Origin of the sequence: Trinickia sp., from assembly GCF_051953405.1 — a bacterium.
Classification (GTDB): domain Bacteria; phylum Pseudomonadota; class Gammaproteobacteria; order Burkholderiales; family Burkholderiaceae; genus Trinickia.
In genome coordinates, this window is sequence record NZ_JBQCIV010000054.1 from 1 (window position 1) to 57,528 (window position 57,528).

Consider the following 57,528-nt stretch of genomic DNA (forward strand, 5'->3'; position numbering starts at 1 on the left):
CACGACGACGCCGCTCGCCATGATCGACGAGATGCCGTTGACGGCCGAGTTCGTCATGGCGTCGCCGAGCAGCGGGCCGGCCGAGTTGCTCGTCGAATTGTACGAGGTCAGCGATTTCACCGTCGAGACCCACGAGTTGTAGGCCGTGGCGAAGTTGCCGATGGCGGTGACGATCGACGACGTATTCGTCGCAACGGAAAGCGTCTGCGTCGTGCCGACGGAGGCCGACGTGAGGCTCAGCGTGACGCCCGAGAGCGCGGACGTGACGTTGTTGCTGGCGCTGACGACCGAGGTGCCGCTGATCGTCAGCTTGGCGTCTTGGCCGGCCGTCACTTGCGTGAAGTTCGCCGTGGCCATGCCGGCGTCGACGGTCGGATCGGCGGAAACCGTCACGGTATTGGCGGCGCCCGTTTGCGTCGACGTCAGCACGAGGTGCTGACCATCCGTGCCGGTGACGACGGAAGCCGTCACGCCGGGGTTGTTCGATGCGCTGTTGATGGCGGAAGCGATGCCCGACAGCGTGTTGTTCGACGAGGTCAGTGCGATCGTCATCGAGCTCGAGCCGACGCTGATGTTCAGGTTGCCCGTGCCGAGCGTGGCATTCGTCGCGTAAGCCTTCGAGGAAATCTGGTTGGCGGTGGCGATTTGCTGCACGCTCACCGAGTACGAACCCGCGGCGGCGCCGGTCGACGTCGTGGCCGTGATGCCCGTGCCGCTCATGGTGGCGGACTGTTGCGTGAAGATGCTGCCGTCGGACAGGCCGGCCAGCGAACTCTGCAAGTTCGTCATCGCCGATTGCAGCGAGCCGAGCGCGGACAACTGCGTGTTGTCGCTCGTTTGCGCCGTGGCGATCGTCGTCGATTGCGCCGCGGTCGCGCCCGTCACGAGCGCGGAGACGAGCGTGTTCACGTCGAGCTGCGAGTTCGTGACGCCGCTCAGAATCGACTGCGCTGCTTGCTGAAGAACTGAACTGGTGCTCATGCCAGGCTCCGTCTGATGCCGCCCAATAAGGAATCCATATGAGGCCGCTCATCGAAAGACCGGCCGACTGCAATGTCACTGCTGCTGCTACTACTACTGCTACGACCTACCGCTATCAATGCTTAACGGGAGGCATGCCTACCGCTGCGTTCGAATCGTTTTGCCGGGCCCTGCCGAGGCGATGGCTTCGTTGGGGCCCGGCCGCACGGCGAGATCGGATTGCATCTCGCCACGCGCGGCTCGCTCCTATTACTGGAGGAGCTTGAGCACTTGTTGCGGCAGCGAGTTCGCTTGCGCGAGCACCGAGATACCGGCTTGCTGGAGCACTTGCGCCTTCGACAGGTTGGCCGTTTCTTGCGCGAAGTTGGCGTCCATGATCTGCGATTGAGCGGACGACAGGTTCGTCGATTCCGTTTGCGTGTTCGTGATCGCGGCTTGGAACGTGTTCTGCACAGCGCCGAGCGTTGCTTGGAAGTTGTTCACTTGCGACAGTGCTGCGTCGATGGCCGTGATCGCGGCTTGTGCGCCCGACGTCGACGAGATGTCGACACCCGACACGCCCAGACCGCCCGTCGTCCACGCCGTCGTGCCGAAGTTGGCCGTCAGCGTTTGGTTGGCGTTCGCGCCGACTTGGAAGTTCACGCTGCCGAGGCCACCCAGCACAGCTTGGCCGTTGAACGTCGTTTGCGATTCGACGCGGTTGATTTCCGTCAGACGCGTCGTCACTTCCGTTTGCAGGTTCGCTTGAGCGGCCGAGCCGAGCGAGCCGTCGCCCGATTCAACGGCGAGCTGGCGGATACGTTGCAAGTTGGCAACCGTCGACGAGATCGCGCCGGCAGCGGTTTGCACCATCGAGATACCGTCGTTGGCGTTCGCGACGCCGTGGTTCAGCGCGTTGATCGATGCCGTTTGCGTCGTGGCGATGGCCAGACCAGCAGCGTCGTCGGCCGCCGTGTTGATGCGCTTGCCCGACGAGAGGCGGTTGATGGCTTGCGACAGCGCGCTTTGCGAACCTTCGAGGTTCGTTTGCGTTTGCAGCGACAGAATGTTGGTGTTGATGTTCAGCATTTTGCTTCCTCGTTTGGAAAACTGGTCCAGGGACTAGGCTGGTTCGGGGTTCGGCGTCGCGCTTTCGCGAATGGCGCTGCCCGCCTGTCCTGGTTGTCGGCGAGGTCAAGAAAAAACTTTAGGGAGCGAACGACGAATTCGTGTGTTTTGAAGGCCAAATCGGCTGGAAATCCCCGCCGGATAAGGCTTCGACAAAAAACTAAACGTTTGCTAATCGGTGCGTTTTTTGTGCCGATGGAGGTCGTTCGAGCCCTTGAAACAGGGCTGGATGCACCTTCGCGAATCGCCTTCATCGACGACGGCCGCCGTGATTCGCACCACCGCGACATGATTCGCACAACTAGCCTGTCGCGCGTTTTTCTGATACCATCGCGGGTCGAATTGAGATCGCTGCCGTTTTCATTTGAGATCTGCCGCCCTTTCGTCGCATCGGCATGGCCCTGCTGGCCGGCCCCCGCGGCGGGCTCGCGGTGCTTCGCGAGTGGTATAGGGCATTGGCAGGTTCAGCTCCGGCAGTCAAACGCGGCGTCGGCCATATGGGCCGGCCGGCGTGCGCGGTGAACTCTCCGCTCTCTCTTTTCTGGCCTGTCCGGCCGAGCCAGTGTCCGCACCTAGGAGGTGATACGGCGGCATGGCGACATGGCGACTACGCCCGCCGGATCGGCGCGTACGCGAAAGCGCGTACGCCTTTGAACGTAACTTTGGGATATCCATGACGACCATTCTTCTGAAGGAAAACGAGCCGTTCGAAGTGGCGATCCGCCGCTTTCGTCGTGCTATCGAAAAGAACGGCTTGATCGCTGAACTGCGTGAGCGCCAATCGTATGAAAAGCCGACGGCTGTGCGTAAGCGCAAGAAGGCCGCTGCGGTAAAGCGCCTGCACAAGCGTCTGCGCAGCCAAATGCTGCCGAAGAAGCTGCACTAAGTGAAGCACGCTGCTCGCAAGGGCGGCGAAGCTGAAAAAACGAACGGCGGTGAGCCTCGAAAGAAGCTCACCGCCGTTTGCTATTGGGGCTACAAGCGGGCAGCAACCGGGCAGCAACCGGGCAGCAACCGGGCTGCGACCGGGCTGCGACCGGGGCGTTACCCCGGTATCCGATCGGCGCAAGCTAGCGCGCGCCGTGCATGCGGGCGGAAGCGGTTCATCCATGTATAGGGGGGGGGCGTCGGACGCGGGCCTTCGAGTACCTGAGCCCTAAAAGTCACCTCTAAGCCCTCGCGCCGACCCTTAAGCCGCGTGCTTTTCAAGCCGCGCGCAAGACAAGCCGAATTGCCGGGCGATCGACGTAAGCCGTTCGCGCCATTCCCAGACCCCGAACGCGTCGTGCACATTTTGTAAGCAGCTGAGCAGATTGACGGTCGTGGGATCGTAGATGTTCACGCGCGCTTTGAGGAGCGCCTTTTTGAGCGCGGCGACGCCTGTGTCCATGTAGGCGGGCACGGCGGTAGGCGGTTTATCGATGTAGCGGACGGGTACGCCTTCCATCGCGCTCATGTAGTCGCGCGGGTGAATGAGATTGCCGATGGGGCAGCCGCCGCGAAAGCCGTGATAGGCACCGCCGCCGCGGGGCAGCAGGGCCGCTTGCCGTTGTTCGAAAAGATGATCGACGGCGTGATCGAACAGTTCCTGATGCGTCAGGAAGTGCAAGGTTTTCATGATTATGTTCGGCTGCCGGTCAAAGCAGCACGGGTATCGTTGCTCGTGATTGCTATAACGGCCGCGGCGGGCGAAGTTACAGGTTTTCTGCGATATTCGCTATCGAACTTCGCTGAATCAAGCATTTTTTGCCGACTGTTGCGTGCGCGTGACGCCGGCCCGGGGCGGTCCGCAATCTGCGGCCGGGGCGAAGGCGGCGGTGGAGGTGAAGTAGCGAGCGTCGGTTCGCGACGAGAGAGCCCGAAGCCCGAAGCCGAGAGAGCCCGGAGTCCCAAGCCGAGAGAGCCCGAAGCCCGAAGCCCGAAGCCCGAAGCCGCTATGCCCCAAGCCGCTATGCCCCAAGCCGCTATGCCGTGGCGCGCCTGGTCGGCGGCTTGGCTAGCGCGGCGCAGCGCGCGCGCGAGGCGCAATTCGTTTGATGGTCGTTGACCATGCCGACTGCCTGCATGAAGGCGTAGCAGATCGTCGAACCGACGAATTTGCAGCCGTACGCTTTGAGCGCTTTGCTCAATGCATCCGAGGCGGGCGTGGAGGCGGGCGCATGCTCCTTATACAGCGCCCAATCGTTTTGGACGGGCTCGCCGCCGACGAACGACCACACGAAGTTGGCCAGCGAGCCATGTTCTTCGCGAATGCGCAGGACGGCGCGCGCGTTGAGCACCGCTGCTTCCACTTTGGCCCGGTTGCGGACGATGCCCGGGTCCTGCAAGAGCGCATCGATCTTTTCCGGCGTGAAGCGGGCAACCGCTTCGACATCGAACTGCTCGAATGCCCGGCGATAATTTTCTCGCTTGTTGAGGATGGTCGACCACGACAAGCCTGCTTGCGCGCCTTCCAGCACCAGCATTTCGAATAGATGCCGGTCGTCCCGAGACGGCACGCCCCATTCGGTGTCGTGGTAGTGCTCGTCCGCAGCGGTTCGTACCCAGTTGCAACGTTCGGTCATAAGGATCTCTCGTGGCAGGGCGCGCGAGGCACGCGCCGTCGACAGTCGGTTCGCCGCCGCCCAATGCCCGCCGCTATGCGATTCGCGGGGAGGGGGCAGCAATTGTTCGCCAGCATAGCGGATCGGCGCAGTTGGGGAGACTAGGCCGTCCGGGAGATTGGCGGCGTCGAGCGAAGCCGATAATCTCTCGGTCGGATTCAATTCGGTTCAATTCGCTTCAATCCATTAACGAGGCGGCTCGATGCCGCGGGTGGCAAGCATGGAAGCAACGCAATATTTGATCGGTGTCGATGGCGGCGGAACCGGCACCCGGGTCGTGTTGGCCGACGTCCGCGGCACTATCCTCGCGCAGGCCACGGGCGGCGCCTCGGGGCTCGGGCTCGGCGTCGCGCGCGCCTGGCAGGCAATCGAGGCCGCCTGCACGCAGGCGTTCGACTCGGCGCGGCTGCGGCTCGACTGGTCGACATGCGCGATGGGGTGCGGATTGGCCGGCGTCAACAATCGCGATTGGCTGGCCGAGTTCATTGCGCAGGCGCCGCCGCTCGCGGCGCTGGACGTGCAAAGCGACGCCTACACCACGCTGCTGGGCGCCCATGGCGGCCAAGCAGGCGTCATCGTGGCAGTGGGCACCGGCAGCATCGCAGCTGTCCTCGAGCGCGACGGCACGTGGGCCATCGCGGGCGGTTACGGTTTCCCTTCCGGCGACGAAGCCAGTGGCGCCTGGCTCGGCCTGCGCGCCGTCGTCCATGTGCAGCAAGCGCTGGACGGCCGCGTTCGGCCCGATGCCTTCTCCGCTGCGCTGCTTGGGCAAATGAACGTGGCCGATCGCGATGCGCTGGTGGTCTGGCTCTGCGAAGCGAATCAGACGGCCTATGCGGCACTCGCGCCCGTCGTGCTCGCCCACCGCGATCACCCCGTGGCCGCCGCATTGCTCGCGCAAGCGGGGGCCGATATCGCGAAGCTCGTCGACGCGCTCGATCCTGAGGCCGCATTGCCGGTCGCCTTGTGCGGCGGCTTGGCCGCGCCGCTTGCCGCGTATGTGCCGGCCTCGTATCGGGCCCGCCTGCGCCCGCCGCGGGCCGATTCGGCGCACGGCGCGCTCGAACTCGCTCGGCGTGCGAGCGTGGGCGTCGGTGCGGGTGCCGGTGCCGGCACCGTGCGGGGCCCCGGCGCGGCGGCTTAAAATAGCGGGCGAATCGTCTTTCCTCTCTTCCGGTCACCCATTGCTTTGCTTCCCGCCATGTACAAGCTCGTCGCTACCGATCTCGATGGAACGCTGCTAAACGGCAATCATCAACTGGACCCGTTCACGGTAGCGACGGTGCGCCGGCTCGAGCAGGCCGGCGTTCAATTCGTGATCGCGACAGGCCGTCACTACTGCGACGTCGCCGGTATTCGCGACCTGCTCGGCATTCGGCCCTATCTCGTGACGTCGAACGGCGCGCGCGTGCATGCGCCCGACGACACGTTGATCCACTCGCGCAATCTATCGTCCGGAGCGGTGCGCCGGCTCGTGCAGTCGGACATCGTCGGCGCGCACGGGCGGGTCATCGTGAACTTGTTCGCCGACACCGCTTGGTTTATCGATCGCGATGCGCCGCAATTGCTCGCATTCCACCAAGATTCGGGTTTTCGCTACAACATCATCGACATGTCGGCGCACGACGGCGGCGATATCGCGAAAGTGCTGTATATCGGCGAACCCGCCGATCTGGCCGAGATCGCGCAGCGCTTGGCGCGCGAATTCGGCGATGCCTTATACGTGACCTATTCGCTGCCCGATTGTCTCGAGGTGATGACGTCCAACGTATCGAAGGGCCGCGCGTTGCAGTACGTGCTCGATCGCCTTCGGTTGGAGGCCTCGCATTGCGTCGCGTTCGGCGACAACATGAACGATATCGATCTGCTCGAAACGGCGGGGCATCCGTTCATGATGAATAACGCCAACCCGGATCTGATCGCGCGTCTGCCGACCGTGCCGCGCATCGGCAACAACTTCGAGGCGGGCGTGGCGCATCAGTTGCGCAAACTGTTTTCGATCGCCGACGAACTCACGCCTTCGTAGGCTTCGCAGGAGAAGCGCCAGGCACCATCCCGCCTGCGCGTTATCGCCCGGAAGCGGAAGCGGAAGCGGCCGGCGCGTCGGGCAATGCCGCGCATGGGCAATCCGGCGACCGCAGGTTCAGTCCTTCTTGTTCGATAGCGAACGAGGCATGCGGCGCCCGGCCCGACCCATTCCATTCGAGCTTCACGACATACATGCTGTCGAAATCGTCGTTCGGCCATGGCTTGACGGTTTGCCCCGCATCGCCGTACCGATGGACGATGTCTTGCACGAGGTCTTGGATTTCATGATGTTCCCAAGCCGCCACGATCAGCTTGCCGCTATGCTCCGGCTGGACGAGCGCTTGCTCGAGCGCATCGATTTGCGAAAATCCGTAGGTCGTATCCACCGGTAAAGCGAATTGAATCGCGGTAGGCTCGATCGTCGCCAATGGGCGGACATAGTCGTATAGCACGCCGTCGTCCTTTTTTCGAATCGACGGATTGGGCGCATAGAGGGCATCCGGCTTGCCGAATTTCGCGGCGATGACGGCCGGCAACGCCAAGGCGCGATTCAATCCTTGGCAATCGAGCTGTCCATAGCCTTGCGCCGGTTTTTCGCCGTGCCGAATGAAAACTAGCGTTTCGGTGTCCGCGGAGGCGGCTTGCGCGACACCCGCGGCAGGCAACGCCGCGGCCGATGCGAGCGATAGCGCGAGCCCCCAGTGGGACAAGCGGCGGCGACCGCCACGAAGCGGCCGGCGGCCTGGCCTATCGCTGCGATCGCTATTCTGGCCGGCATTGCGTGATGCGTTCGGCGTGGTCATGACGCGTCCTTTTTCATAAGCGGCGGTGAAGCGGCGGTGACGCGGCAATAGGCCGCATATCGCCGGCCGATTCTAGCAGCCGTGCGCGCGCTTGTTCGTGCTCGCTTCTTGCTCAGAGGGGAGGCGTCTCATTATTTCGGTATGCTAATGACCGATGTCGGTCCGTGGCCGTCCTATGCCGCTTGGTGAATGGCCAATGCCGGTCGACGCGGGCAAGGTGTCCCGCACGCCGCATACCTTTCGAATGCCGTGCGAACGAGTGCGTCATCGGTGTGGATACGCTCCATTGCTTGCCGATCGAAGCTCGGCAATTCGACCAATAATGAGGCATTACGCACTGTGTGCACGCTTTTAAGAATTATCATACGATTCCATGGCATATCGGGTAACTTCGGCATTGCCAGTGACGTTCATTCCGACTAATCTCGGAGCAACCAGTTTTTTCAATCAAGGGAGACCACGATGTCCCAATACGCGGAACTGAAGGCGCAGATCGCAAAATTGCAGGCTCAAGCGGACGAAGCACGCCGCAGCGAAGTGGCAAACGTAATCGCGGAAATCAAGCAAAAGATCGCCGAGTACGGGCTCACGGCGCACGACCTCGGCTATGCCGAGGGTGCGCGGCGCGGGCGTCCGCCGAAGAAAGCGCCGTTGCCCGCGAAATACCAAGACCCGAAAACCGGCAACACGTGGAGCGGCCGCGGCAAGCCGCCGAAGTGGATCGTCGGCAAGAATCGCGATCGCTTTCTGATTGCGCAGTAATGTAGGGCTTTGAGGCGGCGCGGCGGCCCGCACGGGGCGCGGCGCCGTGTCGCCGCATCCGGCGGATCGATCTCGCTCCATACCTTTTCATCGGCCGCCGTCCATCCTCGCGCGAAATTCGAGATACGAGATCTCGAACGGGCCGAATGGCGTTTTTTTACGAATTATTTCGAACGCCTAATCGCCAGATTGCCGTTGCATTGCCGGATTTATCGGCGATCGCACAACGGCGTCATTCCGCCGGCATTCGGGTTATCCCGCGGCCACGCTGCGCAAGCGCGTACGTCCCTTCCCCTGCTCGAGCAGCCCTTCGTAGCACTTTATATAGTTGCGAGCCATCGTCTGCGCGGTGAAGCGGCGCTCGAACTGGGCGCGGATCTCGTCGCGGGAAAGCTCGTCCAAGCGCTGCAAGGCGGCGACGGCACCTTGTACGTCCTCGACGATGTATCCGGTCACGGCATGGTCGATCACCTCCGGTACCGAGCCGCGATTGAAGGCGATGACCGGCGTACCGCAGGCCATCGCCTCGATCATGACGAGACCGAACGGCTCGCACCAGTCGATCGGGAAGAGCAGGGCTTTGGCGCGGGAGAGAAATTCGGGCTTGCGGGCCTCGTCGATCTCGCCGACGAATTCGACGTGAGCCTGCGAAAGCAGCGGTTCGATTTCCTGCTTGAAGTAATCGCGATCCACTTTGTCGACTTTCGCGGCGATTTTCAAAGGCAGGCCGCTCATCGCGGCGATCTTGATGGCCGTGTCCACGCGCTTTTCCGGGCAAATCCGTCCGAGGAAGGCCAAGTACTCGGGTTCGCAATGCGGCTGCGGCACCAATAGCCGCTCGGGTAAGCCGTGATAGACGGTGTCGCACCAGCCGGCTTGGGGCAAGGGCGCGCGCTGCGACTGGGAAATCGACACGACGTTCGCCGCGCCGAAGGTATCGAACACCGGCTGCAACTCGGGCAGATCGAGTCGGCCATGCAGCGTCGTCAAAGAAGGCGTGGCCGCGTCCGCGAAAAGCGAGAACGGCAAATAGTCCAGATGGAAATGCAGCACGTCGAAATCGGCCGCGACGCGCCGCACCTTTTCCAGCAGCAGCATATGCGGCGCGAGCGGATCGCGGATCGTCGGATCGAGTCGCAGTGCCCGAGGCCAGGCCGCCTCGAGCGTGGCCGAGGTGATCGAATCGCCGCTGGCGAACAAGGTCACATCATGGCCGAGTTCGACGAGCGCCTCGGTCAAGTACGACACGACGCGCTCGGTGCCTCCGTAGAATTTCGGCGGTACGGCTTCGTAAAGCGGCGCAATTTGTGCGATTCGCATGCGTCAATCTCCTTTCTAGCGGCATCGTTACGTGGAGCGGCACTTGCGGCGCAGCCGGCCGCTTTTTGTCGCTGCCCTGCCATTATCGGGAACGGGCCCGCCCCGGATGAGCGGGTTTTCAATCCCTTAATCCTTGTTACAGCCCGAAACAGCAGGCATGCGGGACTTTTGTCGCTTCCCGGTAAAAAGGCGCCCATCGGCGTGGGTAGCCGGCATTTGTTGCGCTGCGATGACGCGGCCTTCTATCATTTCGACGGCATGCGCGGATGCAACGCCGTCTCCATGAGCGATTTACGTGCCCGACCCTCGCGAATTCGCCTGCGCGCCCGCAAACCCGCACCGGCCCTCAATGTCAGAAAATTTCCTACACGCTTTCTAGACATTTCCGGCATCGACTGGCGGCGCTCTTCCTATTTCCCCATTTTTTACAATTCGACACAATTTGTCCAAGGCCAAGTACGGGCTCGCCGTGCGTTCGGCACGGCTTGCGACAGAGCAAACGTTTCCGAAGAACCGAGCTCGCAGGGACCGGGGCGAACGTGCCGAAGCACGCGCTCCGCTCGACACCATCGATTGACCGGGGGAATCATGAGCGCCACAAGCGAAATGCTCAGCGAGATCAAAGAAGTCAATCTTTCCTATTTGCTGCTCGCGCAACGCCTGTTGCGCGAAGACAAGGCCGTCGGCATGTTCCGTATGGGCATCAACGACCAACTGGCCGACGTGCTCGCCAACCTTTCGTTCGCGCAAACGGTCAAACTTGCCGCGTCCAACCAGCTCTTGTGCCGTTTCCGTTTCGACGATCACGCCGTGCTGTCGTCGCTGGCCGACAAGGGCAAGGCGGCCTCGCTCACGGGCGCCCACAGCGCCATCCTCATGGCCAGCCAACCGGTCGAATCGGTCAATTGATCGGGGCGGACGGCAGCCACTCGAACCGGCACTAGAACCGGGAGCACTAGCACCCGCTGGCACCCACTAGCACGCATTGCGCAAGGCAGCCGGCTCGATTTCGAGTCAGGCTGCGGTTTCGGTAGTCATTTTTGTATCAAGTAAGTGGGGCACACGGCCGATATGGCAACCAAGAGCGTCGTACTCGAAGTCAAGGAAATCACCTTGGCGATCGAGTTGATCGAATTGGGCGCGCGCCTGCAGTTGCTCGAAGCGGAAACGAGCTTGTCGCGGGACCGGCTCATCAAGCTGTACAAGGAATTGAAAGGGGTGTCGCCGCCCAAGGGCATGCTGCCGTTCTCGACGGACTGGTTCATGACCTGGCAGCCGAACATCCACTCGTCGCTTTTTTACAATACCTATCGGTTCATGGCCGAGCACGGCGGCTGCGAAAGCATTCAGTCGATCGTAAAAAGCTACCGTCTGTATCTCGAGCACGCCGCGCTGAACGGCGACGAGCCGATGCTGAGCCTGACCCGCGCTTGGACATTAGTGCGGTTCTTCGAATCGGGGATGCTGCAGCTGACGCCGTGCACGCGATGCGGCGGACAGTTCGTCGCCCACGCGCACGATCCGCAGCACAGTTTCGTTTGCGGGCTCTGCCAGCCGCCGTCGCGTGCCGGCAAGACCAAGAAATCGGCTGCGGCCAAAGCGGAGCAGGGCTGCGCGGGCGACGAGCCGGGCGTGTCCGAGCTAGCGGCCTAGGCGTCCCGGCCGTTGCGCGGCGTCGCCGCACGCGCCGGACGACCCCGGCGCCGCCAGGGCTGCTCCGCACCGTCCTGGTTTACACGGCGTCGCCGTCCCCATTTTCCCCCCAAAGTTTTCGGATTGCCTGCCGTAAACCAGTTTAACGACGGTCTGACCGTCGCTCTTGTGAGGACCCGGCAGTGCTGATTTTCGTTGGAACACTCGTAACCGTATTGTCCGTCTTCGGCGGCTATGCGCTCGCGGGCGGCCATCTAGGCGCGCTAGTGCAGCCCGAGGAAGGGCTCATGATCGTAGGCGCCGGGCTGGGGGCATTTATCCTCGGCAATGGTCTAAAGACGATTAAAGCAACCATGAAGCTGCTGCCGACGCTCTTCAAGGGGTCGAAGTATACGAAGGACGTCTACATGGAGCTGATGGCGCTGCTTTACGTTTTGCTTGCAAAGGCGCGTAAAGAAGGGACGCTGACCCTCGAAGCCGATATCGACGATCCCGAGAAGAGCCCGATCTTCACGCAATACCCCAAGATTCTTGCCAACCACCATATCGTCGAATTCCTGACCGACTACCTGCGCTTGATGGTGGGCGGCAACATGAACGCGTTCGAAATCGAAAGCCTCATGGACGAGGAGATCGAAACCCACCACGCCGAGGGCGAAGGTCCGGCGCACGCGTTGATGCGCGTCGGCGACGCGATGCCCGCGTTCGGGATCGTGGCGGCCGTGATGGGCGTCGTGCATACGATGGCGTCGGCCGACAAGCCGCCTGCGGTGCTCGGCGCGATGATCGCCCAGGCGCTGGTCGGCACCTTCCTCGGCATTTTGCTTTCGTACGGCCTGATCGGGCCGCTCGCGTCGCTCGCGGAACAGCGCGTGGCCGAGTCGACGAAAATGTTCCAGTGCATCAAGGTCACGATTCTCGCGAGCCTGAACGGCTATGCGCCGGCGATCGCCGTCGAATTCGGCCGCAAGGTGCTGTTCTCGCCTGAACGGCCGTCGTTCGCCGAGCTCGAAGAGCACGTGCGTCGCGTCAAGGCCAAGTGAGCGAGCGGCGAGGCTAGCGAGGACACCGCCCCATGACCAAAGGTAAGGACCGGGCAATCGTCGTCAAACGCGTGGCGCCCTCGAAGAAGGGACACCACGGCGGCGCATGGAAGCTCGCTTACGCGGACTTCGTGACCGCGATGATGGCGTTCTTTCTGCTGATGTGGCTGCTCAGCGCCGTGACGCCCGTTCAATTGAAAGGCATCGCCGAGTACTTCAATCAACCGTTGAAGGCGGCGCTGCTCGGCAGCGGCACGCGCAGCGCGCAGGAGTCGAGCATCATCGAAGGCGGCGGCCGCGACATTTCGACCGATTCGGCGGGCGTCACGCGCCGCTCGGACGGCACCACGTCGCAGGCGACGCATTCGGTCGTCAAGGCCGACGACGAGGCGATGAACCAGCTGCAAGGCGCGCTCGAGCGCCGCGAGCAGGTGCGGCTGCACGATCTGCAGGTCAAGCTCATGGCCGCTATCGAAGCCAATCCGGTCTTGCGCCAGTTCAAGCAGCAGATCCGCATCGATTCGACGCTGCAAGGGCTGCGCATCGAGATCGTCGATACGCAAAAGCGCCCGATGTTCGCCACCGCCAGCGACGACGTCGAACCCTACATGCGAGACATCTTGCGCGCGATCGGTCAGACGCTGAACGACGTGCCGAACCGCATCGTCGTGCAGGGCCACACGGACGCCGTGCCGTACGCGGGCGGCGGCAAGGGTTACAGCAATTGGGAGCTGTCGGCCGACCGCGCGAACGCGTCGCGCCGCGAGCTGATCGCCGGCGGGATGGACGAGGATAAGGTGATGCGGGTGCTGGGGCTCGCCTCGACGCAGAACCTGAACAAGGCCGACCCGCTCGATCCGGAGAATAGACGCATAAGCATCATCGTTCTCAACAAAAAGTCCGAGGACGCCTTGATGCATGATGACTCGACGACGACGACGCTATCGGACAACGCGGCGAGCGCCGCGCCGATCGTCGGCAAACTCGCCCCGGGCGCACCGGCGGCGAACGGGGCGGCGAACGGGGCGGCGCTGCCTAAGATTGCAGGCAAGGCTGCGGTGAGCCAATGAGCAAGCGCGCGGCCATTGCCCCGGCAGGGCGGCGGGCGCGCAACGAACGCGAGTGCGGGGCGAGGCATTCATGATCAGAAACATTTTGGCGATCGACGATTCGGCCGCGATGCGTGAAATTCTCGCGGCGACGCTACGGGCAGCCGGTTACGAGGTGACCGTGGCGGCCGACGGCGACGAGGGATTGTCGAGCGCGTTGGCGGGCCGCTTCGATCTCGTGCTGACCGACCAGTACATGCCCAAGCGCAGCGGGCTCGACGTGATTGCAGCGCTGCGCTTGCAGCCGGCTTACGCGGCCACGCCGATCTTCGTGCTGACGACCGAAGACGGCGTCGCGTTCAAGGATGCGGCGCGGGCGGCCGGCGCGACGGGGTGGATCGAAAAGCCGCTCGACCCCGATACGTTGACCGAACTCGTCGACGCGCTCAACGCGTGAGGCGAGGGTGAAGAGCAAAAGCGGCGCGGGCATCGCTCGCGCGCGGCGAACAGCAGCAAAAGGATAGGGCAAATGCGGCGCTTGGCGCGCGCATGGAAACGGATGGACAACGCGCTACCGGCGAAGCACTCGACTCTTAGCGGTGATTGAAGCATGACACTCGACATTACCCAGTTTTATCAGACGTTCTTCGACGAGGCGGACGAGCTGCTCGCGCAAATGGAGCAGTTGCTGCTCAACTTGAACGTCGGCACGCCCGATCCGGAGGATCTGGCTGCGATTTTCCGCGCGGCGCATTCGATCAAGGGCGGGGCGGCGACGTTCGGCTTCACGGCCTTGACGGAAACCACGCACATCCTCGAATCGCTGCTCGATCGGGCTCGCAACAACGAGCTGACCCTGCGCAAGGACATGATCGACACGTTCCTCGAGACGAAGGACGTGCTGGCCGACCAGCTCGCCGCGTACCGCTCGAGCACGGAGCCCGATGCCGCGGCCGCGAGCGCGATTTGCGCGAAGCTCGAACGGCTGCATCATCCCGAAGGCGCAAGCGCACCGGCGGCTGAAGCTGCCGCCGCCCCGGCGGCCGCGCCCGCTGCCGCTGCCGCGGTTCCGAGCGTGGCGGCGGGCGGCACGCCCGAGCACGTGGTCGAGCAAGCCGTCGAGGCGACGCACGGCACCGCGGCCGGTGCTGCGCCGAGCGTATCGAATAATGAAGGACCTCACCTGAAAGTTACGCTACGGGGGGTGGGGGAGAAGGACCAGGCGCTTCTAATCGAAGAATTGGGGAACCTGGGCAACATCGTCGGACAGGCGAAGAGCGGCGCGGACCTGACGGTCTACCTCGAGACCGACGTGCCGTCCGACGACATTACCGCCGTGTGCTGCTTCGTGATCGACGAAAGTCAGATTGCGATCGGCCGCGGCACCGCGCCCGCGGACATTGCGCCGGGTGCGGAAGTGCCGCCGGTCGGTGCATCGAGCGAGAGCGTACCGGCCGCAGCTTCGGCTTCGGCGCCGGCCGCTCAAGCTGCACCGGCCGAGCACGCACCTGCCGCTCCTGCTGCGGCGCCCGCGCCGACGGCCGAGCCGGCCAAAGCGGTCGCCGCGCCGGCACCGGCGGCATCGGCGGCGGGCGGCGAGGACAAGAAGGCGCGCCCTGCCGCGGCTGCGGCCGGGGGCGAAGGCAGCTCGATTCGCGTGGGCGTCGAAAAAGTCGATCAACTGATCAACCTTGTCGGCGAACTCGTGATCACCCAGGCGATGCTCGCGGAGACGACGAGCACGTTCGACCCGGCACTGCACGATCGGCTCTTCAACGGGATGGCGCAGCTCGAGCGCAACGCGCGCGATCTGCAAGAAACCGTGATGTCGATCCGCATGATGCCGATGGATTACGTCTTCAGCCGCTTCCCGCGCCTGGTGCGCGATCTGGCGGCGAAGCTCGGCAAGGAAGTGGAACTCGTCACCTTCGGTCAAGCGACCGAACTCGACAAGAGCCTGATCGAACGGATCATCGATCCGCTGACCCACCTCGTGCGCAATAGCTTGGACCACGGCATCGAAACGGTCGAGGCGCGGCGCGCGGCGGGCAAGGACGGCGCGGGCCAGCTCGTATTGTCGGCCGCCCACCACGGCGGCAACATCGTGATCGAGGTCTCGGACGACGGCGCCGGCCTGCGGCGCGACAAGATCCTCGCCAAAGCCATGAAGCAAGGCATGCAGGTGAGCGAGTCGATGTCCGACGAGGAAGTGTGGAACCTGATCTTCATGCCGGGCTTCTCGACGGCGGAACAGGTGACGGACGTGTCGGGCCGCGGCGTCGGCATGGACGTCGTCAAGCGGAACATCCAATCGATGGGCGGCCACGTCGAGATCACCTCGCACGCGGGCAAGGGCACGACCACGCGCATCGTCTTGCCGCTCACGCTGGCGATTCTCGACGGCATGTCGGTCAAAGTCGGCAACGAAATCTTCATCCTGCCGCTGAACTTCGTGATGGAGTCGCTGCAGCCGGTGGCCGAGGACATCTACACGGTGGCCAACGGCGAACGGGTGGTGCGCGTACGCGGCGAGTACCTGCCGCTCGTGCCGCTGCACGAAGTGTTCTCGGTCGAGGGCGCGCGTACCGAACCCACGCAAGGCATCGTCACGATCATGCAGACCGAGGGTCGCCGCTTCGCGATGCTGATCGACGAACTCGTCGGCCAGCAGCAGGTGGTCGTGAAGAACCTCGAAACGAATTACCGCAAGGTGCGCGGTATTTCGGCGGCGACGATTCTCGGCGACGGCAGCGTCGCCCTGATCGTGGATGTGGCAGCGCTGAACCGTGAAAGCCGTGCGTCGCACGGCGCCATGAACTTTTCGTAATTCCCAACCGTTTGGGGGCTAACGTGTCAGAAGTCCAAACCCATCACGCGAACGGCTTGACCGTCGCGGGCCGCCGCGATGCGCTGCAAGCCGACGCGGCCGGCCAAGAGTTCCTGATCTTCACGCTCGGCGCGGAAGAGTACGGTATCGACATCCTGAAGGTGCAGGAGATTCGCGGCTACGACAGCGTGACGCGAATCGCCAACGCGCCCGATTTCATCAAGGGCGTCATCAACCTGCGCGGCATCATCGTCCCGATCGTCGACATGCGGATCAAGTTCCACTTGGGCCGTGTCGAGTACGACCATCAAACGGTCGTCATCATCCTGAACGTCGCGCATCGCGTCGTCGGCATGGTGGTGGACGGCGTGTCGGACGTGCTGACGCTGACGGCCGACCAGATCATGCCGGCGCCGGAATTCGGCGCGACGCTGACCGCGGAATACTTGACGGGCTTGGGTACCGTCGAAGGCCGCATGCTGATCCTCATGGATATCGAGAAATTGATGGTCAGCAAGGAAATGGCGCTCATCGAAACCTTCGCCCAGTAAGGCGGCGGGCTCGAGTGCACCCAACCGGAGATTGAAGATGTTGCAGAACTGGTCGATCCGCACGACGCTCACGGCCATCGGCGCCGTACTCGTGGCGCTGACCATCGCGGTCGGCGTGCTCGGGCTCACCGCGCTTTCGGGCGCGAACCGCTCGCTCGATTCGCTCGCTCACGGCGATTTGCCGACGATCCACGCGCTCGACGACGCGGGCAGCTACCTGCTGCGCTCGCGCATCGCGCTCGATCGCTTCCGCGCTCTGTCGGAGGCGAACAACGCCGACGAAGCGAAGAAGGTTCTGGCGCGCGCGCAGGAACTGCTGGCCTCGTCCAATCAAGCCTGGCAAACGTTCTCGAACACGCCGCGCGAAGGCATCGACTCCGCGATGATCGACGAGTTGAACGCGCGCCACGCGACGCTCTTGCACGACGGCGTCGAACCCGAGTTCGCCGCCGCGCAGGCGGGCGATCTCGCCGCCTATCATGCGATCGCCGATACGAAGATCAGCCCGATGTTCGTTGCGTTCGACCAGGCGGCCGCACGCGTGCTGACGGCGCGGCAGGACCACGCCGAATCGCAGCGCGACCGATCGGCCGCGCAGATCACGATGATGAGTTCGCTCATCGTCGCGGTGACGGCGCTGGCGATCGTGCTCGTCGTCTTCATCCGTTTCGCGCTGCGCGGGCTCATCGTCCAGCCGATCAACGATGCGATCGAACATTTCGAACATATCGCCGACGGCAACCTCACGCGCTCGGTGAAGGCCCACGGCACGAACGAAATCGGCCGTCTGTACGCCGGCATCGTGCGCATGCAGCAAGCGATGACGACGATGGTCAAGGCCGTGCACGCGGGGACCGAATCGATCGACGTCGGCGCACGCGAGATCTCGATCGGCAATACCGATCTGTCGCAACGTACCGAAGAGCAAGCCGCCTCGCTGCAACAAACGGCAACAAGCATGGGCCAGCTCACGGGCACTGTGCGGCAAAACACCGAAAACGCGCGCCAGGCAAGCCAGCTCGCGATCAATGCATCCGACATCGCGTTGCGCGGCGGCGAAGTCGTGAGCCAGGTCGTCACGACGATGCAAGACATCGCGTCGAGTTCGAGCAAGGTCGTCGACATTATCGGCGTGATCGAAGGCATCGCGTTCCAGACCAACATTCTTGCGCTGAACGCAGCCGTCGAAGCGGCGCGCGCGGGCGAGCAAGGCCGCGGCTTCGCCGTGGTGGCGGGCGAAGTGCGCTCCCTCGCGCAGCGCAGTGCCGCGGCGGCCAAGGAAATCAAGGCGCTGATCGGCGATTCGACCGATAAGGTGGCGAGCGGCTCCGAACTCGTCGGCCGCGCCGGCACGACGATGGACGAAATCGTTCAAGCCGTGCGGCGCGTGACCGACATCATGGGCGAGATCAGCGCGGCTTCGGAAGAGCAATCGACCGGTATCGAAGGCGTGAATCGCGCGCTCACGCAGATGGACGACGTGACGCCGCACAACGCGGCGCTCGTCGAGCAAGCGGCCGCGGCGGCCGCCTCGCTCGAGGAGCAGACGCGCCAGCTCAAGAGCGTGGTCGGACAGTGGCGTATCGACGGCATGCAAGCGCCCGGTGCCGCACAAGCGAGGTTGGCTGCGAAGTCGGCTGCGAAGTCGGCTGCAACGCCGGCTGTGAAGCCGAGCGGCGCGCCCGTGCCTAAGCGAGACGTGAAGGCGGCTCACTCGGCCGCGCGCCCGGCGGCCGCCGGCGCGCCGCGACTGGCGCGGCCCGCGGCCCAAGCGGTGACACACGCGACGGGCAACGCATCGGAAGCCGCGAACGCGCCGGCTGCATCGTCGGCGAACGTGAACGCGAAAGCGAAGCCGCTCGCCCAGAGCGCGGCAGCGGTCCCTGAGGCGCCGGCCGCGGCAAAGGCCCCCGCCCAGAGCACCGCGGTGCGCAGCGCGCCATTGCCCGCCAAGAGCGCGCCGCCGAAGGCTGGCCTGCAGTCGTTGCCCACAGCGACGATGGCCGCCAGCAAGTCGGACGACGACTGGGAAACGTTTTGAGGCGGCGGCGCGTGCGAGCGCGCTGCCAGCAGGAAAGGTAGACGAGCATGTGGCGTTTTGTCGGCACCCCGCCCGCGATCGGGCAACTCATTGCGTCGCGCGGGCTCCAGCGCGAGCGGGGCGCGCGCAACGCTAGGCACGGCATCGTCCGTGCCGGCAGCCGGTGCATGGGTGCATCGGCACGGCCCGGCCATCACGAAGTGAGAGAAGCACCATGACGACAGCGCGCGCATTTTTCCGGTCCGAGCGGGCCGAGCTCGGTGGCCTTGGCGATCGTGCCGACGAGCGGCCCGCTATCGCGGAGCGCTCGGGCTTTGCCGAGCGCGATTTCGAGTTCACCGCCGCCGATTTCGCCCGGATCCGCGAACTCATTCATCGCCGCGCCGGCATTTCGCTGTCGGAGCACAAGCGCGACATGGCGTATAGCCGCCTTGCCCGGCGCCTGCGGGCACGCGGGCTGGACAGCTTCCGTCGCTATCTCGACTTGCTCGAAGCGGAGAACAGCGCCGAGGAGTGGGAGGCGTTCACCAACGCGCTGACGACCAACCTCACCGCCTTCTTTCGCGAATCGCATCACTTCCCGATCCTCGCCGAGTTCGTGAAGCGCCGCCAGCAGCCGGTCTCGATCTGGTGCTCGGCGGCCTCGACGGGGGAAGAGCCGTACACGATCGCCATGACGCTCGTCGAAGCGCTCGGCGAATCGCAGGCTCGCCAAGCGACGATTCTCGCGACCGATCTCGACACGCAAGTGCTCGCGAAGGGCGAGGCAGGCGTGTATGCGCTCGACCAGGTCAAATCGCTGAGCCCCGAGCGCCTGAAGCGCTTTTTCCTGAAGGGAACGGGCCCGCATGCCGGCCTCGTCAAAGTGCGTCCCGAGTTGCGCTCGATGATTCGCTTCGCGCAGCTGAACCTGACCGATGCCGATTACGGCTTGCGTCAGCCGTTCGACGCCATCTTTTGCCGCAACGTGATGATTTACTTCGACAAGCCGACGCAGTCGCAAGTGCTCTCGCGTTTCGAGCCGCTCGTGAAGCCGGGCGGGTTGCTGTTCGCCGGTCATTCCGAGAACTTCACGTATGTGACGCAGGCGTTCCGTCTGCGCGGCCAGACGGTGTACGAACTGACGCGCGATGCACAGGCCGGCGGCCGCACGCACGGCGCCTTGCGTTCTTCGACGCATCAGGAGGCAACGGTATGAACAGCCCCCACGTTCACGTTCGTTCACTGTCGACCGGAGTTGGCGCTTTAGCGCTTACTCCGGTCCCATGCAAAGCGCCCCCCGAGGGGGCGGCTGCCGCCCTTGGGGCGGCCCGGCGGGAGGCAGCATGAGTGCCTTACCCATCGCGACGAATCTGTACTTCGACAATCACTTCGGCCGGCGCGGCGTGAAGCTGTTGCCGAACGAGTTCTATACGACGCGCGAGGACATGGTGCTCGTCACCGTGCTCGGCTCGTGCGTGGCTGCGTGCATCCACGATCGAACGGCCGGGATCGGCGGCATGAACCATTTCATGCTGCCCGACGACGGCGAGCAGCCGTCCCAGGCCGCTTCCGATTCGATGCGTTACGGCGCCTATGCGATGGAAGTGCTGATCAACGAACTCATCAAGATGGGCGGCCGCCGCGAGCGTTTCGAAGCGAAGGTATTCGGCGGCGCAGCCGTGTTGGCCGGAATGACGACGATCAACATCGGCGATCGCAACGCCGAGTTCGTGCGCCGCTATCTCGGGCTCGAAAAGATCCGCATCGTCGCCGAGGATTTGCAAGGCGTGCATCCGCGCAAAGTCGCGTTCATGCCCGATACCGGGCAGGCGATGGTCAAGAAGCTGCGCTTGCAGCAAGATCCGACGGTTGCCGAGCGCGAACAAGAACTCGCCAAGCAAGTGGCCGAAGCACGTGCCGCCCGCCATGCCCGCGCCGCACGCGAGCGCGGCCGCGACGAGTCGCTCGGCGCGAACGGTGCGGGCAAGCCGCGTATCGAACTGTTCGGCGCGCCGGCAGCGAAGCCGCGCCTCGAGCTTTTTGGTGCAAACGCACGCGGCACGACTCCGATCAACAGCGCCAAAACAGCCAAGACCGTAGAGGAGGCGTAGTACCTCGTGCAGCAGAAAATCAAAGTATTGTGTGTCGACGATTCGGCGCTGATTCGCTCTCTGATGACGGAAATCATCAACGGCCAGCCCGACATGATGGTCTGCGCCACCGCGCCGGACCCGCTCGTCGCGCGCGAGTTGATCAAGCAACATAACCCGGACGTGCTGACGCTCGACGTCGAAATGCCCCGCATGGACGGGCTCGATTTCCTCGAGAAGCTGATGCGCCTGCGCCCGATGCCGGTCGTGATGGTGTCGTCGCTGACGGAGCGCGGCTCCGAAATCACGCTGCGCGCTCTCGAATTGGGCGCCGTCGATTTCGTCACGAAGCCGAAGGTCGGCATTCGCGAAGGCATGCTCGACTACGCCGAAAAGCTCGCGGACAAGATTCGTGCGGCGGCCCGCGCCCGGGTGCGGGCCCGCGCGGCTGCCCCGGCTCCGGCAGCGGGGGCGGGCGGCGCGCCTGCGGGGGTCGCGCACGCGCCGATGTTCAACAATCCGCTCGTCAGTACGGAAAAGCTGATCATCGTCGGCGCGTCGACAGGCGGCACCGAAGCCATTCGAGAAGTGCTGGTGCCGCTGCCGCCCGACGCCCCGGCCGTATTGATCGCGCAACATATGCCGCCCGGCTTCACGAAATCGTTCGCGCAGCGCTTGAACGGGCTATGCCGGATCACGGTCAAGGAAGCGGAGCACGGCGAACGCGTCCTGCCGGGCCATGCTTACATCGCCCCCGGCCATGCCCATCTGTTGCTGGCGCGCAGCGGCGCGAACTATATCGCGCATCTGTCGGACGATCCGCCCGTGAACCGGCACCGGCCCTCGGTCGACGTGCTGTTCCGCTCGGCCGCCCAGCATGCCGGCAAGAACGCAATCGGGGTGATCCTGACGGGCATGGGCCGAGACGGTGCGGCGGGACTGTTAGACATGAGAAATGCAGGCGCATACACTCTCGCGCAGGATGAGGCGAGCTGCGTCGTTTTCGGCATGCCGCGCGAAGCCATCGCGCTCGGCGGCGCCGACGAAGTCGCGCCTCTATCGGAAATGAGCCGAAAGGTGATGGTAAGACTGGCGGCGATGGGCGATCGAGTGCAGCGCGTGTGACCGGCCAGGCCCGGTTCTGCGCGCCGACCAATTAGGGTTAAAGGGAAGAAAGATGGACAAAAGCATGAAAATCTTGGTGGTGGACGATTTTCCGACGATGCGCCGGATCGTCCGCAACCTGCTCAAGGAACTCGGCTACGCGAATGTCGACGAAGCCGAGGACGGCGCGGCGGGCCTGTCGCGCCTGCAAGGCGGCGGCTTCGACTTCGTGATTTCGGACTGGAATATGCCGAACATGGACGGGCTCGAGATGCTCAAGCGCATCCGCGCCGATGCCGCGCTCTCGCACTTGCCCGTGCTCATGGTGACGGCCGAGTCGAAGAAGGAAAACATCATCGCGGCGGCCCAGGCCGGCGCGAGCGGCTACGTGGTGAAGCCGTTTACCGCCGCCACGCTCGACGAAAAGCTCACGAAGATTCTCGAGAAGATGGCAAAGACCGGGAGCTGACGTGAACGAGGCCACCAATGTGCATTCGGACGGAGCGGAGAGCCCCGATCTGACGACCGACCGCATCCTCGCGCGCATCGGTCAACTCACGAAGACGCTGCGCGATTCGATGCGCGAGCTCGGTTTGGACAAGCATGTCGAACTGGCCGCCGAGGCGGTACCCGATGCGCGCGACCGGCTCAAGTACGTCGTCAAGATGACCGAACAAGCGGCCGAGCGCGTGCTGACGGCGATCGATATCGCCAAGCCGCTGCAAGAACAGCTGCAGGCCGATGCGGCCGAACTCGACAGCCGCTGGGAACGCTGGTATGCCGCGCCGATCGAGCGCGAAGAAGTGCGCACGCTGATGACCGATACGCGCGCGTTCCTCGCGAGCGTGCCGAACGCGACGGCAGCGACGAACCAGAAGTTGCTCGACATCATGATGGCGCAGGATTTCCAGGATCTGACCGGGCAGGTCATCAAGAAGATCATGGACGTCGTCTACGTGATCGAGCAGCAGCTTCTGACGGTGCTGGTCGAGAACATCGCCCCCGAACGGCGCGAGCAGTTCGCGCAAACGGCGGCGGCGCTCGTGGCCGATACGAATCCGGCGGCGACGCCCGATCACTTGCTCAACGGGCCGCAGATCAACCCGGAAGGGCGCACCGACGTGGTGCAGGATCAAGCCGACGTCGACGATCTGCTCGCGAGCCTCGGGTTCTGACAGACTTTCGTACGGTTTCAGGTTGGGAAAGGCGGCCCGCTCCGTGGCTTCGTGGGCGGCGCCTTTCGTCGTATCAGCCGCGGGGCGACGCTCGGTCCATCCCCCGCAGGCGCGTTGGAGCGGTGGGCCGAAGCGAAGAGGGCGATTCGATTGCGCCGTTCAAGGCCCACCAGATGGCACCGGCAAACCCGCGTCGAGGGACGCGATAAGAACGATCCAGAAAGGGGTTTTTTGATGTCGAATCGGACCATGCACGCCGCGGTTTGCGCGGCGTTGACTTGCGGCTGGCTGATGGCGGCCGCGCCAGCGTCCGCCGCGCTCGGCGGCGCACCTACGCCGCCGCCGGTCGGGGCGAACGCCAGCTCGCTCGGGCCGGTTGCGCACGTCGCCTCGGGCGCCGCCGGTGCGAGCAGCACGGCCTCCTATACGGTCACGCAAACCACGTTCGCTTCCGGCACGGTGGTGCGCGAGTACGTCTCGGCTGCCGGGACGGTATTCGGCATCGCTTGGGGCGGGCCCGCCATGCCCAATTTGCCGGTCCTGCTCGGCACTTATTTCTCGCAATACGACAGCGCGGTCAACGCGCTGCGCGCGGCCCGTCCGGGGCGCGGCCCCCTCCTCATCGAATTGCCCGGTCTCGTCGTGCATTCCGGCGGCCACATGGGCGCCTTCGGCGGACAAGCGTATGTGCCGTCGGCCCTGCCGGCCGGCGTCAGCGCTAACGACATCCAATAAACGAGCGAGGGCGAAACAAGTCATGTTTCACATCAACAAGAAATGGGTCCGAGCGCTCGGCGCGCTCGGCTTGGCGGCGATCGTCGGTCTCGTTGCGGGGTGCGGCGGCGGCGGTGGTTCAAGCGGTTCCGGCGGTTCTGGCGGGACGAGCAGCACCGGGGGCAGCGGCAGCTCCACGACCTCGAGCGGCGGCAGCACGAACTCGACGAGCACCACGACCGGCGGGGCGACGGGCAGGAGCCTCGTCGCCAGCGGCCCCGTGATCAGCACGCCGGGGACATTCGCGTCCAATCAGGTGGCGGTGGTCGTGGCCTCCGGGGTGGCCGGTGCGGCGAACATTCCCACGGTGAGCGTGACGGTTTGCGTTCACGGCGGCGCCCCGTGCCAGACGATCAATAACATCCAAATCGATACCGGCTCTTACGGGTTGCGGCTCACCTCCGATGCGCTGAACAGCACGATGATCGGCGCCTTGCCGATGCAGACGGTGGGCACGCAGGCGGTGGCCGAGTGCATGGGTTTTGCCGACGGCAATTCCTGGGGATCGGTGCGGATCGCCGACGTTACGATCGGCGGAGAGACGGCTCCGAGCATGCCGATCCAAGTCTTGGGCGATGTGGCGCAATCGCAGGCGGGCGGCAGCTACAACGCGTGCGCATTCGGCACCCTGCACGACAGTTCGACAGGTACGACGGGTATTGCCGCCAACGGCATTCTCGGGATCGGCACCGCGAAGTACGACTGCGGCGACGGCTGCCAAAATACGACGGCGAACAATATCTACTATGGCTGCACGAACATCGGCGGCACGCTGATCGGTTGTACCGATTTGGCTGTTTCGGATACGAAGCAGGTGGCCAATCCAGTGCAATCCTTCACGAGCGGCGACACGAACGGCGTGATTTTGACGATGCCGACAGTCGGTGCGACCGGCGCGAAGAGCGCGTCGGGGTATTTGACCTTTGGCCTGGGCACGCAAGCCAATAACGCTGTTCCGGCGGGTCTTCAGACGTTCAAGACCGACCACTTCGGCGACGTGCAGAGCGCGACATTGGACGGCGCCACGTATTTGGACACGACACGGACCCAGCGGGCAGCCTTCTTCGACACCGGCTCGAACGGTCTGTTCTTGCCGGGCACGCATAGCGGTCTGCTGCTTTGCACGGGCGGAAGCGGTTTCTATTGTCCGACTTCGGCGGTGGCACTGCAGCCTTCCGTGACGGACTTCAACGGCACGACGGCGACGCTGCCGATCAGCATCGAGAACGCGTTCGACTTGTTCAACAGCGGCGGCTTCGCATTCAACAACCTCGGCGGCCAAAGCGGGTTGCTCGCGGTCGATTTCGGTATGCCGTTCTTCTACGGCAAGACGGTCTATATCACGTACGACAACGCCAGCACCGGTGTGCTCAACGTGGGGACGATGGCCTCCGTCGCCTTCTAACGATCGTTTTCGTCTCGTCATCCGCGAGCGGCCACGCAGCCGCTCGCGGCGTTTTTTTCCGGGACACGTGCCCGGCTCCGGCGCACAGGCTCGCACCGCGGCGCTAAACCTCGTCTTAGCTGTTCTCTCCCCCTCCGCTTCGGTTCGCCGTCGTCTTCGCCGACCTCCGGCATAGCCCGTTGCTTCGGCACTTTCCCCAGCGTTATGCCAAATCGTAGGCCATGAGACGGGCACGTGCCTTGCACAACATGGACGCTTAGCTGTGCACGGCGCCATGTACTAGAGTTCCAGAACAACGATCAAGAATCGGGGGCGCTCGCGACCCGCCGACGATGACCACACGCGTTCGAGAATCCACCTGGAGGAATCGATCCGATGTTGAATCGTCCGAATCGTTCTTTACGCGCCGCCGCTTCGGCAACGCTTCTCGCCAGTGCGCTCGCCGCCGCGAGTTCGCCCGCCCGCGCCGTGCTCGGCGGCGCTCCCATGGCGACTCCGGCGGATGCCACCGTCGTCACGAAGTCGGCAACGGCCCACGTGGCGTCGGCGTCGTCGGCGGCGATGTCCACATCCGGTCCCACGGTGGGCGCCCAGTATTCCGTGCGCGCGACGCAACTCTCGAGCGGCACCAGCGTGCGCGAATACATCGGCACCGACGGCAATGTCTTCGGCATCGCCTGGAACGGGCCCCGCATGCCCGACTTGCAGACCTTGCTAGGCAACTACTTTCCTCAGTACGCAAGCGGTGTCCAAGCACTGCACGCGGCCCGCCACGGGCGCGGCCCTGTCGCCGTGGAGGCGTCCAATCTGGTCGTCCATTCCGGGGGCCACATGGGTTCGTTCTTCGGGCAAGCCTGGCTGCCGAGCGCGTTGCCGGCGGGAATCACCGGCGCCGACATCAAATAACCGAATAACCGAGCGAAGAAGGGAGAACCATCTTGCGTACTCACAGCAGACTCGTTCGAGCGCTGGGCGCGCTCGGGTTGGCGGCCGCCGCCGTGCTCGTTGCCGGCTGCGGCGGCGGTGGCGGGAGCAGCGGCGGGAGCGGTTCGGGTGGGGGCGCGGGCGTGCAGCCGGCGGCGAATCAGGCGAGCGTCACCGTGGGCAGGGGCGTGCAAGGCGTCGCGAATATTCCGACCGTCAGCGTGACCGTCTGCGCGCCCGGCACGAGTATCTGCCAAACCATCGCGAACGTCCAAGTGGACACCGAATCGTTCGGTTTGCGACTGGCCAGCTCGGCCGTGAACCAGGTGCTGGGCGCGTTGCCTCCCCAAACGGTGGCCGGCAGCCCGCTGGCCGAATGCACGCAATTCGCCGATGGCTTTACGTGGGGCTCGATCCGTACGGCCGATGTCAAGATCGGCGGAGAAACCGCGGCTAGCCTGCCCTTGCAAATCGTCGGCGATCTGCCGCAAAGCGCCGTCGCGACCGGCGGTTGCGCCTCCGGCACGCTCGAATTGACGCCGGCCGATCTAGGCGCCAATGGGATTCTCGGCATCGGCGTCGCGCCGAACGATTGCGGCACCCTGTGCGCGACGCCGCCCGTCGGCAACAGCAACTACTACGCGTGCCCGGGAAACATCAATTGCACGACGACGCTCGTCCCCGTCGCCCAGCAAGTGACCAACCCCGTTTCGAAGTTCGCGGGCGACAACAACGGCGTGATCTTATCGATGCCGAGCATCGCCGCGAGCGGGCAATCGAGCGTCACCGGCACGCTGACGTTCGGCATCGGCACCCAGTCGAACAATGCGCTGCCGGGCAACGTCAACAAGCTCACGACGAACCCGTTCGGCGACGTCAACGCCACCTTTGCCGGCAAGCCGATTACCGCCTTTTTCGATTCGGGCTCGAACGCCTATTTCTTCACCGACAGCACGCTGCCGAACTGCTCGGGCAATACCTCGTCGTTCTACTGTCCGTCGTCGACGGTCGTGCGCCCCGTGAGCGTCGCCAGCTATAACGCGGCCGCGTCCGGCGCACCGGCCGGACTCGTGTTGTCGATGACCGTCGGCAACGCCACGCAATTGCTGGCCAACGGCAATTACGCGCTCAACGATCTCGCCGGCAATCTGGGCAGCGGCGCGACGTTCGTCGATCTGGGGATGCCGTTCTTTTATGGGCAAACCGTCTATTACGGCCTCGATCGGTCGGGCTCGGGCGGCCCAGGGCCGTTCGTCGCCTTTTAACGTTTAACGCGCGATCGTAATAGGGGCCAGATAATGCACCGGCCCCCTTCCTCTTCCTCTTCCTAGACGCGCCCGCTCGCGGCGCGTCGACATTCCTTGCGGGGCCCCGGCGCCCCGACCGACGACGCCCGCACGGCCGGCCCTGCGCGCCGATCACTCGAAATGCACCCGTTTCCCCCGCCTTATCCGTCGATCGTCCATTGACCTGACCGGGAATAATCGCTCTCACTGGATAACGGCATGTCGCCGTGATTCTTGCGGAGAAAATTTCCCGTGGCAGAGGACAGCGACCTCGAGAAAACCGAAGCAGCTACCCCCAGGCGCCTGGAAAAGGCGCGCTCGGAAGGGCAGGTGGCGCGCTCGCGCGAGCTGGCGACGTTTGCGTTGCTGGCGGCGGGCTTCTTCGGCGTTTGGGGGCTGGCCGGTCCGATCGGGATGCACCTGCAGCATATGTTGCGCGGCGCGTTCACATTCGATCGCGCCTCGCTCGTCGATACGAACCGCATGCTGATCGGCGCGGGCAATGCCGGCCGCGAAGGCTTCATGGCGGTTTTGCCGATCCTCTCGCTCACCGGCCTGGCCGCGGTCATTGCGCCGATGGCACTGGGCGGCTGGCTGCTTTCGCCGAAGGTCTTCGAAGTCAAGCTCGAGCGGTTGAACCCGGTCGCCGGCATCGGCCGCATGTTCTCGATCAACGGCGTGATCCAGCTCGGCATGTCGCTCGCCAAGACGCTGCTCGTCGGCACGATCGGCGGCATGGCCGTGTGGCACCGCAAGGACCAAATCCTTGGCCTCGCGGGCGAGCCGCTGCGCGTGGCGCTCGGGCACGGCCTGTCGATCGTCGCCGCATGCTGCGCGACGACGGTGGCCGGCATGTTCTTGCTCGCGGCGATCGATGTCCCTTATCAACTCTGGCAGTACCACAAGAAGCTGCGCATGACGAAGGAAGAAGTGAAGCGCGAACACCGCGAAAGCGAAGGCGATCCGCACGTGAAGGGCAAGATTCGCCAGCAGCAGCGCGCCATCGCCCGCCGCCGCATGATGGCCGCGGTACCCAAAGCCGACGTCGTCGTGACGAACCCGACGCACTATGCGGTCGCACTGCAATACGCCGACGGCGAAATGCGCGCACCGAAGGTCGTGGCCAAGGGCGTGAATCTCGTCGCGGCCCGCATCCGCGAAATCGCAGCCGAACACAACGTCGCCTTGCTCGAAGCGCCGCCGCTCGCTCGCGCGCTCTATCACAACGTCGAACTGAACCGCGAAATCCCCGGCACGCTCTACAACGCCGTGGCCGAAGTGCTGGCCTGGGTGTATCAGCTGCGCAAGTTCCGCGAGGAAGGCGGCGACGTGCCGGCCGCGCCGACGGAACTCGACGTCCCGGCCGACATGGACAAGAAGGCCCCGATTTCCGAGGCCGACGAACAGGAAGAGGCCGAGGAAGCGCTCGGCGACGCGAATGAAGGAGCCTCGGCATGAACGCGCGCGTCGGAAGCCTTTTCGGCAAGGGGCAGATGCTGAGCGGCACGAACCTGCGCGCGCTCGCGGGTCCGATCCTGATCTGCATGATCCTCGGCATGATGATTTTGCCGTTGCCGCCGTTCCTGCTCGATCTGCTGTTCACGTTCAACATCGCGCTGGCCGTGATGGTGCTGCTCGTCAGCATGTACACGCAAAAGCCGCTCGATTTCGCGGCGTTCCCGGCCGTGCTGCTGTTCTCGACGCTGCTGCGTCTGTCGCTGAACGTGGCTTCGACGCGCGTCGTGCTGCTCGAGGGCCATACGGGCCCGGGCGCCGCCGGTCAGGTCATCGAATCGTTCGGCCACTTCCTCGTGGGCGGCAACTTCGCCGTCGGTATCGTGGTGTTCGTCATCCTCATGGTCATCAACTTCATGGTGATCACGAAGGGCGCGGGCCGGATCGCCGAAGTGGCCGCACGCTTTACGCTCGATGCGATGCCCGGCAAGCAGATGGCGATCGACGCCGACCTGAACGCCGGCCTCATCGACGAAGCGGGCGCGCGCAAGCGGCGCCAGGCCGTGGCGCAGGAAGCCGAGTTCTACGGGGCGATGGACGGTGCGTCCAAGTTCGTGCGCGGCGATGCGGTCGCGGGCCTCATCATCATGGTCGTGAACGTGCTCGGCGGGCTGATCGTCGGCGTCGTGCAGCACGGGATGGACTTCGCCTCGGCCGGCAAGACCTACACGCTGCTCACGATCGGTGACGGCCTGGTGGCGCAGATCCCCTCGCTCGTGATTTCGACGGCGGCCGGCGTGATCGTCTCGCGCGTGGCGACCGACGAAGACATCGGCACCCAGCTCACGGGGCAACTGTTCACGAACCCGCGCGTGCTCTTGATCACGGGCACCATCATCGTGATGCTCGGGCTGATCCCGAACATGCCGCACTTCGCGTTCTTGCTGCTCGGCGGCGGGGCGATCCAGCTCGGACGCACGCTGAAAAAGCGCGCCGAAGCCGCCAAGTCGGGCGCCTCGCTCGTCGATGTCGCGCCGACCGTCATGGCCCCCGCGGAAAACAACGAAGCGAGCTGGGACGACGTCACGCTCATCGATACGCTCGGCCTCGAAGTGGGCTACCGCCTGATTCCGCTCGTCGACAAGAACACCGACGGCGAATTGCTCAAGCGCATCAAGAGCATCCGCAAGAAGTTCGCGCAGGAAATCGGCTTCTTGCCGCCTGTCATCCATATTCGCGACAACCTGGAGCTGCGCCCGAACGGTTACCGCATCGCCCTCAAGGGCGTCGAAGTGGGCGTGGGCGAAGCGTATCCGGGGCAATGGCTCGCGATCAATCCGGGCCAAGTCTCGGCCGCGCTGCCGGGCCAGCCGACGCAAGATCCGGCTTTCGGTCTGCCCGCGATCTGGATCGACACGAACTTGCGCGAGCAAGCTCAGGTGTACGGCTACACAGTGGTCGATGCGAGCACGGTCGTCGCCACGCACCTGAACCATCTCGTCGTGCAGCACGCCGCCGAATTGCTCGGCCGTCAGGAAGTGCAAGCGCTGATCACGCGCACCGGCAAGGACGCGCCTACGCTCGTCGAAGACTTGGTGCCGAAGACGCTCTCGCTCACGACGCTGCAAAAGGTCCTGCAAAACCTGCTCGAGGAAGGCGTGCCGATTCGCGACATGCGCACGATCCTCGAAGCGCTGTCCGAGCACGCCGGCAAGCTGACCGACGCGCACGATCTGACCGCCTGCGTGCGCCTGGCCTTGGGCCGTGCGATTACGCAGCAGTGGTATCCGGGCGCGAACGACATGCAGGTCATGGGACTCGATTCGAATCTCGAGCGCGTGCTGTCGCAAGCGCTCTCGACGGGCGCGAACCCAGGGCTCGAGCCCGGCCTCGCGCACACCCTTTTGACGGCGACGCAAAAGGCGATCAACCGTCAACAAAATGCCGGGCTGCCTCCGGTGCTGCTCGTGCAGCATGCGCTTCGCGCGATGCTCGCACGCTTCCTGCGCCGCAGCCTGCCTCAATTGAAAGTGCTCTCGTACGCCGAAGTGCCCGAGACCCGCACCATCAAAGTCGTTAACCTCATCGGGGGCCAAGCTTGAACATTCGTAAATTTATCGGCGCGACGAGCCGCGACGCGCTTCGTCTCGTACGCGAGGCCCTCGGTGCGGACGCAGTGGTGTTGTCGAACCGGACCAACGACGACGGCAGCGTCGAAATCGTCGCGCTGGCGGACACCGACTTCGCGCAGATCGCCCCCGACGCTGGCGGCGACGCCGCGCAAGGCATGCCGGCGGCTCTGCCCGCGCCAATGAGCAACCCCTACGCGGCCAGCGCCGCCGGCCCGCAATCGGGTAGCGCCTATGCGAGCCCGGCGCCCGGTGCGATGCCCGCGAACCCGTATGCGAACGGCATGCCGGACGTGTTTTCGGCCGTCTTCGGCGCGAGCCCGGAAGTGGGCGCGAAGGCGTCCGACGAAGGGCGGCCGACGCTGGCGGACGCCGCGTCCGCCGCCGTGCCTCGTATGAGCGAACGGGCGAGCTTCGCCGCCCGCGCGATGGCGCCGAGCGCGCCGGCGAGCCCCGTCCCGACGGCGCCCACGAGCGCCGACGACGCCGACGCCTCGATGACGATGGCCGAATCGAATCCCTGGCTGATCGACCATGCCCGCCGCATCGCCGCTCAAAACGAGCGCGCGGCGCAAGCGACGCATAGCTCGCGCGCCCACACGATGACGCCGGCCGCGGCAGCGGCCAAAGGGCTCGGCGCGCCGGGCCGCGTCTTGTCGGACGAGGAATCGGCCGCGTCGCAGTTGCCGGATTGGGCGCACGAGGCCGCACGCGTCGCCGCGCGTCGCGCGGGACCGCCGCGCGTGGTCAAGGCCGCGTTCGAAGGCGTCGGCGAGCCAGATGCCGAAGCGATGGCCGAAGCGGTGCGGGCGCGCGTGGAAGAGATCGTCAATCAAAAGGTGATGAGCGAACTGTCTTCGATGCGCGGCATGATGGAAGAGCAGTTCGCCGGCCTCATGTGGGGCGAGCGTCAGCGTCGCAGCCCCGTGAACGGCGAAGTGACGAAGGCGCTGTTCTCGGCGGGCTTCTCCGCGCAGCTCGTGCGCATGGTGGTGGATCACATGCCCGATGTCGAAAACTTCGACGCGGGCATGGGTTGGGTCAACCAAGTGCTCGGCTCGAACCTGCCCGTGCTCGAAAACGAAGACGCGCTGATGGAACGCGGCGGCGTATTCGCCCTGATGGGTCCGACGGGCGTCGGCAAGACCACGACGACGGCCAAGCTCGCCGCGCGTTGCGTGATGCGCTTCGGCGCAAGCAAAGTGGCGTTGCTGTCGACCGACAGCTACCGGATCGGCGGCCACGAGCAACTGCGCATCTTCGGCAAGATTCTCGGCGTGTCGGTGCATGCGGTGAAGGATGCGGCCGATCTGCAACTGGCGCTCGCCGAACTGCGCAACAAACACATCGTCTTGATCGACACGATCGGCATGAGCCAGCGCGACCGCACGGTGTCCGACCAGATCGCGATGCTGTGCGGCGCCGGACTGCCCGTCCAGCGGCTTTTGTTGCTGAACGCGACGAGCCACGGCGATACGCTCAACGAGGTGGTGCAGGCTTACCGCAGTGCCCCGGGGCAGCCCGAACTCGCCGGTTGCATTCTCACGAAGCTCGACGAGGCGACCAACCTCGGCGGCGTGCTCGATACGGTCATTCGCTACAAGCTGCCTGTGCACTACGTATCGACGGGGCAGAAGGTGCCCGAGAACCTGTACGTCGCGACGAAGAAATTCCTGATCAAGAGCGCGTTCTGCATTCCGCGCGACGGTTCGCCGTTCGTGCCGCACGACGACGAAATTCCCGCCTTGCTCTCGGCGTTGTCGAGCCGCTCGAGCGCCGAACAGCATGAGGTTCGCTTTGGCTAAACAAGTTACCGATCAGGCAGAGGGGCTGCGCCGGCTGCTCTCGAAGAGCGGTTCGCGCGTCGTTGCGGTGACGGGCGGTCCGGCAGGCGTCGGTTGTACGTCGTCGGTCGTCAATTTGGCGGCCGCGCTGGCCGCGCTCGGCAAGGATGTCCTCGTCATCGACGAGCGTCTCGGCACGAATTCCGTCTCGGCGATGCTGGGCGGCTTGAATGGGGCAGGCTCGCTGCGCGCGCTGATGAACGGCGAAATCGCGCTCGAGCAAGCGTGTGCGCGGCACGATCTGGGTTTTTCGGTGCTGGCCGCATCGCGCGAGAACTGTGCCGGCTTCAGCGCCGCGCAGCTTTCGCTACTGCTGCACGGGCCGGCGGACGTCGTGCTCGTCGATGCGCGGCTCGACCGTCAGGGCGCACTTTCGCCGCTCGCGGCGCAAGCGCACGACGTGTTGATCGTCACGCGCGTGGCGGCCAGCGCGATCACGGAGGCGTATGCCTGCATGAAGCGCTTGCACTTCGAACATGCGATCGCGCAGTTCCGGGTGCTCGTCAACCACGTGTCGAGTTTGTCCGACGCGCAGACGACGTTCGAGAACCTCGCTGAAGTCGCGGCGCGGTATCTGACCGTCTCGATCGAGGATGCCGGATGCGTGGCGGCCGATCCGTTGATGGAGCGGTCGCTCGAACTCGCGCGGTGCGTCGTTGACGCGTTCCCGTCGGCGCAGTCGGCGCGGGACTTTCGGCACGTGGCCGCGGAAATGTTGTATTGGCCGATGCGCCCGGCGATGTCCTCGCCGCGCGCGGACGTTACGGTGCGCTCGGCGATGCCGGCGTCGGCACTCGCCGACGCCTCGGTGGCCGATCGCCAGCATGCATGAAACGTTAGGGACAAGGAGAAGGGGACCCTCGATGTACAACGCTCAAGGGAAAATGTCCCAGACGGATGTATTGACGCAATACGCGCCGCTCGTGCGCAGACTTGGTTTGCAACTCGTGGCGAAGATGCCGGCGAGCGTCGATCTGGACGACCTGATTCAGGCCGGCATGATCGGCCTGCTCGATGCGGCGAGCCGCTACAAGGAAGACCAGGGCGCGCAGTTCGAAACGTACGCGAGCCAGCGCATTCGCGGCGCCATGCTCGATGAGTTGCGCAACAACGATTGGCTGCCGCGTAGCTTGCGCAAGACATCTCGTGAAGTCGAATCGGCCGTGCACCAAGTCGAGCAGCGGCTCGGCCGGTCCGCGAGCGAGACGGAGGTGGCCGATCATCTGCAAATGCCGCTGGATAGCTACCAATCGATGCTGCAGGATTTGCACGGCAGTCAGCTCATCTATTACGAGGATTTCGATCGCTCGGCGGACGACGAACCGTTCCTCGATCGCTATTGCGTCGATCACACCGACCCGCTGTCCGCGCTGCTCGACGATAGCCTGCGCCAGGCGCTCGTCGAAGCGATCGAGAAGCTGCCGGAGCGGGAGAAGCTGTTGATGTCGCTGTACTACGAGCGCGGGATGAACCTGCGCGAGATCGGTGCGGTGATGGAAGTCAGCGAATCGCGCGTCTGCCAGTTGCACAGCCAAGCGGTGGCGCGCCTGCGTGCGAAGCTGCGCGAAATGGCTTGGGCCAGCGTGGATTGATGCCGGCCTGTCCGGCCGCAGCGCGATGAACCTATCGGCCACGGCGGTCGTCCGCCGGCCCCGCGCGTGAGGCGCCAAAGCGATCGACCCGTTGCGATGCATGCATTGCGCACGTCCGATCGAGCCTCGCGTTAAGATCTCCCGCATTGCCGCCTTCGCTATGGGCGGTGTTTGCCGCGGGAGCATGTCATGCCTGTTACGGGCTTCAGCCACTACAACTTGCGCGCCGATCGAGCGACGCTCGACGCACTACGCGATTTTTACGTCGACGTGGTGGGCCTGCGCTTGGGGTTTCGTCCGCCGTTCGATAGCTTCGGCTATTGGCTCTATGCGGGCGACCAAGCGGTATTGCATCTGTCCGAAGCCGGTCCGCACGAGCGGCACCTGCGGCATGTGGACGGCACCTTCGATCACGTGGCGTTCGAGTCTTTCGATCTTCCCGGGTTCGAGGCGCACCTGAACGCGCGCGGAATCGAATTTCGGCGCGGGCATGTGCCGCTGGTGGATGTCTGGCAGTTGTTCTTTCTCGATCCCGCCGGCAACGGCGTGGAACTCAATTTTGCCGGCGGCGAGGGGCGGTGAGCGATGACCCCGAGTATCGCCATTTCCCCGAACGCCGCGCTTCTGATCGTCGATATGCAAAACGGCATCGGCCAGCCGACGCTCGGCCGGCGCAACAACCCCGATGCCGAGCGCAATATGGGCCTATTGCTCGATGCTTGGCGCAGCGCGGGCAGGCCGATCGTTCATGTACGCCATATTTCGCGTTCGCCGGAGTCGATCTTTTGGCCGGGGCAGAGCGGGGTGGAATTTCAGCCGCGCTTTGTGCCGCTCGCGGGCGAGCATGTGGTCGAAAAGAACGTGCCGGATGCCTTTGCGCAAACGGGGTTGGAGCGTTGGTTGCATACGCGGGGGATTGGCCAACTCGTAATCGTGGGCGTGATCACGAACAATTCGGTCGAGGCGACGGCGAGAAGCGCGGGGAATTTGGGCTTCGATGCGATCGTGGCGTCGGACGCCGCGTTTACCTTCGACATGCGCGACCTGAGCGGGCGGCTTTGGCCGGCCGAGGACGTCCACGCGCTATCGCTGGCGAATATCGCGATGGATTACGCGGCCGTGCGGACGACGGGGGAGATCGTGAACGCGTTAGGGGGGGGGTGACTGACTGTAACCTCATGGGTTACGGTAGGCGCTATCCCACTGAGGCTCGCCATGCGTATGCACAATCCGCCGCATCCCGGCGAAATCCTTCATGATCTATGGCTCGAACCGCTCGAGCTTTCGATTACGCGTGCCGCCGAGGCGCTAGGCGTATCGCGCAAGACGCTTTCGGAGATCGTCAACGGCCGCGCAGCGATCAGCCCGGAGATGGCGGTGCGTCTTGAAATGGCTTTCGGCAAGAGCGCTGAATCGTGGCTCGCGCACCAGGCTGCGTACGACCTATGGCAAATCGAGCAGCATAAGGAAGAGTTTCACGTGCTTTCGTTCAAGCACGCGGCTTAGCGCAACGCGGGTGCGGCGTTTGCGTCAAAGCATCCGCCCCGCTTCAAACCGTCGCCATCCGCCCATCCGGCCCATACACGCTGGCCGCATGGCGCGAGGTCGCGCCGCGCAAGATGGCGAGCGCGTTCTGGTTGTAATTCATCCGGATACGGATCATGAGACCGTTCGTGGCATTGGCGCGGCGAGCGCGTTGCACGACGCCTTGCAGCAACTGCCATTGCTTGGCGAGCCGCGTATCGTCGGCGATGGCGAGTTCCATGCCCTTCCAGCCGGCCGGCAAGCCCATCTGCTGCAACTGCGCATCGCGCGTTTTCTCGAGCGACGCCAGCTTATCCGTGAGTTCGGTCTTCTGTTCGACGATGCCGGGCAGCGTCTCGAGCGGGGATACCGCCGCGAGCGCCTTCTCCTCGTACATCAACAGGGACGCAAACGCTTCGAGCGTCGCGTGTTCTTCGGTCACGGTGGCCAGTAGGGCGTCTCTCATCTCATCCGCCAAAACTCAAATTGCGCACGCATGCGCACAAATGAAGCCGACGAGGCGCGCGCACCGAGCGGAGGTCCCGCTCAGCCACCCGTCGACGGGTTCTTCAACAGATCGCGAGCCGTTGCCAAAATGCCGTCGGCAATTTTGCCCGGATCCATCGTCAGCGTGCCGTCGGCGATCGCCTGCTTGATCGACTCGACGTGCGCGACGTCAATGTCGGCCTCGCCGGACGCTGCCAGCGAACGCAGTTGCGACGACAGCCCCGACAGGCTGACACTCGCGTCGCCGCCGGCGGATTGAGCCGGCGCGGCGCTGCCGCCCGTCGGTGCGGCGTTGGCCGCGGCTTGGCCGCCTTGACGGGCACCCTGCACGCCGCCCTTGGGCGACGACAGACTAGAAGTGGAGGTGGAATCGACTTTCACGATAGCTTCCCGAACGATTTCGATTTGAGTGTGATAACGGCGACACTCGGCGAAACTTTAGCGCAATCGGGAAGAACACCGGTCGACGCTGTCCGGCACTTCGGGGTCGAAACGGGGCCGAATCGGCTCGCGCCTCCACGCGCCGGCCGTCACCGCCCCTCACCGCCCCATCGCCGGATCAGCTGCTCATCGCTTCACATCTGCACCTGCACCGTCGCCCCATCGACGACGATGCCGGAAATGATCTGTCCCCCACCCATCTTGACTCGGACCTGCTGCCCGGGCGAGGCGTTATTCATGACGCTGCCCTCGGACGAGATCTGAAAACCCTCGCCTTGCGCCACGACCCGCACCGTCTGGCCGATCGTCACGGCGCTCGCGCTTTTCAGCAGATCCTGGCGCAGCGGCATCCCGGCGCTGATCCGCACGAGCGCGGTCGAGCCGACCGCTTGCGCCGGATCGGTGATGATCGCGCGCGGTAAGTTCGACAGATCGCCGTTGCGGGCGAGCAGGTCTTGGGCTGTCACCACGGTGCCGACGTCGATTTGACGGGCCGCGAGGTAGTAGGTCGATTCGATGGCGATGCGCGCTTGCAGGTAGAGCGTCCACGGCTTGGCGCCGGCGCAGCGCACGCCGACCGAGGTCGTGCCCCACAGGCGGGCGCCCGTCGGCATGAACGGCTCGAGCGTCGTGCAGGCGGCCAAGCCGCGCGGGAACGTCGGCGCCACGGTGATGGCGATCTTGCCCGGCAAGCCGAGCGTCTGTTGCTGAAGATAGGCGAGCGCCGCACGGCGGATCGTTTCGCCGTCCTCTTGACCGGCCGGCGCGTTCGACGCGGGTGCCACGGCGGCTGCGGTGGCCGCCGAAGAAGGCGCGGCCGTCGTCTGAACCGCCGCCCGGGGCGTCAGCGGGGCCGGGGCCGCGGGAAAGCGTGCGTTGGCCGGCTGCTCCACGGCGATCGGTTGCGCGGTGCGCACGGCGCGCTGCGGCGGCGTGACCACGACCGGCATGACGCGCTCGGCCGGGGCCACCGTTGCCACGCGCGCAGCGGCCGCTTGCGGCGCCATGGCCGGTTCGATGCTCGCGTAGACAGCATGCGCGGGATTGGCGCCAGCGCCGGCGTGCGTTTCCCCAGGTCCTGGGATCACGATCATGCCGTTTGCCGCGGTGCTTGCCGGTACCGAGGCTTGCGATTCGCCTGGGCCGGGGATCGAAATCATGGCGCCGCTGGGCGCGGCGGCATGGGTCTCGCCCGGGCCGGGAATATAGATCTGGCCGTTCGCGCCCGCGGTTTGCGCGTGCGCGGCGCCGAACGGCACGAGCGCAGCGGCCAGCATCCAGCCGGCCACCGTGCCCACGATGCCTGCGGGCCGCCGGCCGAGGGCGCGCGGCGCCGTCGGGCGCGCGGGATCGGAAGCGGCGGTTGCGGACATCGGGTTCTCCATCGAAACAATTCGGACGACGAACCGAATTCTAGGGCGCGCGCGAGGCGCGCAAACGTTGAATAGAGGGCGGCTTCCCCGGTTATTCGTCCGATTGGCTCTTGCCAGCCGACCCTAAGATGCACCTCATGCAAAAAAGCCTTCTTGGCGCACCTTGTCCCGAACCAGGGTTGGCCGAGAAGCGGCTTAGAGCGGGCTTACAAGTGGGCTTGCAAGCGGCCGACACCAAGCGGCCGACACTTGCGTTACGGAGAAATACCGATGCTGGACAAACTCGATGCCGAATTCGCCTTCGGCCGTGAGGCGCTCGATGTGCGCGCTTATCGGCAGGAGCTGCTGTCGTCGAACATCGCCAACGCCGACACCCCCGGCTACAAAGCGCGCGACGTCAATTTCAGCTCGTCGCTGGCCACCGCGCTCAAGCGCAGCGGCGCGGCGCAAGGCCCGAGCGCGCTTGCCAGCTCCGGTACCGCGCAGCTGCCGATGGCTCAGCCGGCCGGCGTGACGAGCGGCATGTCGATGGCGTCGACGGAAGCCGGCCATATGACGGGCCACGTGCAGTTGATTCCGACCGGCGGCCAAACGCAAGACTACGGTCAACTGGCCTACCGGATCCCGACGCAACCGGCGCTCGACGGCAACACCGTCGATCTCGATGCCGAACGCGTCCAATTTGCCGACAACACCGTGCATTACGAATCGGGCATGACGACGATGACGCAGCAGATCAAGCAAATGCTCGCGGCGATCACGTCGGGCGGCTAAACGCGCTCTCGCCCCGTTTTCAGCAAGCACCCAAGCATTCACGAATCGTTCAAGCGTCCATCGAAAGAGGGATTTAAGTCATGGCATTGATGAACATCTTCACCGTCGCGGGCTCGGCACTGTCTGCCGAATCCGAGCGGCTGAACGTTACCGCGTCGAACCTGGCGAACGCGAACAGCACGACGGGGCCGGACGGCCAGCCGTACCGTGCCAAGCAAGTCGTGTTCGGCGTCAAGCCGCTCGGCGGCGCGCACACCGAGAGCGGCCAGCAAGTGGGCGGCGTGCAGGTGACGAATGTCGTCGACGATCCCACTCCGATGAAGACCGCTTACGACCCGAGCAACCCCGCGGCGGATTCGAACGGCTACGTCACCATGCCGAACGTCGATCCGGTGCAGGAAATGGTGAACATGATCTCGGCCTCGCGTTCGTATCAGGCGAACGTCGAGACGTTGAACACCGCCAAGAACCTGATGCTGAAGACTTTGACGATCGGCACCTAAGGAGAATTCGAGTGACGTCATCCAATACCACCATCGGCGGCGGTGGCACCGTTTCGCAGCAACTGCTCAATGCGGTCAACGGGACCAAGTCGAGCGACGGCTCGTCGAGCACGAGCGGCACGACCAATCCGAATTCCCCGACTTCGCTGCAGCAAACGTTCCTGCAACTGCTGGTCACGCAGTTGCAGAACCAAGACCCGACCAACCCGATGGACAGCTCGCAAATGACGGCGCAGCTGGCCCAGATCAATACGGTGACGGGGATCAGCCAGCTCAATACGACGCTCACGTCGCTCGCCTCGCAGCTCTCGGCCGGCCAAAATGCCCAGGCTTCGCTGCTGATCGGCCAGAACGTGCTCGTGCCGGCGGCGTCCACGGGCGCGACGACGACGGTCGCCAGCGGTGCCTCGTCCGGCTTCGGCGTGTCGCTCTCCACGGCCGTTTCCGATCTGAAGGTCACGGTCAAGAACGCCTCCGGGGCGATCGTGAATACGCTCGATCTCGGTGCGCAGCAGGCCGGCACGGTTCCGGTGACGTGGAAGCCCGTCGATTCGTCGGGCAACGTGTTGCCCGACGGCACCTACACGGTTTCCGCGGCCGGCACGAGCACGACCGGCGCGACGGCAACCGTTGCGGCGCTGACCGGGGCGCAAGTGCAAAGCGTCGTTCAGCAAAGCGACGGCAGCACGGGCCTCATGCTCAACAACGGCACGACGGTCGGCATGTCCAGCGTGTCCGCCATTCTGTAACGAACCAACGAATTCATCCGAAGGGAGACCGCTAAATGGGCTACCAACAAGGCTTGAGCGGCTTGTCCGCATCGTCGAACGATCTCGACGTCATCGGCAACAACATTGCGAACGCCAACACCGTCGGCTTTAAGCAAAGCACGGCGCAATTCGCCGATCTGTACGCGAACACGATCGCGACGTCGGTCAACGACCAAATCGGTATCGGCACGCAGCTCGCCGGCGTGCAGCAAGACTTCAAGCAAGGCACGTTCACGACGACGGGCCAAGCGCTGAACGTGGCGATCAACGGCACGGGCTTTTACCAGATGTCGAACAACGGCACGCTGACCTATTCGCGCAACGGCGTGTTCCAGCTCGACAAGAACGGCTTCATCACCAACGCGCAAGGCCTGCAACTGATGGGCTACGCCGCGAATGCGAACGGCGTCATCAATTCGGCGCAAACGGTGCCGATTCAAGTTCCGACGACCAACATCGCACCGATCGCGACGCAGAACATCACGGCGCAGTTGAACCTGAACTCGCAGGACGCGGTGCCGGCAGTTACGCCGTTCTCGTCGACCAACTCGCAGACGTACAACTACTCGACGTCGATCCAGACCTTCGATTCGCTGGGCGGCTCCCAGCAGATCAACATGTACTTCGTGAAGACGGCCGCCAACGCGTGGGACGTCTATTCGGGCCCCGCCAGCGGGACGATCAACAAGGTCGGCTCGGTCGGCTTCAGCACGGCCGGCGCACTGACCTCGACGACAGCGACGGCGCCGGCGACCAGCCCGACCACGGGCCAACTCACCTTCACGGTGCCGAACGTGGACGGGAGCGCGACGCCGCAATCGTTGACGCTGAACATGGCCGGCACGACGCAATACGGCGGCGCGGACGGCGTGAACAATCTGAAGCAAGACGGTTTTGCGACGGGCCAGCTCACGAACTTCGCGATCGGGGCCGACGGCACGATTTCGGGTACCTACTCGAACGGCCGCACGCAATCGCTCGGTCAGATCGTGCTCGCGAACTTCAACAACCCGAACGGCCTGCAAGATCTCGGCGGTAACGAGTACGCGCAGACGTCGGCCTCGGGCGTGCCGCAGATCTCGGCGCCGGGCAGCACGAACCACGGCACGCTGACGGGCGGCGCGGTGGAAAACTCGAACGTCGATTTGACGAGCCAGCTCGTCGATCTGATCACGGCGCAGCGCAACTATCAGGCGAACGCGCAGACGGTCAAGACGCAGCAGACCGTCGACCAGACGCTGATCAACCTGTAAGCGCGTTTGCTCCCCGCACGGACCGTAAGGCAAGGCGAGTCATGGACCGACTGATATACACCGCGATGACGGGCGCCTCCGAGGCGCTCGAACAGCAGGCCGTCGTGGCCAACAACCTGGCGAACGCATCGACGACGGGTTTTCGCGCGCAGCTCGCGAATTTCCGCAACGTGCCGATGAGCTTCGGCGACGGTTCGACGGTGAACAACGACACGACGCGCACGTTCGTTTTGACGGCGACGCCCGGCTCGGATTTCACGCCGGGCCCGATCTCGCAGACGGGCAACCCGCTCGACGTCGCGGTCACCAGCCAAGGCTGGCTGTCCGTGCAGACGCCGGACGGCGACGAGGCATACACGCGCGCCGGCAATCTGCACGTCGACGAAAACGGCCAGCTCGTGACGGCGACGAACTTGCCCGTGCTCGGCACCGGCGGCCCGATCGCGATCCCGCCCGGCGCCACGGTCACGATCGGCAAGGACGGTACGGTGTCGGCGCTCGGTGCGGGCGATTCGCCCTCGCAAATCGTGGTGCTCGATCAGCTCAAGCTCGTCAATCCTCCTCCGGCTTCGCTCAAGCATGGCGACGACGGACTGTACCGGAGCGCCAACGGCCAGCCGGCCGACGCGGATCCGAGCGTCACCGTGGTGCAAGGCGCGCTCGAGGGCAGCAACGTGAATTCGGTGGCCGCGATGGTCTCGATGATCACCAACGCCCGTCAGTTCCAGATGCAGACGAAGCTTTTGCAGACGGCCGACCAAAACGATCAGACGGCCAACCAGCTGCTCTCGTTCACCTGACCGGTTCTCGGCTAGAACCGGCTTGCTATTACCAGGAGATTTACCATGAACCGCTCGCTCTACATCGCCGCAACCGGCATGAACGCGCAGCAGGCGCAGATGGACGTCATTTCGAACAACCTCTCGAACGTGAGCACGACGGGCTTCAAGGGCTCCCGAGCGGTGTTTCAAGACCTCATCTACCAAACCCTGCGCCAACCGGGCGCGAACTCGACGCAGCAAACGGAGCTGCCTTCGGGCCTGCAAGTCGGTACCGGCGTGCAGGAAGTCGCGACCGAGCGCCTGTACACGCAGGGCAACATGCAGCAAACCGGCAACTCGAAGGACGTCGCCATCAACGGCAACGGTTTCTTCCAAGTGCAGATGCCCGACGGCACGACGGCTTACACGCGCGACGGCTCGTTCCAGACCAACGCGCAAGGCCAGCTCGTGACCTCGAGCGGCTACCCGGTCATGCCGCAGATCACGATTCCGCAAAATGCGACATCGCTCACGATCGGCACCGACGGCACGGTCAGCATCAAGCTCGCCGGCTCGACCAACAACCAAACGATCGGCACGATTCAGTTGGCGACGTTCATCAATCCGGCCGGCCTCGAATCGAAGGGCGAGAACTTGATGGAAGAGACGACTTCGTCGGGCGCCCCGAACGTGACGACCCCGGGCCTGAACGGGGCGGGCACGCTCAACCAGGGTTATATCGAAGCGTCGAACGTGAACGTCGTGCAAGAACTCGTGAACATGATCGAGACGCAACGTGCGTACGAGATCAACAGCAAGGCGGTCCAGACGTCGGACCAAATGTTGCAGACCTTGAGCCAGATGTCGGTCTAAGTTCAAGGCCGGTAGGACAGTAGATTTCGATGAGCAGGCGGTAGACGAAGATGTTGCAAACGAGCCGAATTCCCTTTCGCGTGCGTGGGTTGCGCGCGGCAGCCACGCTGGCCTATGCGAGTGCGCTCGCAGGGGTGCTGACGGGCACGTTCGCCGGTTGCGCGCAGATCGAGCACCGCCAGCCGATCGTGCAGCAGCCGATGACGGCCACGCCGCCGGTCCCGCCGCAATTGCAGCCGCCGGGGTCGATCTACAACCCCGGCTATGCCGGCCATCCGTTGTTCGAAGATCAGCGTCCGCGCAATATCGGCGACATCCTCACGATCGTCATCTCCGAAAACATCAATGCGACGAAGTCCTCGGCCGCGCAAGCCGGGCGCAACGGCACCTCGAGCCTGTCGGTGCCGACGGCCGGTTTCCTCAAGGGCCTGTTCAACCACATGGATCTGAGCGCGTCGGGCGGCAATACGTTCGGCGGCTCGGGCGGCGCGAATGCGTCGAACACGTTCAACGGCACCATCACGGTGACGGTGACGAACGTGCTGCCCAACGGCAATCTCGTCGTGAGCGGCGAGAAGCAGATGCTCATCAACCAAGGCAACGAGTTCGTGCGGTTCTCGGGCGTGGTCAATCCGAACACGGTGTCGGGCGAGAACACGGTGCTGTCGACGCAGGTGGCCGACGCGCGCATCGAATATTCCGCAAAGGGCTACATCAACGAAGCGGAAACCATGGGATGGCTCCAGCGCTTCTTCCTCAACCTAGCGCCATGGTGACCCCGATGACGACGATTTCGATTCGCCGCGCGTGGCGCGCGTTGGGCCGCGGCCTCGTGCGCGTGGGCCTGCCCCTGCTGGTGGCGTTCGCCGCCACCGGCGCGGCGCATGCCGAGCGCTTGAAGGATCTCGTGCAGATTCAGGGCGTGCGCGACAATCCGCTGATCGGCTATGGCCTGGTCGTGGGTCTCGACGGCACGGGCGACCAAACCACCCAAACGCCGTTCACGACGCAAACGCTCGCGAACATGCTGGCTAACCTCGGCATCTCGCTGAACAGCGGCCAGGCGAACGGCGCGAATCCCGCCCAGAACATGCAGTTGAAGAACGTCGCGGACGTCATGGTGACGGCGACCTTGCCGCCGTTCGAGCGGCCGGGCGAGGCGATCGACGTCACCGTGTCGTCGCTCGGCAATGCCAAGAGCTTGCGCGGCGGCACCCTGCTGCTCACGCCGCTCAAGGGCGCCGACGGCCAGGTCTACGCGCTGGCCCAGGGCAATGTGGCCGTGGGCGGGGCGGGGGCGAGCGCCAATGGCAGCAAAGTACAAGTCAATCAGCTCGCGGCGGGCCGCATTCCGGGCGGCGCCATCGTGGAGCGCGCGGTGCCGACGCAAGTCGCCCAAGCGGGCGGCACGATGCAGATGGAGCTGAACGACATGGATTACGACACCACGCAGCGAATCGTGGCGGCCGTGAACAACGCGTTCGGCTCCGGTACGGCCACGCCGCTCGACGGCCGCACGATTCAACTGCGCGCCCCGATCGATCCGAGCCAGCAAGTGGCGTTCATGGCGCAGCTCGAAAACCTCGACGTGCGCCCCGCGCAAGCGGCCGCGAAGGTCATTCTGAATTCGCGCACGGGTTCCATCGTCATGAACCAGATGGTGACGCTGCAAAGCTGCGCGGTGGCACACGGCAACTTGTCGGTCGTCATCAACACGCAGACCGCCGTGAGCCAACCGGGCGCGTTCTCGAACGGCACGACAGTGGCCACGCCGCAGTCGCAAATTTCGATGAAGCAGGACAACGGCTCGCTCAAACTGGTGACGGCCGGCGCGAACCTGGCCGATGTCGTGAAGGCGCTGAACGCGCTTGGGGCAACGCCGGCCGATCTGATGTCGATCCTGCAAGCCATGAAAGCCGCGGGCGCGTTGCGCGCGGATCTCGAGATCATCTAAGCATAAAGAAGGTGGCCCGATGAACCCGAACACCACGTATAGCGGCAAGGTCGATACCGGCACCGGCCCGGACATTTCGAACCGCTTCGCGCTCGACGTGCAAGGCTTCGACGCCTTGCGCGCCCAGGCGGCCGCCGACCCGCAAAAGGCCTTGAAATCGACCGCCCGGCAGTTCGACGCGGTGTTCATTCAGATGATGCTCAAGAGCATGCGCGAGGCTACGCCGCAAGACGGCATCCTCGATTCGAACGACAGCAAGCAGTACACGTCGATGCTCGACCAGCAGCTTGCGCAGCAGCTTTCGTCCAAGGGCGTCGGCGTGGCCGACGCGCTGATCCACCAGCTCTCGCGCAACATGGGCGGTGGCGGCGCGGGCGCTGCGGGTTCGCTCGGCGACATGCTCGGCGGTGGGGCGGGCGGCGGTAGCGGCGATGCCGGCAATACGGCGATGCTCAACGCCTTGTCGCGCGCGTATTCGAATGCGCAAGCGAACGGCGCGCTCGCGTCGGGCAAGGGCTACTCGGGACAAAGCGCGCTGACGCCGCCGCTGCGCGGCAATGGCGAATCGCCGAAGGTCGATGCGTTCGTCGACAAGATGGCGGCACCGGCGCAGGCCGCGAGCGCGGCAACGGGCATCCCGGCGCGTTTCATCGTCGGACAGGCCGCGCTCGAATCGGGTTGGGGCAAGGGCGAAATCAAGAACGCGGATGGCTCGCTGAGCCACAACGTATTCGGCATCAAGGCGACGGCCGATTGGACCGGCAAGACGGTGGCCGCGGTCACCACGGAGTACATCAACGGCCGCGCGCGCAAGGTTGTGCAGAAATTCCGCGCCTACGGCTCGTATGCCGAAGCCATGACGGACTACGCGAAAATGCTGCGCGACAACCCGCGCTATGCGTCGGTGTTGTCCACGTCGCACGATGCGGTCAGTTTCGCGCACGGCATGCAAAAGGCCGGCTATGCGACGGATCCGCACTATGCGAAGAAGTTGATTTCGATCATGCAACACATGGTTTGACGGATTGATCGATTGACGTTTTTACCGATGCCGGCCGTGTCCGGTATCGCGACGATTTCATACGGGGATCGCGCACGAAGCGCGGCGGGGCCAAGCGGGGAAAAAGACGGCATCGAGGCCGGCCGCCTAACAAGCGGCCGGCCTAGCCGCGTTCGTTTGCGGCGGCGGTGGACAGAGCCGCATTAGGCGCACCATAATGGCGCCGATAGACGGCGCGAGCGTGAGAGGCACCGTTGCCCAAGGACGCGAATATCAGCGTGTTTGCTCGAAAACTAAAAAAATATTTCGAGCATGCCTCTAAACTTTGCACGTCCGATGCCGCTAATCAGACGAGACCCTGTTCGGATTGCTGTAACGCATCCGAAAGCTTTGGCGTCGCGTGCCTCGCACGCCGCGCAAGTTTGCATACCCGAGCCCATGGATACCAATCAGTCGAATGGCCCGACGGAGGATACAGCCGAAAGCGATCATGATTTCGGCCGCCGCAATCCGCTCGAAATCGGCGTTCAGCTCCGCAATTTGGCCAATCGCGGCGATTTCCTGACCGTTCAGTACAAGAACGGCCAGCTCGTGACGAAGATCCTCGACGTCGATGTGCGAGGACGCACCTTTTCCTTCGACTGGGGCGCGCTGCCCGAGCAGAACAAAGGCGTGCTCGCTTCGCCCAGCTGCACCTTCCGCGCTTCGCCCGAGGGCGTGCGCGTCGAGTTTTCCACCGCCACGCCGCAGGAAACGCGCTTCGAGGGTTTGCCCGCATTCGAGGCGGCCTTCCCCGAAGTGCTGTACTACGTCCAGCGCCGCGAATATTTCCGCGTCGATGCCCCGGTGCTCGATCCGTACTTTTGCCGCGGCAAGTTGCCCGAGGGCGATTCGTTCCGCTTCGAGGTTCACGATCTGTCGCTCGGCGGGATCGGGCTGCGCACGACCGACGAGCGCGTGGCCGAATTGCCGATGGGCGCCATGCTGCCCGACGTCGAAGTGCATCTGAACGGCCATGGCATGCTGTCGCTCGATCTCGAGCTGGTTTCGATGCGGGCCACCGACTTGCCGAACGGCGGTCGCCGCTTCCAGCTCGGCATGCGTTTCGTCGCCTTGCCGGGCAGCGCCGAGAACACGCTGCAGCGCCTGATCACCCAACTCGAAATGCGCCGGCGCTCGCTCGTCAAAGCGTAATAAAAAAACGGGGCCGATGCCTGCGGCCCCCTTAAATTTTTCCCCGCGCGGCCGTTATACATGTGTACCCTCAACGTGGCGGGCAGCCCCATGGCGTCTGCCCTTCAGGAAGACGCATGTCCAACGATATTTTCAACATCGGGTTGTCGGGGCTGAACGCCGCCCAGTGGGGCCTTCAGACGACGAGCCAGAACATCAGCAATGCGGCGACGCCCGGCTACACGGTGGAAAACCCCGTCTATGCCGAAGCGAGCGGCCAGTACACCGGCTCGGGCTATCTCGGCGGCGGCGTCAATACGGTCACGGTCCAGCGCAACTACAGCCAGTACCTGAGCACGCAGCTGAACACGGCCACGTCGACGAATAGCGCGCTGTCGGCCAACTATGCGATGGCATCGCAACTGAGCAACCTCGTCGGCAGCCCGACGGCCGGCATCTCCGCCGCGATCACCGCTTACTTCACCGGCTTGCAGAACGTGGCCAACACGCCGAACAGCACGGCGATGCGGCAAACCGCGATGAGCGATGCGCAAACGCTGGCGTCGCAGCTCAATGCGGCCGGCGCGCAATACGATCAGATGCGCACGAGCGTGAATCAGCAACTGCAGACGGCGGTGGCATCGATCAACACGTATTCGACGCAGATCGCCAACCTGAACAGCCAGATCGCCGCGGCTTCGGCGCAAGGCCAGCCGCCGAACCAGTTGCTCGATCAGCGCGACCAGGCGGTGGCCAACCTATCGCAGCTCGTCGGTGTGTCGGTCGTGCAGAATTCGAGCGGCTACAACGTGTTCCTCGGTAACGGGCAGCCGCTCGTCGTCGCGAACAACAACTTCCAGCTTGGTACCGCCACGTCGCAAAGCGATCCGAGCGAACTGTCGGTGACTTACAAGGGGCTGACCGGCGCGACGCCGGCGCCGCCGGTGGAGTACCTGGGCTCGTCGGCATTGACGGGCGGCACGGTGGGGGGCCTCTTGCAGTTCCGCACCCAGACGCTCGATCCGGCCGAGTCGCAACTCGGCGCGATCGCGACGAGCTTCGCCTCGCAGGTGAACGCGCAAAACGCGCTTGGGATCGATTTGGCGGGCAACAAGGGCGGCAACTTGTTTACCGTCGCGCCCCCGACCGTCTACTCGAACTTGGCCAACACCGGCAATGCGGCGCTGTCGGTCAGCTTTGCGAACAGCTCGCAGCCGACGAACGACGAGTACGCGCTGACCTTCGCGGGCGGCAACTACACGCTGACCGATACGACGACGGGCACGGTTGTCGGCACCTCGCCGACGGCGCCGAACGGCACGACGTCGATGGGCGGGTTGGTGTTGAACATCACCTCGGGCATGATGAACGCCGGCGATTCGTTCACGATCCAGCCGACGCGCGGCGCGCTCAATTCGTTCGCCTTGGCGACGTCGAACACGTCCGCGATCGCGGCGGCCGGGCCGGTACTGGCCTCGGCGCCGAGTTCGAACATCGGCACGGGCTCGATCACGCAGGGCACGGTGACGGCGGGCTACCAGATCTCGGGTACGACGACGCTGACCTACAACTCGGCGACGAACACCCTGAGCGGCTTCCAGGTCGGCACGACCGTGACGGTGGCCGGCTCGCCGCCTACGTCGATTCCGATTACCGCGCCGACGACGACCGTCCCGTACAACACGTCGCAAGGCGTGGCGCTGACGATCAACAGCACGACGTCGCCGCCGCCGGCGGGGATCACGAATGCCGTGAGCGTCACGATCACCGGGATTCCGGCGAACGGCGACACGTTCACGATCGCGCCGAACACGGGCACGTTCGACGGCCGTAATGCGCTGGCGATGTCCAAGCTCGTCGCGAACGGGGCGCTGAACGGCGGCACGTCGACGCTGACGGCGGGCTACGCGGCCTATGTGAACAACGTCGGCAACGCGGCGGGCCAGCTTAAGGCGGCGAGCACGTCGCAAACGGCGCTCGTCGCGCAAATCACGTCGGCGCAGCAAGCTGTGTCGGGCGTGAATCTCGACGAAGAAGCGTCGAACTTGTTGCAGTATCAGCAGGCTTATCAGGCGAACAGCAAGGTCATCCAGACGGCCGAAACGATGTTCCAGACCCTGATGGGCATCTTCCATTAAGGTGACGAGCGATGATGCGCATCTCGACTTCGCAGTTCTATGACCAGAACATCCAGACGATGGATAGCCAGCAGAGCCAGCTGAGCACGTATTATCAGCAGCTCTCGAGCGGCACCGCGCTGACCACGCCGGCCGACAATCCGTTGGCTGCGGCTCAGGCCGTCCAATTGACGATGGTCTCGGCCACGTACACGCAGTACCAGACGAACCAGAACTCCGCGCTTTCGTCGCTCGCGCTCGAGGACAAGACGCTGTCGAGCGTCACGAGCACGATGGACACCATCACGTCGCAGATCGTGCGTGCTGGCGACGGCACCTTGAACGACTCCGACCGTGCGTCGATTGCGCAGGCGCTCACGGGTTTTCGCAATCAGCTTTTGAACTTGGCGAACACGAGCGACGGCGCCGGCAACTATTTGTTCTCGGGATTCCAAGCGACGACGCAGCCGTTCACGAACGCCACGGGCGGGGGCGTGAACTACCAGGGCGACAACGGCATTCGCGAAGCGCAGGTGGCCGACACGCGCCAGATCGCGACGAACGATAGCGGCACGAACGTGTTCTTGACGGTGCCTGCGACGGGCACGGCGCCGGTGTCGGCCGGTGCCAGCGGCAACACGGGCACGGGCACGATCGGAACCGCCTCGATTACGAACCCGGCTGTCGCCACGAACGGCGACAAATACACGATTACGATCGGCGGCACGGCTGCTGCGCCGACTTATACGGTGACCGACAACACCGCGGTGCCGGCGACGACGACGGCCGCCGCGCCGTTCAACGCAAGCACGCCGATTGCGCTCGGCACAGGCATGCAGGTGACGGTTTCGGGTGCGCCGAACCCGGGCGACACGTTCTCGGTGACACCGGCGACGGCGCCGCAAAACACCAGCGTGTTTTCGTCGCTCGATTCGATCATTGCGGCGTTGAAGCAGCCGGCGGACAACAACCCCACGGCGGTGGCGACGTTGAAGAATGCATTGACGGCGGGGTTGACGCAGGTTCAGAACTCGATGACGAACATCACGGTGGTGCAGGCATCGGTGGGTGGACGCGAGCAGGAGCTGCATGCGTTGCAAACGACGACGCAGACGAACTCCGTGCAGACGCAGAGCGACCTATCGAACCTGACCGGTGTGGATATGGTCACGGCGATCAGCAAATTCGAGCAAACGCAGAGCGCGCTGCAGGCGGCGCAACAAACGTTCGTGAAGATGCAAGGAATGTCCCTGTTCCAGTACATCGGCAACTAACTGCCGCTGCAACGCGAGGCGCTTAAAGCGCTCGCTCGCTACAACGATTGACGAAGCCACACGCCCGCGAGGGCGTGCGATGAGCCGAAGCCCCATCTCCTCGGGACTTCGGCTTTTTTTTCGTCGATAGGAAATGCGCCGCTTACTCGAGCGATAGGTAATCGACGCATCCTCCGGTGCCAACTTGACCGGTGCCGCATCGGATCGCCACCAACGCGTTCGACGTCGCAAACGCCCTTAGGCTTTGGCTGTTCTGATCGTCGCTGACCTGAATGACGACACAGCCTTTCTCATCGGTGCGCGCGACGCCCCAGAGAAAGCGATGTTCCGTGGCGTGCCGTGTGAGCGGAGACTCCAACGTGCCCCGTCGCCAAACGGGCCCCGGCTTCGCGATGTATTCCATCGAATCGAGGATACGGCGCGCGAACAAGTGCATCACGGTGGCCACCTCGGGCGTGTCTCCGGGAACGTTGAGCACGATCGCTCTGTCGTAGATAAAAAAACCGTCGTACCGGAAAATCTCGTTCGGCGAGTCGGGCTGATAAAAGGGCCGCTTGCCGACCACGGGCGAGGTGCGGTCGTCACCGAGGCCGCATATGAAGCCTCGTTCTTTCGTATTGTCGAAATGGACACGCTCCTGGCCGTGAGGAAAACAGGAACCCGGTCCGCCTAGACCGTTGCCGAGCATCGCACCGTCCGCCGGCATGCCTACGCCGATCAGCAAGTCATAGCGTGACATCAGATCGAGCAATTGATCGCGATAGGCATCTTCGGCGTCGTGAGCGGCGCTCGGAGAATCCGTTGTAGGCAGTGGGGCCAACTGTTCGACCGTCGGCGCCGCGTACCCCCATTCCGCGAGCAACGAGCGCACGTAGGCGCTCATCGAGTCGGGCCGCTGCCAGGCGTGCTCCGCATTGGCGGGCGGCACGGCGTCGTAACTACTCAACACCACCCCCACACGCGGGGCTCTATACACGGGGACCGTGAAAACGCCGGCGGCAACCAGCACCGCTTGCATCTGCGGCGTGATCCGTGTGCCGCGTGCGACGAGTGTGGCACCGCGTTCATAGTCTTCCCCGGGTAAGCGGGCGTTTTCGCCTTTACGCACCGGGGCCGTGACTTTTAGCGTCGAGACGATCGGAACGGTTACTTCGTCAGTCTCTTCCGGAGGGGCATAGAGGACTGCATCGGCGTTCTCAGGCAAGGGGAGGCCCGCGGGGAAGTACGTGCATTCGCCCGGCCCCAACGGAGTCACACTAGGGTCTCCGCCGGCCTTAATGCAGAGGCTGATTGGCCCGGAGGTTATATTCAACTCCACGGGTTGGGCGCTCGTTGCGCCGGCGGTATCGGCTGCTCGCACCGCATGCCCGCGGCGCAGAGTATACGGCACGCGCGGGACAGGGCCGGGTGCTTTTACGTCCTCGGCGGCGACGCGCATACAGGCGTTCTCGACGGGGATGAGGTCCGTATGCGGCTCGCCGCGGACCGCGCCGCTCAGATCGGAGTAAGCGTTATCGAGCCACGATGGGTATCGATGGGGAGCTTCGAATGCGTATCTATTTGTGTCGATCATGGAATGAGAGTGCGCCAACCATGCGGCGCTAACGGTTATCGAGTTGCGACAGAACGCTACTCGAGCGACAAGTAATCGACGCGCTCGCCCGGGGTGACCTGACCGGCGCCGCTGTGGATGGCGACCAATGCGTTCGACGCCGCGAAGGTGTTCAAGCTCAGGCTGTTTTGATCGTCGCTCACCTGAATGACGACATGGCCCGTTTTGTCGGTGTGTGCGATTCCCCAGGGATAACGATGCTCCAAAGGATGCCGCGTGATCGGGGACGCCAACGTACCCGTGCGCCAAACGGGCTGCGGTTGTGCGACGCCTTCCATCGAATCGAGGATGCGGCGGACGAACACATGCATAATCGTTGCGACCTCGGCCGTGTGCCCGGGAATGTTGAGCACGACGGCCCTGTCGTAGTAAGTAAACCCGTCGGATCCGCAATAACGGCTCAGCGTGCCCGGGCGGAAAAGGCGGCGATAAAGCACGATGGGTCGCGTTCGGTGATCGCCGAGGCCGCATATGAAGCCGCGTTCCCGAGTGTTATCGAAGTGGACGTGTTCGTAGCCCTCGCGAAAACATGAACTCGCGGCGCCCAGCCCGTCGGAAAGGATCGAAGAGTCCGCCGGCATGCCGACGCCTATCAATAGGTCGTAGCGTGACATCAGCTCGAACAAGCATTTGATGTATGCCTTGCGCCCCTCGTTAGCGGCACTCTGAGAATCCATCCGGCGAAGCGTAGGCAACTGTTCAACCGAAGGTGTCAGGTATCCCCAGCGCGCGAACAACGAGCGCACATAGGCGCTCATCGAATCCGGCCGCTGCCAGGCATGCTCTACGTCGGCCGGCGGCACTGCGTCGTGACTACTCAAAACCACGCCCACGCGCGGGCGCTCATACACGGGGACCGTGAGCACGCCGGCGGCAGTCAGCAGGGCTTGCACGTGTGTCGTGATGCGTGTGCCCTGCCCGACAACCGTAGTACCTCGGGTATAACCTTCGCCGCGCAGACGATGGTCGGGTGCTTTCACGTCATCGGCGGTGACGCGCGTGCGAGCGTTGTCGACGGAAATGAACTCCTTGTGGATTTCGCCGCAGACGCAGGCACAACTCCGCTCGTATGTGTAAGCCAGCCACGGCGGATCGCCTGGCTCGGCAACCCGATTGAGCCGCGATGGACGCCGACGGGGAGGGTTCGTTGAGGTTTTCGAAGAATCTGACATGCGATGAGCGTCGGTTCGAGGCAATGGCAGTCGGCCGTTAGTCGGTAATGTCCACGTAGAACTTATCGTTCTCTATCACACGCTGTGACGTGAAGAAGTTGCCGAGCCGCGCTCCGGCTCTCTGATTGTCCTTGGCGTCGATGCGTTTGACTGAGAACTCTCCTCTTGACGCGCCTTCATTTGTCGATGCGAATGGGTACTCGTCGCAATTGCATGGGCCTGGCGGCTCGTCTGGATCGGTAGTCAGCTCGCATACGGGCTCCTCCGCATATTGCTCCACGTACCGCTTACGCGCTTCGTCTCGGTTTTCCTTAATGAGTTTCTGACTGCGTGTCCGCGTCAGCTCGCTCGCGTCGGACCCGGGAAGGATGCTCCCGTCGCCGGCCGCAACGAACTTGCCCCGTCTGCCGGCCGCCTGCGCTTCCCGGATGTGAATTGCGGACTCATCGACATCGGGGTCGCTCGCGCTAATTCCGCTGAATACCGCGGGCGCTGCGGGATAGACGCAGCCCTTCGTACCGCGACGCGCGAGCCCGACATCGCAGCGAATTTTCGGAATGTGCGAGTACGTACCGCTGGGGAAGTTAGCCATCGATTGCCCGTCCTCGAACGACTCTCCGGTCCGCACGATTCGGTACTCGACGAAAGGCTGAAACTCCATAAGATTCTTGCCTTCCATCATGGGCGTCAGCGTGATGGTGACCTCGCTCGTGAGTCCACCCGGCACCAGATCGATTGTCGGTGCTGAGGTCGACGTGCATTTACCTCCGCACTCGATGTACGGCTTCAGTTGGAGCGGCACCCATGCGCCTTCGCGTGGATGGGTACGAAAGCGCAACTTGACGTCCCACGACAATTGATTCAATGCATTGTCCGAGTACATGTAGGCCTCCACGTCGACTTTTGTGCGATTCGTTCGCTCCGGGTTGTCGCTTGAAAACTCCATGACGTTCGAGCGAAAGCAATACGCACTGCGGCTCAGCAGCGTCCGCGGGCCGGCTTCGTTGAAAACAGTGGTGCATATCGGCGACACGTCAGTCGCGCTTTCGGCGGCTGCAATGGGCGATCCGGCGATGGCGACTAAGCACGCGGCCACATAAGCGAAAGATCTCAGGTTCATTTGTCCATCCGAGTTGTACGAGTTCGCGCGTCATTTGCACTGCGCGATCTTCGCTGCGGATGGATGATCGAAGCGCGATCCGGGGGATTTTTCGGACGCTTTAACCGCGGGAATTTGACGTATGGTTATCTCGGTGCGGCGCGCCGCGAGGATAGTTACACGAGTGCGCGCAGACCCGGACCATTGAAAGCGTCGGAAGGCAAACCCTGCCAGAACTAGCGCGTACGGCCGAACTAGGGCAGAGCAATCGAACTAGGGCCGAACAGTCAACGGGGGCGTATGGGTAAACAACCTTTGCTGTCCGCCGAAGGACGCGCCTTTCTTTTGGTTACTTTTCTTTGGAAGTGCAAAGAAAAGTGACCGCTGCCCCGCGGAGGGGCGACGCTAGCGGACCGCTAAGAAAGCAAGTTGCACGAAAAGGCGAGAACCACGAAGGTGGGCAACACAAGCAGACCACTAAGAAAGCGAGTCCAGCGAAAAGACGAGAACCACGAAGGTGGGCAACACAATGGACGCGAGCAGGAGCTGCATGCGTTGCAAACGACGACGCAGACGAACTCCGTGCAGACGCAGAGCGACCTATCGAACCTGACGGGTGTGGATATGGTCACGGCGATCAGCAAATTCGAGCAAACGCAGAGCGCGCTGCAGGCGGCGCAACAAACGTTCGTGAAGATGCAGGGAATGTCGCTGTTCCAGTACATCGGCAACTAACTGCCGCTGCGACGCGAGGCCCTTAAAGCGAGCGCGCGCAACAACGATTGACGAAGCCACACGCCCGCGAGGGCGTGCGATGAGCCGAAGCCCCATCTCCTCGGGACTTCGGCTTTTTTTTCGTCGATAGGAAATGCGCCCCGTTGGCGAAAAGCAGGAAATCGCCAACGAAAAGCAGCATTTCCTGACGCTCTTTTTCGCCACAAGGCAATTAAGATAAGCGCGCCATCAGTACAGTAGTACTACTAATCGATGAGCGTCGTCCGTTTGTGCGATGCCCGTGGACAAGCGCGGCCACGCTCGTTTTCCGGCCGCCGCCGACCGAGGTGGCCGATGACCGATGGGCGGCATGGCTGCCCTCTCATCGATTGACTCGGGGCGCTGCGCGATCGACACGTGAGGGGATGCGGTGTGTCGAAAGAGGCTGCCGAACGCACTATCACCGAACGGGAAACAAGATGAAGATGAAAGGCCGAATTCACCGAGGGCTTTGGGCTGCCGTAGCGGTCTTGCCCCTCGTTTCGTGCAGCGGCGGAGGATCGTCCGGCACGGCAACCAGTACGCAGCATGCTTCCACGCGGGCAGTTGCCGCCGCGGCGGCTCCGGCTACCGGCTGGACCACCGTGAAGATGGGCGGGGGCGGCTATGTGCCCGGCGTCATCTACCATCCTACCGTCCCGAACTTGCGCTACGCCAGAACCGACGTTGGCGGCGTCTATCGTTGGGATAACGACAATGGAATCTGGATTGGGCTGAACGATTCGTTCAGTCGAGCCGACGGTGGTTACGAAGGTTCCGAGAGTCTCGCTGTCGACCCGACTAATTCCTGGACCGTCGCGATGACCGCCGGCCGAACTGTCACCGACGGGAATGGACGTTTCTATATTTCGTGGGATCAGGGGCGGTCTTGGATCCATACGGATCTTCCGTTCCCAGTCGGAGCGAACAATCAGGGGCGCGCAATCGGCGAGCGTTTGGCCATCGATCCTAATCAGCCTTCGACAATGTATTACGCGTCGAGAACGGCTGGCCTTTGGAAATCGACGAACTCCGGATTCAACTGGACCCAGGTTTCCTCGTTGTCGCCTTACGTGATGTCTAAGGCCGATATCTCCAATACCAACAACGGAAACCCGATCGGCCTCGAGTTCGTCGTGTTCGACACGGATGCGCCCAAGCCGGGCTATTCGCCGAGCGGAAGCCAGACGGGCACCCTCTACGTAGGCGTTGCACCCGACTACAAGAACCTCGCCGGGCTCTCGTCGTATCTGTACAAATCGACGGACGGCGGTGCAACCTGGACGGCCGTATCCATTCCGAGCCAAGTGACCGACGCGATCGGTTCCAATGTCTATATTCCGCACATGGCGCGCGCGGCGGACGGTATGTTCTATGTGCCGTTCACGTCGAGCGCGGGGCCCGGGAGCAGCGCGCCGTCGGGTCTGTGCAAGTTCGACGGCAAAGGTGGGTGGACCAAGCTCGTCGCCTCCGGCGAGGGGACGTACTGGGGGGGGATTGGTGGCCTGTCGGTATCGGGCAGCGGACCGCAAACCGAAATTGTCTTTGGCGTATCCGGAACATGGGGCGATGCGTCCTACGTTCAGGTGGCCATGCGCTCGACCGATGGGGGGCAAACGTGGGCCGAGATCGGGAAGTCGGGCGACTCGAACGGTTCGACGACGTACCATGACGCGAGCGGTACGACCAGCGCATCGGGCCCCGGGTTTTCCGGGTGGGTCGACGATTTGCAGATCGATCCGTTTAACCCGAACCATGTGTCCTATGTGGTCGGAGGAGGCATCTGGTCGACGACGGAGGCGATTTCTTCGTCGACGCCGCACTGGACATTCGATGTCAACGGCATCGAAGAGATGGCCAATATGGCGTTGCTTGCGCCTCCGCCCGGAGCCGGCTATGTGCTGGCCAGCGGGCACGGCGATACGGGTCTTTATGTCCATACCTCGCTGAGCGCGGCGCCGACTCGCTCGCCGAACCTGGGCGCCGCTTCGTCGATGGGTGGCTTCGGCAATGGCTCGGGTATCGACACGGCTTGGAACAACCCTGCATTCATCGTGGCGGTGGGAA

55 protein-coding genes (1 of these 55 only partly in view) are annotated in these 57,528 nt (G+C 64.0%); 43 read left to right on the forward strand and 12 right to left on the reverse strand.

The window, feature by feature from the left end; all coding sequences use genetic code 11:
- The coding region (fliD, locus tag ACTHN9_RS08185; RefSeq protein ID WP_440536255.1) for a flagellar filament capping protein FliD at positions 1-981 on the reverse strand (981 nt) is incomplete at its 3' end.
- Positions 982-1,230: 249 nt separating this feature from the next.
- The gene (locus ACTHN9_RS08190) at positions 1,231-2,049 is read right to left on the reverse strand and encodes a flagellin domain-containing protein (protein ID WP_440536256.1); all 819 of its coding nucleotides are present in this window, start codon (positions 2,047-2,049) and stop codon (positions 1,231-1,233) included.
- Positions 2,050-2,761: 712 nt separating this feature from the next.
- Here ACTHN9_RS08190 and rpsU point away from each other — a divergent pair.
- On the forward strand, positions 2,762-2,974 hold the full coding sequence (gene rpsU, locus ACTHN9_RS08195; RefSeq protein WP_006401410.1) for a 30S ribosomal protein S21: 213 nt from the start codon (positions 2,762-2,764) through the stop codon (positions 2,972-2,974).
- Between the two features lie 303 nt (positions 2,975-3,277).
- Here rpsU and ACTHN9_RS08200 read toward each other — a convergent pair whose 3' ends face one another.
- Both ACTHN9_RS08200 and ACTHN9_RS08205 read right to left on the reverse strand, forming a co-directional pair.
- Positions 3,278-3,706 (reverse strand): hypothetical protein, encoded by a 429-nt coding sequence (locus ACTHN9_RS08200; RefSeq protein WP_440536257.1) that lies wholly within the window; start codon positions 3,704-3,706, stop codon positions 3,278-3,280.
- A 346-nt stretch (positions 3,707-4,052) separates the two neighbouring features.
- Entirely contained in the window at positions 4,053-4,652 is a 600-nt protein-coding gene (locus ACTHN9_RS08205) for a DNA-3-methyladenine glycosylase I (RefSeq protein ID WP_440536258.1), read from the reverse strand.
- Positions 4,653-4,911: 259 nt separating this feature from the next.
- On the opposite strand from ACTHN9_RS08205, the gene ACTHN9_RS08210 reads away from it, so the two are divergent.
- On the forward strand, positions 4,912-5,835 hold the full coding sequence (locus ACTHN9_RS08210; protein WP_440536259.1) for a BadF/BadG/BcrA/BcrD ATPase family protein: 924 nt from the start codon (positions 4,912-4,914) through the stop codon (positions 5,833-5,835).
- Between the two features lie 57 nt (positions 5,836-5,892).
- Complete coding sequence (locus ACTHN9_RS08215; protein WP_440536260.1) at positions 5,893-6,717, forward strand: Cof-type HAD-IIB family hydrolase; 825 nt, start codon at positions 5,893-5,895, stop codon at positions 6,715-6,717.
- Positions 6,718-6,757: 40 nt separating this feature from the next.
- On the opposite strand, the gene ACTHN9_RS08220 is transcribed toward ACTHN9_RS08215, so the two are convergent.
- Entirely contained in the window at positions 6,758-7,522 is a 765-nt protein-coding gene (locus ACTHN9_RS08220) for a histidine phosphatase family protein (RefSeq protein WP_440536261.1), read from the reverse strand.
- 462 nt (positions 7,523-7,984) lie between these two features.
- Between ACTHN9_RS08220 and ACTHN9_RS08225 the strand changes: the two genes are divergently transcribed.
- Entirely contained in the window at positions 7,985-8,284 is a 300-nt protein-coding gene (locus tag ACTHN9_RS08225) for an H-NS histone family protein (RefSeq protein WP_440536262.1), read from the forward strand.
- A gap of 252 nt (positions 8,285-8,536) precedes the next feature.
- On the opposite strand, the gene ACTHN9_RS08230 is transcribed toward ACTHN9_RS08225, so the two are convergent.
- Positions 8,537-9,604: a glycosyltransferase family 4 protein gene (locus ACTHN9_RS08230; RefSeq protein WP_440536263.1), complete on the reverse strand. Its 1,068-nt coding sequence runs from the start codon at positions 9,602-9,604 to the stop codon at positions 8,537-8,539.
- Positions 9,605-10,192: 588 nt separating this feature from the next.
- Between ACTHN9_RS08230 and flhD the strand changes: the two genes are divergently transcribed.
- The 25 genes from flhD to ACTHN9_RS08355 all read left to right on the forward strand — a co-directional run bounded on the left by flhD (position 10,193) and on the right by ACTHN9_RS08355 (position 36,034).
- Positions 10,193-10,513 carry a flagellar transcriptional regulator FlhD gene (gene flhD, locus ACTHN9_RS08235; protein WP_440536264.1) on the forward strand — a complete coding sequence of 107 codons (321 nt, stop codon included), beginning with the start codon at positions 10,193-10,195 and terminating at the stop codon, positions 10,511-10,513.
- Between the two features lie 162 nt (positions 10,514-10,675).
- The gene (gene flhC / locus ACTHN9_RS08240) at positions 10,676-11,257 is read left to right on the forward strand and encodes a flagellar transcriptional regulator FlhC (protein WP_440536265.1); all 582 of its coding nucleotides are present in this window, start codon (positions 10,676-10,678) and stop codon (positions 11,255-11,257) included.
- Between the two features lie 182 nt (positions 11,258-11,439).
- The gene (gene motA, locus ACTHN9_RS08245) at positions 11,440-12,300 is read left to right on the forward strand and encodes a flagellar motor stator protein MotA (RefSeq protein ID WP_440536266.1); all 861 of its coding nucleotides are present in this window, start codon (positions 11,440-11,442) and stop codon (positions 12,298-12,300) included.
- A gap of 32 nt (positions 12,301-12,332) precedes the next feature.
- Entirely contained in the window at positions 12,333-13,370 is a 1,038-nt protein-coding gene (gene motB, locus ACTHN9_RS08250) for a flagellar motor protein MotB (protein WP_440536267.1), read from the forward strand.
- 70 nt (positions 13,371-13,440) lie between these two features.
- Positions 13,441-13,806: a response regulator gene (locus ACTHN9_RS08255; RefSeq protein ID WP_440536268.1), complete on the forward strand. Its 366-nt coding sequence runs from the start codon at positions 13,441-13,443 to the stop codon at positions 13,804-13,806.
- Positions 13,807-13,959: 153 nt separating this feature from the next.
- Positions 13,960-16,176, forward strand: a complete 2,217-nt coding sequence (cheA, locus tag ACTHN9_RS08260) for a chemotaxis protein CheA (protein ID WP_440536269.1) — start codon at positions 13,960-13,962, stop codon at positions 16,174-16,176.
- Positions 16,177-16,199: 23 nt separating this feature from the next.
- On the forward strand, positions 16,200-16,727 hold the full coding sequence (cheW, locus tag ACTHN9_RS08265) for a chemotaxis protein CheW (protein ID WP_440536270.1): 528 nt from the start codon (positions 16,200-16,202) through the stop codon (positions 16,725-16,727).
- 37 nt (positions 16,728-16,764) lie between these two features.
- On the forward strand, positions 16,765-18,768 hold the full coding sequence (locus ACTHN9_RS08270) for a methyl-accepting chemotaxis protein (RefSeq protein WP_440536271.1): 2,004 nt from the start codon (positions 16,765-16,767) through the stop codon (positions 18,766-18,768).
- A 214-nt stretch (positions 18,769-18,982) separates the two neighbouring features.
- Entirely contained in the window at positions 18,983-19,966 is a 984-nt protein-coding gene (locus ACTHN9_RS08275) for a CheR family methyltransferase (RefSeq protein WP_440536272.1), read from the forward strand.
- A 127-nt stretch (positions 19,967-20,093) separates the two neighbouring features.
- Entirely contained in the window at positions 20,094-20,861 is a 768-nt protein-coding gene (gene cheD / locus ACTHN9_RS08280) for a chemoreceptor glutamine deamidase CheD (RefSeq protein ID WP_440536273.1), read from the forward strand.
- Positions 20,862-20,867: 6 nt separating this feature from the next.
- Positions 20,868-21,965: a protein-glutamate methylesterase/protein-glutamine glutaminase gene (locus ACTHN9_RS08285; RefSeq protein WP_440536274.1), complete on the forward strand. Its 1,098-nt coding sequence runs from the start codon at positions 20,868-20,870 to the stop codon at positions 21,963-21,965.
- Between the two features lie 52 nt (positions 21,966-22,017).
- Positions 22,018-22,413: a chemotaxis response regulator CheY gene (cheY, locus tag ACTHN9_RS08290; RefSeq protein ID WP_440536275.1), complete on the forward strand. Its 396-nt coding sequence runs from the start codon at positions 22,018-22,020 to the stop codon at positions 22,411-22,413.
- Position 22,414: 1 nt separating this feature from the next.
- Entirely contained in the window at positions 22,415-23,119 is a 705-nt protein-coding gene (gene cheZ / locus ACTHN9_RS08295; protein WP_440536276.1) for a protein phosphatase CheZ, read from the forward strand.
- A 234-nt stretch (positions 23,120-23,353) separates the two neighbouring features.
- Entirely contained in the window at positions 23,354-23,854 is a 501-nt protein-coding gene (locus ACTHN9_RS08300; RefSeq protein WP_440536277.1) for a DUF2844 domain-containing protein, read from the forward strand.
- A 22-nt stretch (positions 23,855-23,876) separates the two neighbouring features.
- Positions 23,877-25,298 (forward strand): DUF3443 family protein, encoded by a 1,422-nt coding sequence (locus ACTHN9_RS08305; protein ID WP_440536278.1) that lies wholly within the window; start codon positions 23,877-23,879, stop codon positions 25,296-25,298.
- Between the two features lie 375 nt (positions 25,299-25,673).
- Positions 25,674-26,204, forward strand: coding sequence for a DUF2844 domain-containing protein (locus tag ACTHN9_RS08310; protein ID WP_440536279.1), 531 nt, complete (start codon positions 25,674-25,676; stop codon positions 26,202-26,204).
- A 32-nt stretch (positions 26,205-26,236) separates the two neighbouring features.
- Positions 26,237-27,487, forward strand: coding sequence for a DUF3443 domain-containing protein (locus tag ACTHN9_RS08315; RefSeq protein ID WP_440536280.1), 1,251 nt, complete (start codon positions 26,237-26,239; stop codon positions 27,485-27,487).
- A 273-nt stretch (positions 27,488-27,760) separates the two neighbouring features.
- On the forward strand, positions 27,761-28,966 hold the full coding sequence (gene flhB / locus ACTHN9_RS08320; protein WP_440536281.1) for a flagellar biosynthesis protein FlhB: 1,206 nt from the start codon (positions 27,761-27,763) through the stop codon (positions 28,964-28,966).
- On the forward strand, positions 28,963-31,065 hold the full coding sequence (flhA, locus tag ACTHN9_RS08325) for a flagellar biosynthesis protein FlhA (RefSeq protein ID WP_440536282.1): 2,103 nt from the start codon (positions 28,963-28,965) through the stop codon (positions 31,063-31,065). Before flhB ends, flhA begins: the two co-directional genes overlap by 4 nt.
- The gene (gene flhF, locus ACTHN9_RS08330) at positions 31,062-32,897 is read left to right on the forward strand and encodes a flagellar biosynthesis protein FlhF (protein ID WP_440536283.1); all 1,836 of its coding nucleotides are present in this window, start codon (positions 31,062-31,064) and stop codon (positions 32,895-32,897) included. The genes flhA and flhF overlap by 4 nt, the downstream gene beginning before the upstream one ends.
- Positions 32,890-33,768, forward strand: a complete 879-nt coding sequence (locus tag ACTHN9_RS08335; protein WP_440536284.1) for a MinD/ParA family ATP-binding protein — start codon at positions 32,890-32,892, stop codon at positions 33,766-33,768. Before flhF ends, ACTHN9_RS08335 begins: the two co-directional genes overlap by 8 nt.
- A 31-nt stretch (positions 33,769-33,799) precedes the next feature.
- The gene (locus ACTHN9_RS08340; RefSeq protein WP_440536285.1) at positions 33,800-34,528 is read left to right on the forward strand and encodes an RNA polymerase sigma factor FliA; all 729 of its coding nucleotides are present in this window, start codon (positions 33,800-33,802) and stop codon (positions 34,526-34,528) included.
- Positions 34,529-34,717: 189 nt separating this feature from the next.
- Positions 34,718-35,110, forward strand: a complete 393-nt coding sequence (locus tag ACTHN9_RS08345) for a VOC family protein (RefSeq protein WP_440536286.1) — start codon at positions 34,718-34,720, stop codon at positions 35,108-35,110.
- Between the two features lie 3 nt (positions 35,111-35,113).
- On the forward strand, positions 35,114-35,692 hold the full coding sequence (locus ACTHN9_RS08350; protein ID WP_440536287.1) for a cysteine hydrolase family protein: 579 nt from the start codon (positions 35,114-35,116) through the stop codon (positions 35,690-35,692).
- Positions 35,693-35,743: 51 nt separating this feature from the next.
- Complete coding sequence (locus ACTHN9_RS08355) at positions 35,744-36,034, forward strand: HigA family addiction module antitoxin (protein WP_440536288.1); 291 nt, start codon at positions 35,744-35,746, stop codon at positions 36,032-36,034.
- A 43-nt stretch (positions 36,035-36,077) separates the two neighbouring features.
- Here the strand turns inward: ACTHN9_RS08355 and ACTHN9_RS08360 are convergent, their stop codons facing one another.
- The 3 genes from ACTHN9_RS08360 to flgA all read right to left on the reverse strand — a co-directional run bounded on the left by ACTHN9_RS08360 (position 36,078) and on the right by flgA (position 38,373).
- Entirely contained in the window at positions 36,078-36,518 is a 441-nt protein-coding gene (locus ACTHN9_RS08360; RefSeq protein WP_440536289.1) for a flagella synthesis protein FlgN, read from the reverse strand.
- Positions 36,519-36,598: 80 nt separating this feature from the next.
- Entirely contained in the window at positions 36,599-36,940 is a 342-nt protein-coding gene (gene flgM / locus ACTHN9_RS08365) for a flagellar biosynthesis anti-sigma factor FlgM (protein ID WP_440536290.1), read from the reverse strand.
- Positions 36,941-37,134: 194 nt separating this feature from the next.
- Complete coding sequence (flgA, locus tag ACTHN9_RS08370; RefSeq protein ID WP_440536291.1) at positions 37,135-38,373, reverse strand: flagellar basal body P-ring formation chaperone FlgA; 1,239 nt, start codon at positions 38,371-38,373, stop codon at positions 37,135-37,137.
- A 270-nt stretch (positions 38,374-38,643) separates the two neighbouring features.
- On the opposite strand from flgA, the gene flgB reads away from it, so the two are divergent.
- From flgB to flgL, 12 genes are all read left to right on the forward strand, one after another.
- Positions 38,644-39,147 carry a flagellar basal body rod protein FlgB gene (gene flgB / locus ACTHN9_RS08375; RefSeq protein ID WP_440536292.1) on the forward strand — a complete coding sequence of 168 codons (504 nt, stop codon included), beginning with the start codon at positions 38,644-38,646 and terminating at the stop codon, positions 39,145-39,147.
- Positions 39,148-39,227: 80 nt separating this feature from the next.
- Positions 39,228-39,650 carry a flagellar basal body rod protein FlgC gene (flgC, locus tag ACTHN9_RS08380; protein WP_440536293.1) on the forward strand — a complete coding sequence of 141 codons (423 nt, stop codon included), beginning with the start codon at positions 39,228-39,230 and terminating at the stop codon, positions 39,648-39,650.
- 11 nt (positions 39,651-39,661) lie between these two features.
- Complete coding sequence (locus ACTHN9_RS08385; RefSeq protein ID WP_440536294.1) at positions 39,662-40,399, forward strand: flagellar hook assembly protein FlgD; 738 nt, start codon at positions 39,662-39,664, stop codon at positions 40,397-40,399.
- A 35-nt stretch (positions 40,400-40,434) separates the two neighbouring features.
- Positions 40,435-41,673 (forward strand): flagellar hook protein FlgE, encoded by a 1,239-nt coding sequence (gene flgE / locus ACTHN9_RS08390; RefSeq protein ID WP_440536295.1) that lies wholly within the window; start codon positions 40,435-40,437, stop codon positions 41,671-41,673.
- A gap of 41 nt (positions 41,674-41,714) precedes the next feature.
- Positions 41,715-42,473, forward strand: a complete 759-nt coding sequence (flgF, locus tag ACTHN9_RS08395) for a flagellar basal-body rod protein FlgF (protein ID WP_440536296.1) — start codon at positions 41,715-41,717, stop codon at positions 42,471-42,473.
- Positions 42,474-42,518: 45 nt separating this feature from the next.
- Complete coding sequence (flgG, locus tag ACTHN9_RS08400; RefSeq protein ID WP_440536297.1) at positions 42,519-43,307, forward strand: flagellar basal-body rod protein FlgG; 789 nt, start codon at positions 42,519-42,521, stop codon at positions 43,305-43,307.
- A 50-nt stretch (positions 43,308-43,357) separates the two neighbouring features.
- The gene (gene flgH / locus ACTHN9_RS08405; protein WP_440536298.1) at positions 43,358-44,083 is read left to right on the forward strand and encodes a flagellar basal body L-ring protein FlgH; all 726 of its coding nucleotides are present in this window, start codon (positions 43,358-43,360) and stop codon (positions 44,081-44,083) included.
- A 5-nt stretch (positions 44,084-44,088) separates the two neighbouring features.
- Positions 44,089-45,261 carry a flagellar basal body P-ring protein FlgI gene (locus ACTHN9_RS08410; protein ID WP_440536299.1) on the forward strand — a complete coding sequence of 391 codons (1,173 nt, stop codon included), beginning with the start codon at positions 44,089-44,091 and terminating at the stop codon, positions 45,259-45,261.
- Positions 45,262-45,280: 19 nt separating this feature from the next.
- A complete protein-coding gene (gene flgJ, locus ACTHN9_RS08415) occupies positions 45,281-46,282 on the forward strand; it encodes a flagellar assembly peptidoglycan hydrolase FlgJ (RefSeq protein ID WP_440536300.1) in 1,002 nt (333 codons plus the stop codon).
- Between the two features lie 417 nt (positions 46,283-46,699).
- The gene (locus ACTHN9_RS08420; RefSeq protein ID WP_440536301.1) at positions 46,700-47,455 is read left to right on the forward strand and encodes a flagellar brake protein; all 756 of its coding nucleotides are present in this window, start codon (positions 46,700-46,702) and stop codon (positions 47,453-47,455) included.
- A gap of 116 nt (positions 47,456-47,571) precedes the next feature.
- On the forward strand, positions 47,572-49,572 hold the full coding sequence (gene flgK / locus ACTHN9_RS08425) for a flagellar hook-associated protein FlgK (protein WP_440536302.1): 2,001 nt from the start codon (positions 47,572-47,574) through the stop codon (positions 49,570-49,572).
- Positions 49,573-49,586: 14 nt separating this feature from the next.
- A complete protein-coding gene (gene flgL, locus ACTHN9_RS08430; RefSeq protein ID WP_440536394.1) occupies positions 49,587-50,825 on the forward strand; it encodes a flagellar hook-associated protein FlgL in 1,239 nt (412 codons plus the stop codon).
- A 142-nt stretch (positions 50,826-50,967) separates the two neighbouring features.
- Here the strand turns inward: flgL and ACTHN9_RS08435 are convergent, their stop codons facing one another.
- The 3 genes from ACTHN9_RS08435 to ACTHN9_RS08445 all read right to left on the reverse strand — a co-directional run bounded on the left by ACTHN9_RS08435 (position 50,968) and on the right by ACTHN9_RS08445 (position 54,729).
- Positions 50,968-52,398, reverse strand: coding sequence for a hypothetical protein (locus ACTHN9_RS08435; RefSeq protein ID WP_440536303.1), 1,431 nt, complete (start codon positions 52,396-52,398; stop codon positions 50,968-50,970).
- A gap of 56 nt (positions 52,399-52,454) precedes the next feature.
- Complete coding sequence (locus ACTHN9_RS08440) at positions 52,455-53,417, reverse strand: hypothetical protein (protein ID WP_440536304.1); 963 nt, start codon at positions 53,415-53,417, stop codon at positions 52,455-52,457.
- Positions 53,418-53,646: 229 nt separating this feature from the next.
- The gene (locus ACTHN9_RS08445) at positions 53,647-54,729 is read right to left on the reverse strand and encodes a NucA/NucB deoxyribonuclease domain-containing protein (protein ID WP_440536305.1); all 1,083 of its coding nucleotides are present in this window, start codon (positions 54,727-54,729) and stop codon (positions 53,647-53,649) included.
- A gap of 534 nt (positions 54,730-55,263) precedes the next feature.
- On the opposite strand from ACTHN9_RS08445, the gene ACTHN9_RS08450 reads away from it, so the two are divergent.
- Positions 55,264-55,443, forward strand: a complete 180-nt coding sequence (locus ACTHN9_RS08450; protein ID WP_440536306.1) for a hypothetical protein — start codon at positions 55,264-55,266, stop codon at positions 55,441-55,443.
- A gap of 464 nt (positions 55,444-55,907) precedes the next feature.
- A protein-coding gene (locus ACTHN9_RS08455) for a dockerin (protein ID WP_440536307.1) crosses the window boundary here: on the forward strand, positions 55,908-57,528 show its 5' portion. Its footprint extends 776 nt past the window's final position; the window shows 1,621 of its 2,397 coding nt (coding positions 1-1,621); its start codon is at positions 55,908-55,910; the stop codon falls past the right edge of the window.

What these genes read in the sequence shown, in the direction of transcription:
- ACTHN9_RS08190 (WP_440536256.1), bottom strand. Translation starts at nt 2,049, where the DNA reads ATGCTGAACATCAACACCAACATTCTGTCGCTGCAAACGCAAACGAAC.
- rpsU (WP_006401410.1), top strand. Translation starts at nt 2,762, where the DNA reads ATGACGACCATTCTTCTGAAGGAAAACGAGCCGTTCGAAGTGGCGATC.
- ACTHN9_RS08200 (WP_440536257.1), bottom strand. Translation starts at nt 3,706, where the DNA reads ATGAAAACCTTGCACTTCCTGACGCATCAGGAACTGTTCGATCACGCC.
- ACTHN9_RS08205 (WP_440536258.1), bottom strand. Translation starts at nt 4,652, where the DNA reads ATGACCGAACGTTGCAACTGGGTACGAACCGCTGCGGACGAGCACTAC.
- ACTHN9_RS08210 (WP_440536259.1), top strand. Translation starts at nt 4,912, where the DNA reads ATGGAAGCAACGCAATATTTGATCGGTGTCGATGGCGGCGGAACCGGC.
- ACTHN9_RS08215 (WP_440536260.1), top strand. Translation starts at nt 5,893, where the DNA reads ATGTACAAGCTCGTCGCTACCGATCTCGATGGAACGCTGCTAAACGGC.
- ACTHN9_RS08220 (WP_440536261.1), bottom strand. Translation starts at nt 7,522, where the DNA reads ATGACCACGCCGAACGCATCACGCAATGCCGGCCAGAATAGCGATCGC.
- ACTHN9_RS08225 (WP_440536262.1), top strand. Translation starts at nt 7,985, where the DNA reads ATGTCCCAATACGCGGAACTGAAGGCGCAGATCGCAAAATTGCAGGCT.
- ACTHN9_RS08230 (WP_440536263.1), bottom strand. Translation starts at nt 9,604, where the DNA reads ATGCGAATCGCACAAATTGCGCCGCTTTACGAAGCCGTACCGCCGAAA.
- flhD (WP_440536264.1), top strand. Translation starts at nt 10,193, where the DNA reads ATGAGCGCCACAAGCGAAATGCTCAGCGAGATCAAAGAAGTCAATCTT.
- flhC (WP_440536265.1), top strand. Translation starts at nt 10,676, where the DNA reads ATGGCAACCAAGAGCGTCGTACTCGAAGTCAAGGAAATCACCTTGGCG.
- motB (WP_440536267.1), top strand. Translation starts at nt 12,333, where the DNA reads ATGACCAAAGGTAAGGACCGGGCAATCGTCGTCAAACGCGTGGCGCCC.
- ACTHN9_RS08255 (WP_440536268.1), top strand. Translation starts at nt 13,441, where the DNA reads ATGATCAGAAACATTTTGGCGATCGACGATTCGGCCGCGATGCGTGAA.
- cheA (WP_440536269.1), top strand. Translation starts at nt 13,960, where the DNA reads ATGACACTCGACATTACCCAGTTTTATCAGACGTTCTTCGACGAGGCG.
- ACTHN9_RS08270 (WP_440536271.1), top strand. Translation starts at nt 16,765, where the DNA reads ATGTTGCAGAACTGGTCGATCCGCACGACGCTCACGGCCATCGGCGCC.
- ACTHN9_RS08275 (WP_440536272.1), top strand. Translation starts at nt 18,983, where the DNA reads ATGACGACAGCGCGCGCATTTTTCCGGTCCGAGCGGGCCGAGCTCGGT.
- cheD (WP_440536273.1), top strand. Translation starts at nt 20,094, where the DNA reads ATGAGTGCCTTACCCATCGCGACGAATCTGTACTTCGACAATCACTTC.
- cheY (WP_440536275.1), top strand. Translation starts at nt 22,018, where the DNA reads ATGGACAAAAGCATGAAAATCTTGGTGGTGGACGATTTTCCGACGATG.
- ACTHN9_RS08300 (WP_440536277.1), top strand. Translation starts at nt 23,354, where the DNA reads ATGTCGAATCGGACCATGCACGCCGCGGTTTGCGCGGCGTTGACTTGC.
- ACTHN9_RS08305 (WP_440536278.1), top strand. Translation starts at nt 23,877, where the DNA reads ATGTTTCACATCAACAAGAAATGGGTCCGAGCGCTCGGCGCGCTCGGC.
- ACTHN9_RS08310 (WP_440536279.1), top strand. Translation starts at nt 25,674, where the DNA reads ATGTTGAATCGTCCGAATCGTTCTTTACGCGCCGCCGCTTCGGCAACG.
- flhA (WP_440536282.1), top strand. Translation starts at nt 28,963, where the DNA reads ATGAACGCGCGCGTCGGAAGCCTTTTCGGCAAGGGGCAGATGCTGAGC.
- ACTHN9_RS08340 (WP_440536285.1), top strand. Translation starts at nt 33,800, where the DNA reads ATGTACAACGCTCAAGGGAAAATGTCCCAGACGGATGTATTGACGCAA.
- ACTHN9_RS08345 (WP_440536286.1), top strand. Translation starts at nt 34,718, where the DNA reads ATGCCTGTTACGGGCTTCAGCCACTACAACTTGCGCGCCGATCGAGCG.
- ACTHN9_RS08350 (WP_440536287.1), top strand. Translation starts at nt 35,114, where the DNA reads ATGACCCCGAGTATCGCCATTTCCCCGAACGCCGCGCTTCTGATCGTC.
- ACTHN9_RS08355 (WP_440536288.1), top strand. Translation starts at nt 35,744, where the DNA reads ATGCGTATGCACAATCCGCCGCATCCCGGCGAAATCCTTCATGATCTA.
- ACTHN9_RS08360 (WP_440536289.1), bottom strand. Translation starts at nt 36,518, where the DNA reads ATGAGAGACGCCCTACTGGCCACCGTGACCGAAGAACACGCGACGCTC.
- flgA (WP_440536291.1), bottom strand. Translation starts at nt 38,373, where the DNA reads ATGTCCGCAACCGCCGCTTCCGATCCCGCGCGCCCGACGGCGCCGCGC.
- flgB (WP_440536292.1), top strand. Translation starts at nt 38,644, where the DNA reads ATGCTGGACAAACTCGATGCCGAATTCGCCTTCGGCCGTGAGGCGCTC.
- flgC (WP_440536293.1), top strand. Translation starts at nt 39,228, where the DNA reads ATGGCATTGATGAACATCTTCACCGTCGCGGGCTCGGCACTGTCTGCC.
- flgE (WP_440536295.1), top strand. Translation starts at nt 40,435, where the DNA reads ATGGGCTACCAACAAGGCTTGAGCGGCTTGTCCGCATCGTCGAACGAT.
- flgF (WP_440536296.1), top strand. Translation starts at nt 41,715, where the DNA reads ATGGACCGACTGATATACACCGCGATGACGGGCGCCTCCGAGGCGCTC.
- flgG (WP_440536297.1), top strand. Translation starts at nt 42,519, where the DNA reads ATGAACCGCTCGCTCTACATCGCCGCAACCGGCATGAACGCGCAGCAG.
- flgH (WP_440536298.1), top strand. Translation starts at nt 43,358, where the DNA reads ATGTTGCAAACGAGCCGAATTCCCTTTCGCGTGCGTGGGTTGCGCGCG.
- ACTHN9_RS08410 (WP_440536299.1), top strand. Translation starts at nt 44,089, where the DNA reads ATGACGACGATTTCGATTCGCCGCGCGTGGCGCGCGTTGGGCCGCGGC.
- flgJ (WP_440536300.1), top strand. Translation starts at nt 45,281, where the DNA reads ATGAACCCGAACACCACGTATAGCGGCAAGGTCGATACCGGCACCGGC.
- ACTHN9_RS08420 (WP_440536301.1), top strand. Translation starts at nt 46,700, where the DNA reads ATGGATACCAATCAGTCGAATGGCCCGACGGAGGATACAGCCGAAAGC.
- flgK (WP_440536302.1), top strand. Translation starts at nt 47,572, where the DNA reads ATGTCCAACGATATTTTCAACATCGGGTTGTCGGGGCTGAACGCCGCC.
- flgL (WP_440536394.1), top strand. Translation starts at nt 49,587, where the DNA reads ATGCGCATCTCGACTTCGCAGTTCTATGACCAGAACATCCAGACGATG.
- ACTHN9_RS08435 (WP_440536303.1), bottom strand. Translation starts at nt 52,398, where the DNA reads ATGATCGACACAAATAGATACGCATTCGAAGCTCCCCATCGATACCCA.
- ACTHN9_RS08445 (WP_440536305.1), bottom strand. Translation starts at nt 54,729, where the DNA reads ATGAACCTGAGATCTTTCGCTTATGTGGCCGCGTGCTTAGTCGCCATC.